Origin of the sequence: Bifidobacterium sp. N4G05, assembly GCF_002742445.1 — a bacterium.
In the GTDB taxonomy this organism is placed as follows: Bacteria; Actinomycetota; Actinomycetes; order Actinomycetales; family Bifidobacteriaceae; genus Bifidobacterium; species Bifidobacterium hominis.
This window is the reverse complement of the sequence record NZ_NJNQ01000001.1, coordinates 115,343-172,143: the sequence shown is the minus strand read 5'-3', so window position 1 is coordinate 172,143 and position 56,801 is coordinate 115,343. Positions and strand designations below refer to the sequence as shown.

Annotated in this window: 60 protein-coding genes and 2 tRNA genes (1 of these 62 cut by a window edge); 49 read left to right on the top strand and 13 right to left on the bottom strand. The window is 57.8% G+C overall.

Going from position 1 to position 56,801, the window contains the following annotated elements; genetic code table 11:
- Positions 1-92 precede the first annotated feature (92 nt).
- The 31 genes from adhE to truA all read left to right on the top strand — a co-directional run bounded on the left by adhE (position 93) and on the right by truA (position 19,313).
- Positions 93-2,822 (top strand): bifunctional acetaldehyde-CoA/alcohol dehydrogenase, encoded by a 2,730-nt coding sequence (adhE, locus tag CE153_RS00830; RefSeq protein WP_099594831.1) that lies wholly within the window; start codon positions 93-95, stop codon positions 2,820-2,822.
- Between the two features lie 463 nt (positions 2,823-3,285).
- Positions 3,286-3,594, top strand: a complete 309-nt coding sequence (rpsJ, locus tag CE153_RS00825; RefSeq protein WP_003808013.1) for a 30S ribosomal protein S10 — start codon at positions 3,286-3,288, stop codon at positions 3,592-3,594.
- Positions 3,595-3,611: 17 nt separating this feature from the next.
- Positions 3,612-4,253 carry a 50S ribosomal protein L3 gene (gene rplC / locus CE153_RS00820; RefSeq protein WP_099594830.1) on the top strand — a complete coding sequence of 214 codons (642 nt, stop codon included), beginning with the start codon at positions 3,612-3,614 and terminating at the stop codon, positions 4,251-4,253.
- A gap of 6 nt (positions 4,254-4,259) precedes the next feature.
- Positions 4,260-4,925, top strand: coding sequence for a 50S ribosomal protein L4 (gene rplD / locus CE153_RS00815; RefSeq protein WP_099594829.1), 666 nt, complete (start codon positions 4,260-4,262; stop codon positions 4,923-4,925).
- Positions 4,926-4,930: 5 nt separating this feature from the next.
- A complete protein-coding gene (gene rplW / locus CE153_RS00810) occupies positions 4,931-5,227 on the top strand; it encodes a 50S ribosomal protein L23 (RefSeq protein WP_003808021.1) in 297 nt (98 codons plus the stop codon).
- A 36-nt stretch (positions 5,228-5,263) separates the two neighbouring features.
- Positions 5,264-6,094 carry a 50S ribosomal protein L2 gene (gene rplB, locus CE153_RS00805; RefSeq protein ID WP_099570962.1) on the top strand — a complete coding sequence of 277 codons (831 nt, stop codon included), beginning with the start codon at positions 5,264-5,266 and terminating at the stop codon, positions 6,092-6,094.
- 15 nt (positions 6,095-6,109) lie between these two features.
- The gene (gene rpsS, locus CE153_RS00800) at positions 6,110-6,388 is read left to right on the top strand and encodes a 30S ribosomal protein S19 (protein ID WP_003808025.1); all 279 of its coding nucleotides are present in this window, start codon (positions 6,110-6,112) and stop codon (positions 6,386-6,388) included.
- 16 nt (positions 6,389-6,404) lie between these two features.
- Positions 6,405-6,764, top strand: coding sequence for a 50S ribosomal protein L22 (gene rplV / locus CE153_RS00795; protein ID WP_003808026.1), 360 nt, complete (start codon positions 6,405-6,407; stop codon positions 6,762-6,764).
- A 2-nt stretch (positions 6,765-6,766) separates the two neighbouring features.
- On the top strand, positions 6,767-7,570 hold the full coding sequence (gene rpsC, locus CE153_RS00790) for a 30S ribosomal protein S3 (protein ID WP_099570961.1): 804 nt from the start codon (positions 6,767-6,769) through the stop codon (positions 7,568-7,570).
- 8 nt (positions 7,571-7,578) lie between these two features.
- On the top strand, positions 7,579-7,998 hold the full coding sequence (gene rplP, locus CE153_RS00785; RefSeq protein ID WP_003835996.1) for a 50S ribosomal protein L16: 420 nt from the start codon (positions 7,579-7,581) through the stop codon (positions 7,996-7,998).
- Positions 7,998-8,255: a 50S ribosomal protein L29 gene (rpmC, locus tag CE153_RS00780; RefSeq protein WP_003835994.1), complete on the top strand. Its 258-nt coding sequence runs from the start codon at positions 7,998-8,000 to the stop codon at positions 8,253-8,255. The genes rplP and rpmC overlap by 1 nt, the downstream gene beginning before the upstream one ends.
- Complete coding sequence (gene rpsQ, locus CE153_RS00775; protein WP_003808036.1) at positions 8,255-8,515, top strand: 30S ribosomal protein S17; 261 nt, start codon at positions 8,255-8,257, stop codon at positions 8,513-8,515. Before rpmC ends, rpsQ begins: the two co-directional genes overlap by 1 nt.
- A 91-nt stretch (positions 8,516-8,606) precedes the next feature.
- A complete protein-coding gene (gene rplN / locus CE153_RS00770; RefSeq protein WP_003808038.1) occupies positions 8,607-8,975 on the top strand; it encodes a 50S ribosomal protein L14 in 369 nt (122 codons plus the stop codon).
- Position 8,976: 1 nt separating this feature from the next.
- Positions 8,977-9,312, top strand: coding sequence for a 50S ribosomal protein L24 (rplX, locus tag CE153_RS00765; RefSeq protein ID WP_003808040.1), 336 nt, complete (start codon positions 8,977-8,979; stop codon positions 9,310-9,312).
- Positions 9,309-9,881, top strand: coding sequence for a 50S ribosomal protein L5 (gene rplE, locus CE153_RS00760; protein ID WP_099594828.1), 573 nt, complete (start codon positions 9,309-9,311; stop codon positions 9,879-9,881). Before rplX ends, rplE begins: the two co-directional genes overlap by 4 nt.
- Position 9,882: 1 nt before the next feature.
- Complete coding sequence (locus tag CE153_RS00755; RefSeq protein ID WP_003808046.1) at positions 9,883-10,068, top strand: type Z 30S ribosomal protein S14; 186 nt, start codon at positions 9,883-9,885, stop codon at positions 10,066-10,068.
- Positions 10,069-10,152: 84 nt separating this feature from the next.
- Complete coding sequence (rpsH, locus tag CE153_RS00750; protein ID WP_003808048.1) at positions 10,153-10,551, top strand: 30S ribosomal protein S8; 399 nt, start codon at positions 10,153-10,155, stop codon at positions 10,549-10,551.
- A gap of 17 nt (positions 10,552-10,568) precedes the next feature.
- The gene (gene rplF / locus CE153_RS00745) at positions 10,569-11,108 is read left to right on the top strand and encodes a 50S ribosomal protein L6 (RefSeq protein ID WP_099570960.1); all 540 of its coding nucleotides are present in this window, start codon (positions 10,569-10,571) and stop codon (positions 11,106-11,108) included.
- Positions 11,108-11,479, top strand: coding sequence for a 50S ribosomal protein L18 (gene rplR, locus CE153_RS00740; RefSeq protein ID WP_003835989.1), 372 nt, complete (start codon positions 11,108-11,110; stop codon positions 11,477-11,479). The genes rplF and rplR overlap by 1 nt, the downstream gene beginning before the upstream one ends.
- Positions 11,476-12,201, top strand: a complete 726-nt coding sequence (gene rpsE, locus CE153_RS00735; RefSeq protein ID WP_099570959.1) for a 30S ribosomal protein S5 — start codon at positions 11,476-11,478, stop codon at positions 12,199-12,201. The genes rplR and rpsE overlap by 4 nt, the downstream gene beginning before the upstream one ends.
- The gene (rpmD, locus tag CE153_RS00730) at positions 12,198-12,383 is read left to right on the top strand and encodes a 50S ribosomal protein L30 (RefSeq protein WP_180753352.1); all 186 of its coding nucleotides are present in this window, start codon (positions 12,198-12,200) and stop codon (positions 12,381-12,383) included. The genes rpsE and rpmD overlap by 4 nt, the downstream gene beginning before the upstream one ends.
- Positions 12,384-12,385: 2 nt before the next feature.
- The gene (rplO, locus tag CE153_RS00725) at positions 12,386-12,832 is read left to right on the top strand and encodes a 50S ribosomal protein L15 (RefSeq protein WP_003835984.1); all 447 of its coding nucleotides are present in this window, start codon (positions 12,386-12,388) and stop codon (positions 12,830-12,832) included.
- Positions 12,833-13,073: 241 nt separating this feature from the next.
- Positions 13,074-14,411 carry a preprotein translocase subunit SecY gene (gene secY / locus CE153_RS00720; protein ID WP_099570957.1) on the top strand — a complete coding sequence of 446 codons (1,338 nt, stop codon included), beginning with the start codon at positions 13,074-13,076 and terminating at the stop codon, positions 14,409-14,411.
- A 109-nt stretch (positions 14,412-14,520) separates the two neighbouring features.
- Complete coding sequence (locus CE153_RS00715; RefSeq protein ID WP_099570956.1) at positions 14,521-15,081, top strand: adenylate kinase; 561 nt, start codon at positions 14,521-14,523, stop codon at positions 15,079-15,081.
- A 196-nt stretch (positions 15,082-15,277) separates the two neighbouring features.
- Positions 15,278-15,496, top strand: a complete 219-nt coding sequence (infA, locus tag CE153_RS00710; RefSeq protein ID WP_003808114.1) for a translation initiation factor IF-1 — start codon at positions 15,278-15,280, stop codon at positions 15,494-15,496.
- A 22-nt stretch (positions 15,497-15,518) separates the two neighbouring features.
- Complete coding sequence (rpmJ, locus tag CE153_RS00705) at positions 15,519-15,632, top strand: 50S ribosomal protein L36 (protein WP_003808136.1); 114 nt, start codon at positions 15,519-15,521, stop codon at positions 15,630-15,632.
- A 136-nt stretch (positions 15,633-15,768) separates the two neighbouring features.
- Positions 15,769-16,146: a 30S ribosomal protein S13 gene (gene rpsM, locus CE153_RS00700; RefSeq protein WP_003808138.1), complete on the top strand. Its 378-nt coding sequence runs from the start codon at positions 15,769-15,771 to the stop codon at positions 16,144-16,146.
- A gap of 84 nt (positions 16,147-16,230) precedes the next feature.
- Positions 16,231-16,629 (top strand): 30S ribosomal protein S11, encoded by a 399-nt coding sequence (gene rpsK, locus CE153_RS00695; RefSeq protein ID WP_003808141.1) that lies wholly within the window; start codon positions 16,231-16,233, stop codon positions 16,627-16,629.
- Between the two features lie 80 nt (positions 16,630-16,709).
- Entirely contained in the window at positions 16,710-17,708 is a 999-nt protein-coding gene (locus CE153_RS00690; RefSeq protein ID WP_003835980.1) for a DNA-directed RNA polymerase subunit alpha, read from the top strand.
- Positions 17,709-17,796: 88 nt separating this feature from the next.
- On the top strand, positions 17,797-18,279 hold the full coding sequence (gene rplQ, locus CE153_RS00685) for a 50S ribosomal protein L17 (RefSeq protein ID WP_099570955.1): 483 nt from the start codon (positions 17,797-17,799) through the stop codon (positions 18,277-18,279).
- Between the two features lie 113 nt (positions 18,280-18,392).
- Positions 18,393-19,313 (top strand): tRNA pseudouridine(38-40) synthase TruA, encoded by a 921-nt coding sequence (truA, locus tag CE153_RS00680; RefSeq protein WP_099594827.1) that lies wholly within the window; start codon positions 18,393-18,395, stop codon positions 19,311-19,313.
- A 425-nt stretch (positions 19,314-19,738) separates the two neighbouring features.
- Here truA and CE153_RS00675 read toward each other — a convergent pair.
- Together CE153_RS00675 and CE153_RS00670 are read right to left on the bottom strand one after the other, a co-directional pair.
- Positions 19,739-19,824: transfer RNA gene (locus CE153_RS00675), tRNA-Ser, on the bottom strand.
- Between the two features lie 209 nt (positions 19,825-20,033).
- The gene (locus CE153_RS00670) at positions 20,034-20,843 is read right to left on the bottom strand and encodes a hypothetical protein (protein WP_180753351.1); all 810 of its coding nucleotides are present in this window, start codon (positions 20,841-20,843) and stop codon (positions 20,034-20,036) included.
- Positions 20,844-20,995: 152 nt separating this feature from the next.
- Here CE153_RS00670 and nusA point away from each other — a divergent pair, with 152 nt between their 5' ends.
- From nusA to ribF, 5 genes are all read left to right on the top strand, one after another.
- Positions 20,996-22,048: a transcription termination factor NusA gene (gene nusA, locus CE153_RS00665; protein WP_099594826.1), complete on the top strand. Its 1,053-nt coding sequence runs from the start codon at positions 20,996-20,998 to the stop codon at positions 22,046-22,048.
- Between the two features lie 213 nt (positions 22,049-22,261).
- Positions 22,262-25,123 carry a translation initiation factor IF-2 gene (gene infB, locus CE153_RS00660; RefSeq protein ID WP_099594825.1) on the top strand — a complete coding sequence of 954 codons (2,862 nt, stop codon included), beginning with the start codon at positions 22,262-22,264 and terminating at the stop codon, positions 25,121-25,123.
- A 135-nt stretch (positions 25,124-25,258) separates the two neighbouring features.
- On the top strand, positions 25,259-25,762 hold the full coding sequence (gene rbfA, locus CE153_RS00655; RefSeq protein WP_039197164.1) for a 30S ribosome-binding factor RbfA: 504 nt from the start codon (positions 25,259-25,261) through the stop codon (positions 25,760-25,762).
- A complete protein-coding gene (gene truB / locus CE153_RS00650; protein ID WP_099594824.1) occupies positions 25,746-26,810 on the top strand; it encodes a tRNA pseudouridine(55) synthase TruB in 1,065 nt (354 codons plus the stop codon). The genes rbfA and truB overlap by 17 nt, the downstream gene beginning before the upstream one ends.
- 48 nt (positions 26,811-26,858) lie before the next feature.
- Positions 26,859-28,085 carry a bifunctional riboflavin kinase/FMN adenylyltransferase gene (gene ribF / locus CE153_RS00645; protein ID WP_099570948.1) on the top strand — a complete coding sequence of 409 codons (1,227 nt, stop codon included), beginning with the start codon at positions 26,859-26,861 and terminating at the stop codon, positions 28,083-28,085.
- 173 nt (positions 28,086-28,258) lie between these two features.
- Here ribF and CE153_RS00640 read toward each other — a convergent pair whose 3' ends face one another.
- From CE153_RS00640 to radA, 7 genes are all read right to left on the bottom strand, one after another.
- Positions 28,259-29,029 (bottom strand): amino acid ABC transporter ATP-binding protein, encoded by a 771-nt coding sequence (locus tag CE153_RS00640; RefSeq protein WP_099594823.1) that lies wholly within the window; start codon positions 29,027-29,029, stop codon positions 28,259-28,261.
- Complete coding sequence (locus tag CE153_RS00635; protein WP_039197173.1) at positions 29,026-29,904, bottom strand: amino acid ABC transporter permease; 879 nt, start codon at positions 29,902-29,904, stop codon at positions 29,026-29,028. Before CE153_RS00635 ends, CE153_RS00640 begins: the two co-directional genes overlap by 4 nt.
- Before the next feature lie 35 nt (positions 29,905-29,939).
- Complete coding sequence (locus CE153_RS00630; RefSeq protein ID WP_039197175.1) at positions 29,940-30,800, bottom strand: ABC transporter substrate-binding protein; 861 nt, start codon at positions 30,798-30,800, stop codon at positions 29,940-29,942.
- Positions 30,801-30,945: 145 nt separating this feature from the next.
- The gene (locus tag CE153_RS00625; protein WP_039197177.1) at positions 30,946-31,410 is read right to left on the bottom strand and encodes a cupin domain-containing protein; all 465 of its coding nucleotides are present in this window, start codon (positions 31,408-31,410) and stop codon (positions 30,946-30,948) included.
- Positions 31,411-31,440: 30 nt separating this feature from the next.
- Complete coding sequence (locus tag CE153_RS00620) at positions 31,441-32,832, bottom strand: amidohydrolase family protein (protein ID WP_099594822.1); 1,392 nt, start codon at positions 32,830-32,832, stop codon at positions 31,441-31,443.
- Entirely contained in the window at positions 32,822-34,300 is a 1,479-nt protein-coding gene (locus CE153_RS00615) for an adenosylhomocysteinase (RefSeq protein ID WP_099594821.1), read from the bottom strand. Before CE153_RS00615 ends, CE153_RS00620 begins: the two co-directional genes overlap by 11 nt.
- A gap of 112 nt (positions 34,301-34,412) precedes the next feature.
- Positions 34,413-35,831, bottom strand: a complete 1,419-nt coding sequence (radA, locus tag CE153_RS00610; RefSeq protein ID WP_099594820.1) for a DNA repair protein RadA — start codon at positions 35,829-35,831, stop codon at positions 34,413-34,415.
- 127 nt (positions 35,832-35,958) lie between these two features.
- On the opposite strand from radA, the gene CE153_RS00605 reads away from it, so the two are divergent.
- Both CE153_RS00605 and CE153_RS00600 read left to right on the top strand, forming a co-directional pair.
- Positions 35,959-36,585, top strand: coding sequence for a hypothetical protein (locus CE153_RS00605; RefSeq protein ID WP_099594819.1), 627 nt, complete (start codon positions 35,959-35,961; stop codon positions 36,583-36,585).
- 202 nt (positions 36,586-36,787) lie between these two features.
- Entirely contained in the window at positions 36,788-36,877 is a 90-nt protein-coding gene (locus CE153_RS00600; RefSeq protein WP_004268639.1) for a 30S ribosomal protein bS22, read from the top strand.
- 219 nt (positions 36,878-37,096) lie between these two features.
- On the opposite strand, the gene rpiA is transcribed toward CE153_RS00600, so the two are convergent.
- From rpiA to pgm, 3 genes are all read right to left on the bottom strand, one after another.
- A complete protein-coding gene (rpiA, locus tag CE153_RS00595; protein WP_099570946.1) occupies positions 37,097-37,795 on the bottom strand; it encodes a ribose-5-phosphate isomerase RpiA in 699 nt (232 codons plus the stop codon).
- Positions 37,796-37,969: 174 nt separating this feature from the next.
- Positions 37,970-39,250 (bottom strand): ribonuclease H family protein, encoded by a 1,281-nt coding sequence (locus tag CE153_RS00590; protein WP_099594818.1) that lies wholly within the window; start codon positions 39,248-39,250, stop codon positions 37,970-37,972.
- 578 nt (positions 39,251-39,828) lie between these two features.
- Positions 39,829-41,505 carry a phosphoglucomutase (alpha-D-glucose-1,6-bisphosphate-dependent) gene (gene pgm, locus CE153_RS00580; protein ID WP_099594817.1) on the bottom strand — a complete coding sequence of 559 codons (1,677 nt, stop codon included), beginning with the start codon at positions 41,503-41,505 and terminating at the stop codon, positions 39,829-39,831.
- Between the two features lie 321 nt (positions 41,506-41,826).
- On the opposite strand from pgm, the gene CE153_RS00575 reads away from it, so the two are divergent.
- A complete protein-coding gene (locus CE153_RS00575) occupies positions 41,827-43,914 on the top strand; it encodes a glucose PTS transporter subunit IIA (RefSeq protein ID WP_099594816.1) in 2,088 nt (695 codons plus the stop codon).
- A 27-nt stretch (positions 43,915-43,941) separates the two neighbouring features.
- Entirely contained in the window at positions 43,942-44,808 is an 867-nt protein-coding gene (locus CE153_RS00570; RefSeq protein ID WP_099594815.1) for a PRD domain-containing protein, read from the top strand.
- A gap of 57 nt (positions 44,809-44,865) precedes the next feature.
- On the opposite strand, the gene CE153_RS00565 is transcribed toward CE153_RS00570, so the two are convergent.
- Positions 44,866-45,978: a diacylglycerol/lipid kinase family protein gene (locus tag CE153_RS00565; RefSeq protein ID WP_180753350.1), complete on the bottom strand. Its 1,113-nt coding sequence runs from the start codon at positions 45,976-45,978 to the stop codon at positions 44,866-44,868.
- 129 nt (positions 45,979-46,107) lie between these two features.
- Here CE153_RS00565 and serS point away from each other — a divergent pair, with 129 nt between their 5' ends.
- The 9 genes from serS to CE153_RS00520 all read left to right on the top strand — a co-directional run.
- The gene (serS, locus tag CE153_RS00560; RefSeq protein WP_033500858.1) at positions 46,108-47,394 is read left to right on the top strand and encodes a serine--tRNA ligase; all 1,287 of its coding nucleotides are present in this window, start codon (positions 46,108-46,110) and stop codon (positions 47,392-47,394) included.
- Positions 47,395-47,717: 323 nt separating this feature from the next.
- Positions 47,718-47,802: transfer RNA gene (locus CE153_RS00555), tRNA-Ser, on the top strand.
- A gap of 698 nt (positions 47,803-48,500) precedes the next feature.
- A complete protein-coding gene (locus tag CE153_RS00550) occupies positions 48,501-49,517 on the top strand; it encodes an ADP-ribosylglycohydrolase family protein (protein WP_099594813.1) in 1,017 nt (338 codons plus the stop codon).
- A 53-nt stretch (positions 49,518-49,570) separates the two neighbouring features.
- On the top strand, positions 49,571-50,572 hold the full coding sequence (locus tag CE153_RS00545) for a PfkB family carbohydrate kinase (RefSeq protein WP_099594812.1): 1,002 nt from the start codon (positions 49,571-49,573) through the stop codon (positions 50,570-50,572).
- A gap of 115 nt (positions 50,573-50,687) precedes the next feature.
- The gene (locus CE153_RS00540; RefSeq protein WP_099594811.1) at positions 50,688-52,139 is read left to right on the top strand and encodes a purine-cytosine permease family protein; all 1,452 of its coding nucleotides are present in this window, start codon (positions 50,688-50,690) and stop codon (positions 52,137-52,139) included.
- 36 nt (positions 52,140-52,175) lie between these two features.
- Positions 52,176-52,736, top strand: a complete 561-nt coding sequence (locus CE153_RS00535; RefSeq protein WP_099594810.1) for a cysteine hydrolase family protein — start codon at positions 52,176-52,178, stop codon at positions 52,734-52,736.
- Positions 52,737-53,016: 280 nt separating this feature from the next.
- Positions 53,017-54,087 carry a phosphotransferase enzyme family protein gene (locus CE153_RS00530; RefSeq protein ID WP_099594809.1) on the top strand — a complete coding sequence of 357 codons (1,071 nt, stop codon included), beginning with the start codon at positions 53,017-53,019 and terminating at the stop codon, positions 54,085-54,087.
- A gap of 187 nt (positions 54,088-54,274) precedes the next feature.
- Positions 54,275-55,768 carry an amino acid permease gene (locus tag CE153_RS00525; RefSeq protein ID WP_099594808.1) on the top strand — a complete coding sequence of 498 codons (1,494 nt, stop codon included), beginning with the start codon at positions 54,275-54,277 and terminating at the stop codon, positions 55,766-55,768.
- Between the two features lie 224 nt (positions 55,769-55,992).
- A protein-coding gene (locus CE153_RS00520) for an aspartate aminotransferase family protein (protein WP_099594807.1) crosses the window boundary here: on the top strand, positions 55,993-56,801 show its 5' portion. 556 nt of this gene lie beyond the right edge of the window; the window shows 809 of its 1,365 coding nt (coding positions 1-809); the start codon lies at positions 55,993-55,995; the stop codon falls past the right edge of the window.

The window sequence follows — 56,801 nt, the reverse complement described above, 5'->3', positions numbered from 1 at the left end:
CAAAAGACCAGCAACGCGTCCATCCGCTTCGAGGTGGGTGGAATAACGGGAAACTACTTTGCAAACCCCCAAAGAATCGAGGAGGACTTCAAGTGGCAGACGCAAAGAAGGAAGAGTCGACCAAGCCGACTCCGGAAGAGAAGCTCGCCGCAGCCGAGGCTGAGGTCGACGCTCTGGTCAAGAAGGGCCTGAAGGCTCTTGACGATTTCGAAAAGCTCGATCAGAAGCAGGTTGACCGTATTGTCGCCAAGGCTTCCGTCGCAGCATTGAACAAGCATCTGGTGCTCGCCAAGATGGCCGTTGAGGAAACCGGCCGTGGTCTGGTGGAAGACAAGGCCACCAAGAACATCTTCGCCTGCGAACACGTCACCAACTATCTGGCCGGCCAGAAGACCGTCGGCATCATCCGCGAAGACGATGTCATGGGCATCGACGAGATCGCAGAACCGGTCGGCGTCGTCGCCGGCGTGACCCCGGTCACCAACCCGACTTCCACCGCCATCTTCAAGTCGCTGATCGCACTGAAGACCCGCTGCCCGATCATCTTCGGCTTTCACCCGGGTGCACAGAAGTGCTCCGTCGAAGCCGCCAAGATCGTGCGTGACGCGGCCATCGAGGCAGGCGCCCCTGAGAACTGTATCCAGTGGATCGAGCACCCGTCCATCGAAGCTACCGGCGCTCTGATGAAGCATGACGGCATCGCCACCATCCTCGCCACCGGTGGTCCGGGCATGGTCAAGGCCGCATACTCCTCCGGCAAGCCGGCCCTCGGCGTCGGCGCTGGCAACGCTCCGGCATATGTCGACAAGAACGTAGACATCGTGCGCGCCGCCAACGATCTGGTGCTCTCCAAGCACTTCGATTACGGCATGATCTGCGCCACCGAGCAGGCCATCATCGCCGACAAGGAAGTCTACGCTCCGCTGATCAAGGAACTCAAGCGCCGCAAGGCTTACTTCGTGAACGACGAAGAGAAGGCCAAGCTCGAGCAGTACATGTTCGGCTGCACCGCATACTCTGGTCAGACCCCGAAGCTCAACTCCGTGGTGCCGGGCAAGTCCCCGCAGTACATCGCCAAGGCCGCAGGCTTTGAGATTCCGGAAGACGCCACCATTCTTGCCGCCGAGTGCAAGGAAGTCGGCGAGAACGAGCCGCTGACCATGGAGAAGCTCGCTCCGGTCCAGGCCGTGTTGAAGTCCGACAACAAGGAACAGGCCTTCGAAATGTGTGAGGCTATGCTCAAGCACGGCGCAGGCCACACCGCAGCCATCCACACCAACGATCAGGCTCTGGTCCGCGAATACGGCCAGCGCATGCACGCATGCCGCATCATCTGGAACTCCCCGAGCTCCCTCGGCGGTGTGGGTGATATCTACAACGCCATCGCACCGTCGCTGACCCTCGGCTGCGGCTCCTACGGTGGCAACTCCGTGTCCGGCAACGTCCAGGCAGTCAACCTTCTCAACATCAAGCGCATCGCTCGGAGGAACAACAACATGCAGTGGTTCAAGATTCCGGCCAAGACCTACTTCGAGCCGAACGCCATCAAGTACCTGCGCGACATGTACGGCATCGAAAAGGCCGTCATCGTGTGCGATAAGGTCATGGAGCAGCTTGGCGTGGTCGACAAGATCATCGACCAGCTGCGTGCACGTTCCAACCGCGTGACCTTCCGTATCATCGACTACGTCGAGCCGGAGCCGAGCGTCGAAACCGTCGAGCGCGGCGCCACCATGATGCGTGAGGAGTTCGAACCGGACACCATCATCGCCGTCGGCGGTGGTTCCCCGATGGACGCCTCCAAGATCATGTGGCTGCTGTATGAGCACCCGGAAATCTCCTTCTCCGATGTGCGTGAGAAGTTCTTCGACATCCGCAAGCGCGCCTTCAAGATCCCGCCGCTGGGCAAGAAGGCCAAGCTCGTGTGCATCCCGACTTCCTCCGGCACCGGTTCCGAAGTCACGCCGTTTGCTGTGATCACCGATCACAAGACCGGCTACAAGTACCCGATCACCGATTACGCGCTGACTCCGTCCGTCGCCATCGTCGATCCGGTGCTGGCACGCACCCAGCCGCGCAAGCTCGCATCCGATGCCGGCTTCGACGCCCTGACCCACTCCTTCGAAGCTTACGTCTCCGTCTATGCCAACGATTTCACCGATGGCATGGCGCTGCACGCAGCCAAGCTGATCTGGGACAACCTCGCCGAGTCCGTCAACGGCGAGCCGGGTGAAGACAAGATCAAGGCCCAGGAGAAGATGCACAACGCCGCCACTATGGCCGGCATGGCATTCGGCTCCGCGTTCCTCGGCATGTGCCACGGCATGGCCCACACCATCGGTGCTCTGTGCCACGTCGCCCACGGTCGTACCAACTCCATCCTGCTGCCGTACGTCATCCGCTACAACGGCTCCATCCCGGAGGAACCGACCAGTTGGCCGAAGTACAATAAGTACATCGCTCCGGAACGCTACCAGGAGATCGCCAAGAACCTTGGTGTGAACCCGGGCAAGACTCCGGAAGAGGGCGTTGAGAACCTGGCCAAGGCCGTCGAAGACTACCGCGACAACAAGCTCGGCATGAACAAGAGCTTCCAGGAGTGCGGTGTGGACGAGGACTACTTCTGGTCCATCCTTGACCAAATTGGCATGCGTGCCTATGAGGATCAGTGCGCTCCGGCAAATCCGCGTATCCCGCAGATCGAGGATATGAAGGATATCGCCATCGCCGCATACTACGGCGTCAGCCAGGCCGAAGGACACAAGCTGCGCGTCCAGCGCCAAGGCGAGGCTGCCACGGAAGAAGCTTCCGAGCGCGCGTGAGTCGTTTCATGTATAGGTCACCAATATTGACCTATACATAAGGTGCTTGCGCTACATCGATAGACACCATTGATAACGAGGAATTTGGTTGGATTCGTTCAACCGGATTCCTCGTTTCTCTATATATGGAAAAGCATTTTCGAATGATGCCGGAATGACGATCAGTTACGTTCGGCACTTCGATTCGGGGTCTGCAACAGGACTTCTGACCGCGACACGCGAGGATTTCTTAAGACTACCCCTGATGCTTAAATAAAGAAGTTGCCTGATTTTAGGGCTCGCAAATTGGAATTAAAAAAGCGAGCGTGGCACAGTGATCACGAGAGTGAAAACTGCATGGCTGCGCACTGATGTGGTATGGCCACGGAACTTCCACGGTTCCGGGAGGTCTTCTGCGCCGGTGCCCTTTGAGAAGCAGGCTGGTAAACAGTAACTAACGAATCGCTAGAAAGGGCGGAAGGCAATGGCGGGACAGAAAATCCGCATCAGGCTTAAGTCCTATGACCATGAGGTCATCGACCAATCGGCGAAGAAGATCGTCGAAACGGTGACGAACGCGGGCGCAACTGTGGTTGGCCCGGTTCCGCTCCCGACCGAGAAGAACGTGTTTGTCGTTATCCGTTCTCCTCACAAGTACAAGGATTCTCGCGAGCATTTCGAGATGCGCACTCATAAGCGTCTCATCGACATTGTGGACCCGACCCCGAAGGCCGTGGATTCCCTTATGCACATTGATCTGCCCGCAGATGTGAACATCGAGATCAAGCTGTAAGGGAGGAGGGAACCATTATGTCTAATCGCACTGCACTGCTGGGCAAGAAGCTCGGCATGTCTCAGGTCTGGGACGAGAACGGTTTCTTCGTTCCTGTGACCCTCGTTGACGTCTCCACCAACGTGGTGACCGCTGTCAAGTCCGATGAGTCCGACGGCTACAAGGCTGTTCAGCTTGGCTACGGCCAGGTTGACCCGACCAAGGTGACTAAGCCGCTCGCCGGCCACTTCGCCAAGGCTGGCGTCACCCCGCGTCGTCACCTCGCTGAGGTCCGCACCGATAACGCCGAAGAGTTCGAGCCGGGTCAGGAGCTGACCGCTGAGCTGTTCCCGGAGGGCACTCTGGTCGACGTGACCGGTACCACCAAGGGCAAGGGCTTCGCAGGCACCATCAAGCGCTGGGGCTTCAAGTCCTATCGTCGTACCCACGGTTCTCACAAGAACGAGCGCCGTCCTGGCTCTGTTGGCGCATGCGCTACCCCGAGCCGTATCCTCAAGGGCAAGCGTATGGCTGGCCGCATGGGTCATGTAACCAACACCACGCTGAACCTCACCATCGTTTCGTCGGATGTTGAGAACGGCGTGCTCGCCATCAAGGGCGCCATCCCGGGCCCGAAGGGCAGCATCGTTCTCGTCCGTTCGGCAGTGAAGGGAGCCTGATAAATCATGGCAAACGTTACTCTGAACGTTACCGATAACCAGGGCAATGCAACCGGAACCGTCGAGGCTCCGGCTGAGATCTTCGGCTTCTCCGCCGAAGAAGTCCAGTCCCGTATCCCGCTGATTCACCAGGTTGTGGTGGCCCAGCGCGCCGCTGCTCGTCAGGGCACCCACGCCACCAAGACCCGTGGCATGGTTTCCGGCGGTGGCCGTAAGCCGTGGAAGCAGAAGGGCACCGGTCGTGCTCGTCAGGGCTCCATCCGTGCACCGCAGTGGTATCACGGCGGCACCGTGTTCGGTCCGCAGCCGCGCGACTACTCCCAGCGCACCCCGAAGAAGATGAAGGCCGCTGCTCTCAAGTACGTGCTTTCCGATCGCGCCAACGCAGGTCGTTTGGCAGTCGTGGACTTCGGTGTTTCCGAAGCCCCGTCCACCAAGGCCGCTGTTGCCGCTCTTACCCCGGTGACCGAGAACAAGTTCACCACCGTGGTGCTCTCTCGCGAGAATGTGAACGAATGGCTTTCCGTTCGTAACATCCCGACCGTTCACCCGATCTTCGCCGATCAGCTCAACACGTACGACGTGGTCACCGCTCAGTACGTGGTCTTCTCCAAGGAAGGCTTCGACGCTTTCCTCGCTGCGAAGGCTGAGCCGGCTGCAAAGGAGGCCTGATTTTCATGGTCGCTATTCACAAGCCCGCACACGACATCATCCTCAAGCCTGTCGTTTCTGAGAAGAGCTATGCTCTGTCCGATCGCGGTCAGTACACCTTCGTGGTGGCTCCGAACGCGAACAAGGTTCAGATCAAGCAGGCAATCGAAGAGATCTTCAATGTCAAGGTGACGAACGTCAACACCCTCAACCGCGCTGGCAAGCGTCAGCGCACCCGCAACGGTTTCGGCCAGCGTGTCAATCAGAAGCGCGCCATCGTGACCGTCGCCGAGGGCCAGACGATCGACATCTTCGGTAACTGAAGGCTAGCCGAGAAAAGTTAAAGGAAGAACTAGATTATGGCTATCCGCGTTTATAAGCCGACGACTGCAGGCCGCCGTAACGCGTCCGTCTCGGACTTCTCCGAGCTTACGCGTTCCACGCCTGAGAAGTCGCTGGTTCGCAAACTCAGCAAGACTGGCGGTCGTAACTCTTACGGCCGTATGACCTCCCGCCATCGTGGCGGCGGTCACAAGCGCCAGTACCGTCTCATCGACTTCAAGCGTTGGGACAAGGACGGCGTGCCGGCAACGGTCGCTCACATCGAGTACGACCCGAACCGTTCCGCTCGCATCGCACTGCTGCACTACGCAGATGGTGAGAAGCGCTACATCATCGCTCCGGAAGGCATCAAGCAGGGTGACGTCATCGAGACCGGCGCCAAGGCTGATATCAAGCCGGGAAACAATCTGCCGCTGCGCAACATCCCGACTGGTACCGTTGTGCACGCGATTGAGCTTCGCCCGCTGGGCGGCGCCAAGATCGCCCGTTCCGCAGGTGCTTCCGTGCAGCTCGTCGCCAAGGATGGCGCTTACGCCCAGCTGCGTATGCCGTCCGGCGAAATCCGCAACGTGGACGCTCGCTGCCGCGCAACCATCGGTGAGGTCGGCAATTCCGATCACGCCAACATCCAGCTCGGTAAGGCAGGTCGTGCACGTTGGATGGGCAAGCGCCCGATCACCCGTGGTGAATCCATGAACCCTGTCGATCACCCGCACGGCGGTCGTACCCGCGGTGGTAAGCCGCCGGTTTCTCCGTGGGGCAAGGGCGAGGTTCGTACCCGCCGTCCGAAGAAGGCTTCGAACAAGATGATTGTTCGTCGTCGCCCGAATGGTAAGAACCGTAAGTAAGGGAGTGTCGAGTAGATGACTCGTAGCATCAAGAAGGGCCCCTTCGTCGACGCCCACCTGCAGAAGAAAGTCGACGAGCAGAACGAGAAGGGTACGCACAACGTCATCAAGACGTGGTCCCGTCGTTCGATGATCACCCCTGATTTCATCGGACACACCTTCGCCGTTCACGATGGCCGCAAGCATGTTCCGGTGTTCGTCACCGAATCCATGGTTGGCCACAAGCTCGGTGAGTTCGCCCCGACCAAGACCTTCAAGGGTCATGTGAAGGACGACAAGAAGGCACGCCGCTAAAGGAGAGTAAGGACACATGGAAGCTAAAGCAATCGCTCGTCACGTCCGCGTGACGCCGCGCAAGGCTCGCCGTATGGTCGACCTCATCCGAGGCAAGAAGGCGACCGAAGCCATCACCATTCTGAAGTTCGCTCCGCAGGACGCATCCCTTCCGGTGCGTAAGGTCCTGGAGAGCGCCATCGCGAACGCTCGCGTGAAGGCCGATAAGGCCGGTGAGCCGTTCCGCGAGAACGACCTGGTCGTGAAGGAGACCTATGTGGACGAAGGCGTGACGCTCAAGCGTTTCCGCGCTCGTGCACAGGGCCGTGCCGCTCGTATCAACAAGCGCACCAGCCACATCACGGTCGTCGTCGCTAACAAGGAAGGAAACCGCTAAAGATGGGTCAGAAGATCAATCCGTTTGGCTACCGCCTGGGAATCACTGAGAACCATCGTTCCAAGTGGTTCTCCGATTCCAACAAGGTCGGCGAACGCTACCGCGACTTCGTTCTCGAAGATGACGTCATCCGCAAGGCCATGAGCAAGGATCTCGAGCGCGCGGGCGTGTCCCGTATCGTCATCGAGCGTACCCGCGACCGCGTGCGTGTGGACATCCACACTGCTCGCCCGGGCATCGTCATCGGCCGCCGTGGTGCTGAAGCTGAGCGCGTTCGCGCCAAGCTTGAGAAGCTCACTGGCAAGCAGGTCCAGCTCAACATCTTCGAAGTGAAGAACGCAGCACTGGACGCCCAGCTCGTCGCACAGGGCATCGCTGAGCAGCTCACCAACCGCGTGACCTTCCGTCGCGCGATGCGTAAGGCCCAGCAGGATGCCATGCGTGCAGGCGCTAAGGGTATTCGTATCAAGCTCTCCGGTCGCCTTGGCGGTGCCGAAATGAGCCGTTCCGAGTTCTATCGCGAGGGTCGCGTTCCGCTGCAGACCCTGCGCGCCCTCATTGATTACGGCTTCTTCGAGGCCAAGACCACTTACGGCCGCATCGGCGTGAAGGTCTGGATCTACAAGGGCGATATGACCGAGCGTGAGTTCGAAGAGCAGCAGGCACAGCAGGGCAACAACCGTCAGGGCCGTCGCGGCGATCGCCGTCCGCGCCGTGGCCAGCGCAACGCTGCCCCGCAGCAGAACGCAGCAGCAGAGGCTCCGGCCGCAGCTGAGGCACCTGCCGCAACGGAAACGAAGGAGTGAGCTGAGAAATGCTTATCCCAAAGAGAACCAAGTATCGTAAGCAGCACCGTCCGGTCCGCCGTGGCATGTCCAAGGGCGGAAACGAAATCGCATTCGGCGATTTCGGTATCCAGGCTCTGGCTCCAGCTTATGTGACCAACCGCCAGATCGAGGCCGCTCGTATCGCCATGACCCGCTACATCAAGCGTGGTGGCCGCGTGTGGATCACGATCTTCCCGGATCGTCCGCTGACCAAGAAGCCGCTCGGCACCCGAATGGGTTCCGGTAAGGGTACTCCGGAATTCTGGATCGCTAACGTCCACCCGGGTCGCGTCATGTTCGAGATCGGTGGCGTGTCCGAGGATGTCGCTCGCGAGGCTCTGCGCCGCGCAATCGACAAGCTCCCTATGAAGTGCCGTGTTATTGCTCGTGAAGGCGGTGACATCTGATGGCAGTCGGAACTGCAGACTACACCATGAAGAATCTGAACGAGAAGACCAACGAGGAGATCGAGGGCTTCCTCAAGAAGTCCAAGGAAGAGCTGTTCAACCTGCGCTTCCAGTCCGCGACCGGTCAGCTCGAAAACACCGCCCGCCTCAAGGCGGTCAAGCACGACATCGCCAGGATGTACACCGTCCTGCGCGAGCGTGAGCTCGGCATCAGCCAGGCCCCCGAGGCGACCGAAACGAAAGCTGAGGAGAAGTAATGGCTGAAGAGCGTAACTTCCGCAAGGTTCGTCGCGGTTACGTCGTGTCCGATAAGATGGACAAGACGATTTCCGTCGAGCTCGAGCAGCGTTCGACCCACCCGCTGTACGGCAAGGTCGTGCGTTCCACTCGTACGGTCAAGGTCCATGATGAACACAACGAGGCTCACATTGGCGACCTCGTGAGTATTATGGAGACTCGGCCCCTGAGCAAGACCAAGCGTTGGCGTCTCGATAGCATCATCGAGCGCGCTAAGTAAATAAGTTCGGCAAGGCTCCGTGAGTCACCCCGCCTGCTTCAAGCAGGCAGGCGGGGTGCTTGGGGAGAACCAGCTCGGCTAAGGAGAATCAATGATTCAGCAGGAAACGCGGCTTCATGTCGCCGACAACACGGGTGCGAAGGAACTCCTCGCCATCCGAGTGCTCGGCGGATCGAAGCGACGCTATGCCGGCATCGGCGACGTGATCGTCGCCTCCGTCAAGGACGCCATCCCTGGCGGGTCGGTCAAGAAGGGCGACGTCGTCAAGGCTGTCGTCGTCCGCACCGTCAAGGAGCACCGTCGTGTGGACGGCTCCTACATTAAGTTCGACGAGAACGCCGCCGTCATTCTCGGCTCTGGCCGTGAACCGAAGGGCACTCGTATCTTCGGACCGGTCGGTCGTGAACTGCGCGACAAGCGCTTCATGAAGATCGTGTCCCTCGCCCCGGAGGTGATCTGACATGGCAGCCAAGATTAAGAGCGGCGACCTGGTCAAGGTCATCCGCGGTAAGGATCGCGGCAAGGAAGGCACCGTCAAGCAGGTGCTCAAGGACGATCGTCTGATCGTTGAAGGCGTGCAGATCGTCAAGAAGCACGTTCGCGCCACGCAGCAGGGCCAGCAGGCCGGCATCGTGGCTGTCGAGGCTCCGATTCATCGCTCCAACGTGATGGTCATCGATCCGGAGACCAAGCAGCCGACCCGCGTGCGCATCGTCGAAAAGGAAGAGGCTCGCGACGGCAAGGTGAAGACCGTGCGTGTGCGTGTTGCCAAGAAGTCCGGAAAGGAGCTGGCATGACCGATACCACTGTCGAAGCGCCGGCAACTCCGCGCTTGAAGCAGAAGTACAACGAGCAGATTGTGCCGGAGCTGGAGAAGGAATTCCACTACTCCAACCCGATGCAGGTCGCTCGCGTTCAGAAGGTCGTCGTCTCCATGGGCGTTGGCGCCGCTGCTCGCGACTCCAAGCTCATCGAAGGCGCCGTCAAGGACCTCACCCTGATCACCGGCCAGAAGCCGAAGATCACCAAGGCTAAGAAGTCCGTCGCACAGTTCCACCTGCGCGAAGGCCAGGCCATCGGCGCTTACGTCACCCTGCGTGGCGAGCGTATGTGGGAGTTCCTGGATCGCCTTCTGACCATGGCTCTGCCGCGTATCCGCGATTTCCGTGGCATCAACGGTGACCAGTTCGACGGCCAGGGCAACTACAACTTTGGTCTCACCGAGCAGTCCATGTTCCACGAGATCGATCCGGATTCGATCGATCACCAGCGCGGTATGGACATCACCGTGGTGACCAGCACCAAGGACGACAAGGAAGCTTGCGTGCTCCTGAAGCACCTCGGCTTCCCCTTCAAGGAGAACTGATATGGCAAAAACCGCTCTTAAGAACAAGGCGGCCGCTAAGCCGAAGTTCAAGGTGCGCGCTTATACGCGTTGCCAGGTCTGCGGTCGTCCTCACTCCGTCTACCGCAAGTTCGGCCTTTGCCGCATCTGCCTTCGTGAGAAGGCCCACCGCGGCGAGCTGCCCGGCGTTACGAAGTCCAGTTGGTAAATAACGACGCTGAAGGTCCGCGGCCCAATCGCTGAAAAGCGTGCGGGCGGCGGAAACCACGGCGAGAAAGGGCAATAAGCCCAAATGACAATGACAGATCCGATCGCAGACATGCTTACGCGTCTGCGTAATGCGAGCGCGGCAAAGCACGAAACCGTGGATATGCCGTACTCCAAGTTCAAGGCGAACATCGCCGAGATTCTGAAGCGCGAAGGCTACATCAAGGACTTCACCGCTAAGGAAGCCAAGGTCGGCCAGACTCTCGAGGTCACCCTCAAGTATGGTCCGAACGGCGAGCGTTCCATCCAGGGCATCAAGCGCATCTCCAAGCCGGGCCTGCGTCGTTACGCAAAGTCCGATGCTCTGCCGATGCCGCTCGGTGGTCTTGGCATCGCAATCATCTCGACTAGCTCGGGACTGCTGACCCAGAAGGAATGCCTCGACCGAGGCATCGGCGGCGAAATCGTCGCTTTCGTTTGGTGAGAAAGGAGAGCTGAAACATGGCATCGCATATTGGTAAGCTCCCCGTCACCATTCCTGCTGGCGTGGAAGTTAAGATCGACGGTCAGTCCTTCACCGCCAAGGGCGTTAAGGGCACTGACTCCTACGAGATTCCGGAAGGCATCACCGCTCAGGTCGAAGGCAACGAGATCATCCTCGTCCCGGCTGACGATCTGCGTCCGACCCGTGCAAAGCACGGCCTGGCTCGTTCCATCGTGGCGAGCATGGTCAAGGGCGTGCACGAAGGCTATGCCAAGACCTTGGATATCGTCGGCACCGGTTACCGTGCTCAGGCGAAGGGTAAGGGTATCGAGTTCTCCCTCGGTTATTCCCACACCATCACCGTTGAGCCGCCGGAAGGCATCGAGTTCGAACTGCCGAACCCGAACCAGGTGATCGTCAAGGGTATCGACAAGCAGGCTGTCGGCCAGTGCGCCGCAAACATCCGCAAGCTTCGCGCTCCGGAACCCTACAAGGGCAAGGGCATCAAGTACTCGGATGAACGCATCCTGCGCAAGGCTGGAAAGGCTGGTAAGTAATGAGCGTCCAGATTTTCGGTAAGGGCAAGAAGGTCGCGCTCCAGCGCCGTCACGCTCGTCTGCGCAAGCGCATCAGCGGTACCCCGGAGCTCCCGCGTCTGGTGGTTACCCGTTCCAACCGTCACATGGTTGCCCAGATCATTGACGACACCAAGGGCATCACCTTGGTGAGCGAATCCACTCTGATGAGCGATTTCGCTGGTTTCGAGGGCACCAAGACCGAAGCCGCCAAGAAGGTCGGCGAACTGATTGCCAAGAAGGCTCAGGACGCAGGCATCACCGCGGTTGTGTTCGATCGTGGCGGCAACAAGTATCATGGCCGCGTCGCAGCTGTCGCTGAAGGCGCCCGCGAGGGAGGTCTGGCACTGTGAGCGACAACGAAAAGGAAACCCAAGTGGCTGAAGAAACTCAGAACACTCAGGCTGCTGCTGAGGCTACCAACGAGGATCGCAAGTCCCGTCGTGGCCAGCGTGGCGAGGGTCGTCGTGGCGAGCGTCGCAATCGTCGTGAGGAATCTCACGAGAACGAGTTGCTCGATCGCGTGGTGACCATCAACCGTGTGTCCAAGACCCACAAGGGTGGTCGTACGTTCAGCTTCGCCGCCCTCGTGGTGGTTGGCGACGGCAACGGCACCGTGGGTGTCGGCTACGGCAAGTCCCGTGAGGTCCCGGCTGCAATCGCCAAGGGCCAGCTGGATGCCAAGAAGCACATGTTCACCGTTCCGCGCATCAAGGGCACCGTCACCCACCCGGTGATCGGTCATGATGCAGCAGGTACCGTGCTCCTGCGCCCGGCTGCTCCGGGTACCGGCGTTATCGCCGGCGGTGCAGTCCGCGCCGTCATGGAATGTGCTGGCATCACCGACGTCCTGACCAAGTCGATGGGCTCCGCCACCGCCGTCAACGTGGTGCGCGCAACTGTCGACGCTCTCAAGAAGCTCGAAGAGCCGGAAGAGATCGCAGCTCGTCGTGGCATGTCCCTCGAAGAGGTGGCTCCTGACTCCCTGCTGCGTGCTCGCGCCGAAGGCATCGCCGAGGCTCGCAAGGCTCGTGAAGAAGCACAGGCCAAGGCCGCTCAGAAGGACGGTGAGTGATGACTAACCTGAACATCAAGCTGCACCACGGTCTGGTGAACTCCACTCCGAAGCAGCGTGCTGCGGCTCAGACTCTGGGCCTGAACAAGATTGGCAAGACCGTGACTCGTGAGGACACCCCGGCCCTTCGTGGCCAGCTGATGGTTCTCCGTCACCTGGTCACCGTTGAGGAGGCTGACTGATTATGGCAGATATTCTGCAGATGCATGACCTGAAGCCGGCTCCGGGCGCCAAGAAGGATCGCATTCGCGTCGGTCGTGGTGAAGGCTCCAAGGGTAAGACCTCGGGCCGTGGCGACAAGGGCACCAAGAAGCGCTACCAGGTTCGCCCGGGCTTCGAAGGTGGCCAGCTGCCGCTGTACATGCGCCTTCCGAAGCTGCGTGGCTTCAAGAGCCCGTTCAAGAAGGAGTATCAGGTCGTCAACGTCGCAGCTCTTGCGGAACTGTTCCCGCAGGGTGGCGAGATTACCGTTGCTGATCTGGTTGCCAAGGGTGCCGTGCGTGACGGCTACCCGGTCAAGGTTCTGGGCGACGGCGAGGTTTCGGCTGCCTACACCATTAAGGGTGTCAAGGCTTCCGCTTCCGCCAAGTCTAAGATTGAGGCTGCCGGCGGCTCCATCTCCGAGGACTGATTTCACGGAATGTAGCTGACTTAAGCTCGTGAGTGAGGCTTCTCCCGCTGGGGCGGGGGAAGCCTCATTTCGTTTTTCGATCCAGTACGGGGAACGAAAAACAATGCCCAGAAATCTAATAAAAAACCAGCAAAGGATGGAACACTCCACGTGTAGGTAGACGCCGTACGCTAGACTCGACCGGTAGAGTCTGTTTTTTGCATGGGTGCGCAGGCGCGCACGTCGATGGAAGGAATCCCAGGTGAGGACGTTAATCCAGGCCTTGAAAACCAAGGAGTTGAGGAACAAGATCCTCTTCACTCTTGGCATCATCATCATTTATCGTATTGGCTCGTTCATTCCGACCCCAGGTGTCGACTACAAGGTGGTCCAGGAGTGCGTCGGCTCGATGAACAGCACCTCCGAGAACTTCATTAGTCTGGTGAACCTCTTCTCCGGCGGCGCAATGCTGCAGCTGTCGATCTTCGCACTGGGTGTCATGCCGTACATCACGGCATCCATCGTCATCCAGCTGCTCCGCGTGGTCATTCCTCGCTTTGAGGCGCTGCATAAGGAAGGCCAGTCTGGCGAAGCCAAACTGACCCAGTACACTCGTTACCTGACCATCGGCCTCGCTGTGCTGCAGTCCACCACCATTCTGGTGACCGCCCGCTCAGGCGCCCTGTTCAACTACCAGTGTTCCCAGGTCGTGCCTGACGGTTCCGTCTGGAATCTCGTGGTCATGGTGCTGATCATGACCGGTGGTACGGGCCTGATCATGTGGATGGCCGAATTGATCACCGATAAGGGTCTTGGCCAGGGTATGTCCATCCTTATCTTCATGTCCATCTGCTCCGGCTTCCTGCCACAGTTGTGGGAGATCGGTTGGGGTACCAAAGGCACCGATGGCAATTGGGGGAAGTTTGCCGCGGTCGTCGGCGTGCTGTTGGTCATCATGATCCTCGTCATCTATGTCGAGCTTTCCCAGCGCCGTATTCCGGTGCAGTACACCCGTCGTATGATTGGCCGCAAGATGTACGGCGGATCCTCCACCTATCTGCCGCTGAAGATCAATATGAGCGGCGTTATCCCGCCGATCTTCGCGTCCTCCATTCTGGCCATCCCGACCCTGATCGCACAGTTCGGCAATTCCAGCCAGTCCTGGGTCAAGTGGATCAACTCCAACCTGGCCAACACCACTTCCGTGTGGTACATCGCACTGTACGCGCTGATGATCGTGTTCTTCTGCTTCTTCTACACGGAAATCACCTTCAACCCGGACGAGACCGCAGACAACATGAAGCAGTATGGCGGCTTCATTCCGGGCATCCGCGCAGGCAGCGCCACCAGCCGTTATCTGAGCTACGTGATGAACAGGCTCAACACCGTCGGCGCCGTGTACCTGCTATTCGTGGCGCTTATTCCGACCGTGCTCATCATGGCGCTTGACCTCAACACCAAGTTGCCGTTCGGCGGCACCACCATCCTGATCATCGCAGGCGTCGGCCTCGACACCCTGCGTCAGGCCAAGGCTCAGACCGAACAGTTCCAGTACGCTGGATTCCTGTTCGAGAGCACTGACCACAAGGAAGGCAAGTAAAGACTTGAAATCGTGATACCGTTTCGGCATGAGGCGGTATCACGATTTTTTATATAAACAATCGAGAATCAGAAAGCCTCGAAAGAGGCCAAATGAAACGGAGAATAATATGCGACTGCTGATCATGGGACCTCAGGGCGTCGGCAAGGGCACTCAGGCTGCTCTGCTGAGCGAACACTACGGTATTCCGGCAATCTCCACCGGCGATATCTTCCGCTACAACATCAAGAACAAGACTGAGCTTGGCGTTGAGGCGCTGAAATACATCGATAAGGGCGAACTGGTTCCTGACGAGCTGACCAACAAGATCGTCAAGGATCGCTTGGCCATGGACGATGCCAAGAACGGCTGGATTCTCGATGGCTACCCGCGCAACGCCTCCCAGGTCGAAGCACTGGACGCCATCCTTGCCGATCTGAACACTCCGCTGGACGCCGTGGTGGCTCTCGACGCCGAGCATGACGTGCTTATGGAGCGCATGAAGAAGCGCGCCGAGATCGAAGGACGCTCCGACGACACTCCGGAAGCAATCGCCAAGCGCCTCGACGTGTATGCCAAGGAAACCGCTCCGCTGCTGGCAACCTACGAAGAGCGTGGCCTGCTGAAGACCTTCAACGGCGTCGGTTCCGTCGAAGAGATCCAGTCCACCATCGTGGCTGAACTCGGCTGAAATAGCTAAAATAGCTGAGGATTGGGCTGATTCGAATCATATGCATAGATAAGAAAGCCCAATAAAATACCATAAGTCGATCAAAAACGGGAATTGCGACACGCCGAACGTGCCGCAATTCCCGTTTTCGTGTATTCTTGCAAGTTGGTGTGTCTTCGGGCACTCATAGTAATCGCCAAAGAACGGAACGAGGCTCATGGCTAAAGACGGTGTGATTGAAGTCGAAGGACAGGTAGTGGAAGCACTGCCGAACGCGATGTTCCGCGTTGAACTCGAGAACAAGCATATCGTGCTCGCAACCATCTCGGGCAAGATGAGGAAGAACTACATCCGCATTCTGCCGCAGGATCGTGTTGTGCTTGAAATGAGCCCCTACGATCTGAACCGCGGCCGTATTACGTACCGTTACAAGTAAGGTACATAAGCAAAGGAAAACCATGAAGGTCAGCCCTAGTGTGAAGAGGATCTGCGAGAATTGCCGCGTGATCCGTCGTCACGGCCGCGTCATGGTGATCTGCGTCAACCCGCGCCACAAGCAGCGTCAGGGCTGAGAGTAGATCCAGCGGCACAATAAGTACAGGCGCTGAGTCACAGATCGCGCAAGCGATATGAACCCCGGGTACGCAGGCCCGGGCCGGGAAACCGGACGACTCGGTGCAAGACCTGCGGAAAACAGAAGGAATCGCAATGGCACGTCTTGCCGGAGTCGACATCCCCAATGAGAAGCGCATCGAGATCGCCCTCACCTACATCTTTGGTGTGGGTCGCACTCGTGCCAAGGAAACGCTTGCCGCGACCGGTATCAACCCGGATATTCGCGTCAAGGATCTGACGGATGAGCAGCTGATCACGCTGCGTGACTACCTCGAGGGTAACTACAAGATCGAGGGTGATCTGCGTCGTGAAATCGATGCGGATATCCGTCGTAAGATTCAGATCAACTGCTACCAAGGCCAGCGTCACCGTAAGGGACTTCCTGTGCGCGGTCAGCGCACCAAGACCAATGCGCGCACCCGCAAGGGACCGAAGCGTACGGTCGCCGGAAAGAAGAAGGCCACCAAGTAATCGGTGGCTGTCAGTTCAGACCACGAGACGTAAGTTTCATCGCCTGAACAAAAAAGCAAATTCGTTATTAGGAAACGAGGGTCAATGGCAGCTCAAAAGCAAGCCGCGCGCAAGCCGCGTCGCCGCGACCGTAAGTCGGTCCCGGTTGGGCAGGCGCACATCAAGTCCACTTTCAACAACACCATCATTTCGATCACCGACCCGTCCGGCGCAGTTGTGTCCTGGGCGTCCGGTGGCGATGTCGGCTTCAAGGGCTCCCGTAAGTCTACGCCGTACGCCGCTGGCATGGCCGCTGAATCCGCAGCCCGCAAGGCTATGGAGCACGGTCTGAAGAAGGTCGACGTGTTCGTGAAGGGTCCGGGTTCCGGTCGTGAAACCGCTATCCGTTCCCTGCAGTCCGCCGGACTCGAAGTCGGTTCCATTACCGACGTCACCCCGCAGGCACACAACGGCGTTCGTCCTCCGAAGCGCCGTCGCGTCTGAGCACTAGAAAAAATCATCAATCCAACGCCGCTTATGGCCGGTGAGTGCACCACCGGCCTGAAGCTGAAAGGATAACCACAGTGCTTATCGCACAGCGTCCGACACTTACCGAGGAATCTCTCAACCCTCAGCGTTCCCGCTTCACCATCGAGCCTCTCGAGCCTGGTTTCGGTTACACGCTTGGCAACTCGCTGCGCCGCACCCTCCTGAGCTCCATCCCTGGAGCGGCTGTGACTTCGGTGCGTATCTCCGGCGTCCCGCACGAGTTCACCACTCTGCCGGGTGTTGAAGAGGACGTTACCGAGATCCTGCTGAACATCAAGGGCATCGTGCTCACCAGCGAATACGATGAGCCGGTTGTCATGTATCTGCGCAAGAGCGGCAAGGGCGAGGCCACCGCGGGTGACATCACCCCTCCGGCCGGCGTCACTATCGCCAACCCGGATATGCATATCGCAACCCTCGCGGAAGATGGGGAACTCGAAATCGAGTTCACCGTCGAGCGTGGTCGTGGTTATGTGCCTGCCCAGATGAACAAGCAGGATAACGCCGAGATCGGTCGTATTCCGGTCGACTCGATTTACTCCCCGGTGCTCAAGGTGAGCTATCGTGTGGAAGCCACCCGCGTTGAACAGCGCACTGACTTCGACAAGCTCATCCTGGACGTGGAGACCAAGCCGGCAATCTCCCCGCGCGATGCAGTCGCATCCGCAGGCTCCACCTTGGTGGAGCTCTTCGGCCTGTGCCGCGAGCTCAATACCCAGGCTGAGGGCGTCGAGGTTGGACCTGCCCCGGTGGCAGAGGAAACCAACCCGGAGATGGCCGTTCCGATTGAGGATCTCAACCTCACCCAGCGCAGCTACAACTGCCTGAAGCGTGAAGGCATCCACACGATCGGCGAGCTGGTCGCCCACACTGAGCAGGATCTGCTCGACATCCGCAATTTCGGTATGAAGTCCATCGACGAAGTCAAGGAAAAGCTCCAGTCCTTGGGTCTGGCTCTCAAGGCTTCCCCGCTGGGCAACTTCGATACCAACAACCTCGAAGGTGGCACTTTCTTCTCGCCGGAAGACGAGTGATTCGCCGCTTTTGACCTAACCGCTTCGTTGGATTCGGATGTTCGGGCGACTGCCCACCTGAATCCGACGGGGCTTTCAAGGAGAAACAATGCCTACACCAAAGAAGGGTCCGCGTCTGGCCTCCAGCCCGGCTCATGAGCGTCTTATGCTCGCGAACATGGCTACCAGCCTGTTCCAGCGCGGCCGCATCACCACCACCCTGCCGAAGGCCAAGCGCCTTCGTCCGCTGGCTGAGCGCCTGATCACGCTCGCCAAGCGTGGTGATCTGCACAGCCGCCGTCGCGTGATGCGTGTCATCCGCAACAAGTCCGTCGTGCACAAGCTGTTCACCGAGATCGCCGAGCAGATGGAGCAGCGTGAGGGTGGCTACACCCGCATCGTCAAGATCGCTCCGCGTCGCGGCGATGCCGCTCCGGCAGCCGTCATCGAGCTCGTCACCGAGCCGGTGAGCCCGAAGCAGGCTGTGGTCAAGGAAGCCGAAGCTGCAACCAAGGTTGCCGCTGAAGAAGCTCCGGTTGTCGAAGAGGCACCGGTTGAGGCTCCGGAAGCCACCGCAGAGAACGCCGAGTGATTGGCATCAGGCAGGCTTGACTAGCTGATACAGAAGGCTGGGAATCGAAAGGTTTCCAGCCTTTTTGTTATGTGTTGTTATGTGTTGCCATGTGTTGTTATGCGCCTTTTGTTATGCTCATTGCCGTGAGATTACGTATCGACTTGGCATATGACGGCACCGATTTTTACGGATGGGCGAAACAGCCTGACATGCGCACCGTGCAAGGTGAGATCGAACGGGTGCTGCATACCATTCTGCGGGTGCCGGAAGGCGACGACAACGAGCCGTTGCGCCTGACCGTCGCAGGTCGTACCGATACCGGCGTGCACGCGTCGCACCAAGTTTGCCATCTCGATATCAATGAAGAGACACTTGCACGTTGCGTCGGGCATATGCAGGTCGAACCGGCGATGGCGTTGACGCGACGACTGCAACGCATGCTGCCGAACGATATTGCCATTCGTTCCATCAAAGAGGCCTCTAAAGGATTCGACGCACGTTTCTCCGCGCTGGAACGCACCTACGTATATCGCATTGCCGACCGATCAAGCGAAATCGATCCACGTACCAGAAATTGCGTGCTTCATATCGACGATGATCTCGACATCGAAGCCATGAACAAGGCTGCTGAAATGACGATCGGTCTGCATGATTTCGGCTCGTTCGCAACTCCCAATCCGGGAGGGACCACCATACGCGAGGTCAAAACCGCGTATTGGAGGCGCATACCGCAGCATCCGCTTATCGACGACGGAGCCACCATGGGGGAGCGGTACCGAACGCCCGCCTTGGAATCGGGACTGCTCTGCTTCACCATCGTCGCCGACGCATTCGCACGCAATATGGTGCGTTCGTTGGTTAACGGTTGCGTACAGGTCGGTATTGGCAAACGTTCCTTGGATTGGTTCGCTGGAAAAATGGTGACGCCGCTGCGTGAAGGCAGCACCGGCCCGATCGCTCCGCAAGGATTGACGCTCGAACATATCGAATATCCGGAAGACGACCAGCTGGCGATTCGTGCCGAAGCGATTCGTGCGAAGCGCACTTTGTAAGAGCACATACTGTATAGCAGCACAGAAGATCGCACTATACGATCGCACCAGATATCGCATCGCAAAACTGCATCAAGCAATCGCAAGAAAAACGGAAAACGAGATATAGTTCGAAAAGAACACGCGAATCATGCGAAATGCCATGACGACGTTACGTCGTTCTCACGAGTCCGTGACCGAGACGCAATCGTAATAATTCGTTGCATTTTAGGGTAATCGAACGCCAGTACGTCTTCTATCGAGGATTGAGCGGCCTTAAGACGGGCATGCATTTTCAGGGGTAGAAGAAGTGTGCGACGATGAATGAAGGCATAAAAGTTGCAGATCGTCTAAAGCAATAACCTTGGCTCCTATGTGCTCCTACGTGCCACAGGGCTGTAAGCAATAAAAAAACCGAAGCGCCATTGCTCCGGTTTTTCTGCTTGCGGATAAGGCGAGATTCGAACTCGCGGAGGGGGTTGCCCTCACACGCTTTCGAGGCGTGCTCCTTAGACCGCTCGGACACTTATCCACTGCGCCGCTTGAAAACAAGCAACTTCATTATTTTGCCACAGCTTTGGCGATTGTCAAATCCGGCTATGAGATTTTTGCGATGTCCGCGATTGTTCGGCGTGTCTTGGCTGCATGGATGATGCGTCACGTTGTCAGGCTCGTGGTTGCGTGGGTATCGCGTGAACTGTTGCGTGGATTGGCGCATGTGTTGATGTGTGTTGATGTGCGCTATTCGAACAGTGCCTCGTCGAATGATGGATAGCCCCATGTGAGAGCCAGATCCACACGGTCGGCGATCATGCTGGTAAGTACGCCCAGAGACTGTTGCCTTGAATCATCCGAAGAGTTTTCTGCGGTCATGCGGGATTGTGCTGAGTCACCCGTCGAATTCGAGCTTGATGCGACGGCCGCGATTTCGCTGCGCGCGCAATTCATTTCAATGACGGCGTCGGTCGGTGCGAACAATCCAGTTGCGGAATCCACCATGGTGTTGGGATTGGCGAGCAGTTGCGTGACATCATATGTTTTCGCACGATCGTCTTTGGCTCCGGAGAAAGAAATCAGTCGCTGCGAAGTTGTTTTATGACGATCGCTGATATCGAGCGTCGCATGTCCGATGGAACGTGCCGCGAAAACTCCCATCGCAAATCCTGCTTGATCTTCCGCAACGGACATGGCGGAAAGCGAATCCGCGTCGATATCAAACGAATCGATGCCGTCGCAACGCGACAGCGTGGGCTGTGCGATGTTGATCGCAAGTCGCGCCGCCATCAAACGGGCAGTGTGACGGGCCTGCGCGCTACGCAACGTGCCGTCAGCGAACCATGCTGGGCAGTAGGCCGCGGTGTTCGCCCAATCTGAAATCGCCTCCTGCGCGGCGAGATAGCGCATAACGATATGGCGTGACTTGTCTGCCATGATATCGGCGTTGGCAGTCGCGTCGGCATACGCCTTCTCGCAAGGACTTGGCTGCTGTTCCGCTTCGGCGCGGCCTGCGATTCGGGGTGCGGAGCAGGCGGTCAGAGACGCTACAAGCAAGCCTATGCATGCCAAGACGCAGACGCGTCTTGAGGTCGACGAGACCGAGGGGAAAAGAGGGGAACGTGTCTGCATGAAATATTAGACTAATAGTCGACTGTGACCATTGGGCCGAGCGCTCGGAATAACTTCATATAGGAGGTCTTGGAAGTATGGAACTGGACCTGGCAGGAATGCACCAGCTCGCAGCTGGGCAGGGAATCGATCCCGAGACGCTGGATGCCGCACTCTCGGAAGCGTTGCGACTGGCATATCTGAAAATGCCGCACGCGGCGAAGCATGCTCGTGTGGAGCTTGATCCGCGTGCCGGAAGCTTTACTGTTTGGGCTCAGGATGAGATTCCGGTCGAACCGACCGAGGATAATCCTTACCCTGCGCCGACTCTGGGCGAGGAATATGATGACACTCCGCGTGACTTTGGCCGCTTGGCCGCAGCCACCGCGCGTCAGGTCATCAGCCAGCTGTTCCGCAAGGCCGAGGACGACAAGGTGTTCGGCGCGTTCTCAGGGCAGAAAGGCAAGCTGATCACCGGTATCGTGCAGCAGGACGTGAAGGATACCTCCAATGTGCACGTGGCCGTTGGCGATGTCGAAGCGTTGCTGCCCCGCCGTGAGCAGGTGCCGGGAGAACGTTACCGCCACGGTGAGCGCATTCGCGTATATGTGGTGAATGTTGCACGTGGTCTCAAGGGACCGGAAATCGTAGTGTCCCGCTCCCATCCGGAGCTGGTTCGCCGCCTGTTCGAGCGTGAGGTTCCGGAACTGGTTTCCGGTGCCGTGTCGATTATGGCCATTGCTCGTGAGGCCGGCGCCCGCACCAAGATCGCGGTACGAGCTAATACCGAAGGCGTCAATCCGAAGGGTGCCCTGATCGGCCCCGGCGGCGCTCGCGTGCGTGCGGTGATGGAGAATCTCGGACCGGAAAAGATTGATATCGTCGACTGGTCTGCCGATCCGGCGAAGTTCGTCGCTGCGGCGCTGTCTCCGGCGGTCGCCACCGGTGTGCAGGTGATCAGCGAGAAGAACCAGACCGCAATCGCCTTCATCCATGATGATCAGCTGTCTCTTGCCATCGGCAAGGAAGGCCAGAACGCACGTTTGGCCGCTAAGCTGACCGGATGGAAGATCGGCATCGAATCTGCCGAGGCACACGCCAAGAAGATGGCCGAAGCGCAGGCTTCGACCAGCGAGGAAACCGCCGAATAACCAACACTTTCAGCAACGGCAAGCCCGTGGGGATTCAATCCACGGGCTTGAGTATGCTGGACTCGATAATCCAAAGCGTGGGGGTTCATGCCGTCATGCCCAGGGAAAAGACGAGGTATCACGAACATGGTTGCACGATGAGAAGGAACAAGCTCGCCGTGAATCAGTAGCGGTCGCGCTCGTATGCGCGCGGCCCAAGATAGGAGAAATTGAGTGCCGAAAGCACGCGTATATGAACTTGCCAAGGAACTTGGCGTTGACAGCAAGACTGTTTTGAACAAACTTGAGGCGATGGGCGAATTTGTGAAGTCTGCATCGTCCACTGTTGAACCTCCGGTTGCCCGTAAGCTGAGGAATGCTTTCGCTTCCAACGCGAAGGGCAACGCATCCGAATCCAAGAAGCCTGCGGCTCCGGCCAAGAAGCCTGCGGCTCCGGCCAAGAAGCCGGCTGCCCCCGCAGCTTCGCCCACTCCTGCGCCTCGCGCCACCCCGGCTGCTCCCGCGGCATCCGCGGCAAAGCCTTCCGCTCCAAAGCCGGCACGTCCTACCGCATCCAAGTCCGAAGCTCCGAAGCCCGGGCAGCGTATGCCTCGTCCGGGTGATTCCCGCCAGCATGGCAATCGCGCCAACGGCAACGCCCCGCGTCCGCAGGGCGAACGCCGTCAGGGCGGCAAGCCAGCTCCGGTTCCGGGACCTCGCGCACAGCGCAACAATACCAATGCTTCGCAGGGCGGCAATGGCAACAATGCCGCCAATGGTGCGAAGCCGCACACTCCGGGTCCGCGTCCGGGCAACAATCCGTTCAGCCGCAAGCAGGGCATGCACACCCCAACACCGGGTGACATTCCGCGTCCGCATCCGATGAACCGTCCGAACGCCAATAACAATGGCGAAGGCCGTCGTGGCGGCCGCCCGGGGCAGGGTGGCGGCCAGCGTGGTGGTTTCCGCGGTCGTCCGGGTCAGGGCGCCGGTGCGAAGCCGGGCCAGTGGGGCCAGCATCGTCCGGGGCAGGGTGGCGGTCAGCGCCCTGCAGGCGGTGGTAACCGTTTCGGTGGCGGTTCCAATGCCAACGGCGGCGGTTTCCAGGGCGGTAATAGCGCTCCGAGCAACGGTCCAGCACGCGGCGGCGGTCGCGGTCGCGGCGGTGCTGCGGGCGCATTCGGACGTCAGGGCGGCAAGTCCTCGAAGGCCCGTAAGAATCGTCTGGCAAAGCGTCAGGAATTCCAGGAGATGAAGGCCCCGGTCATCGGCGGCGTGCGCATTCCTACTGGCAACGGCCAGACCGTTCGTCTGCGTCAGGGCGCATCCCTCGCCGATTTGGCCGAAAAGATCAACGTCAATCCGGCTGCTTTGGTCACCGTGCTCTTCCATCTTGGTGAGATGGCCACGGCAACCCAATCCTTGGACGAGTCCACCTTCCAGATCCTCGGCGAGGAAATCGGCTGGGATATCAAGATCGTGTCTGCCGAAGAGGAAGACAAGGAGCTGCTGCAGCAGTTCGACATCGACTTGGATGAGGAAGAACTGCAGGAGGATGAGGATCTGAAGCCGCGTCCGCCGGTCGTTACCGTGATGGGCCACGTCGATCATGGTAAGACCCGACTGCTCGACACCATCCGCCGTACCAACGTCATCGCACGTGAGGCCGGTGGCATCACCCAGCGTATCGGTGCATACCAGGTGACCGTCGATCTTGAGGGCGAACCGCGTAAGATCACGTTCCTTGATACCCCAGGCCACGAAGCCTTCACCGCCATGCGTGCCCGTGGCGCCGAGCTCACCGACGTCGCGATTCTTGTGGTCGCGGCGGATGACGGCGTGATGCCGCAGACCGTGGAAGCCATCAACCACGCGCAGGCAGCCAACGTGCCGATCGTGGTAGCCGTCAATAAGATCGATAAGCCGGGAGCGAACCCCGACAAGGTCCGCGGCCAGCTCACCGAATACGGTCTCGTGCCGGAAGAATACGGTGGCAACACCATGTTCGTCGACATTTCCGCCAAGCAGGGCACCAATGTCGACAAGCTGCTCGAAGCCGTGCTTCTTACCGCCGATGCTGAGCTTGATCTGCGTGCCAACCCGGATATGGACGCTCGCGGTGCCACCGTGGAAGCTCGACTCGACAAGGGCCGTGGTGCCGTGGCGACCGTGCTTGTTCAGTCCGGTACGCTGCACATCGGCGACTCCATCGTCGCTGGCACCTCCTACGGACGTGTCCGTGCCATGCTTGACGAGAACGGCAACCATATGAAGGAAGCCGCGCCGTCCACTCCGGTGCAGGTGCTTGGCTTGACCTCCGTGCCGACCGCAGGCGACCTGTTCCTGGTGGCCTCCGACGACCGTACCGCACGCCAGATCGCCGAGAAGCGTCAGGCCACCGAACGCGCCGCCCAGCTGGCCAAGCGTCGCAAGGTCGTGTCTCTGGAAAGCCTCAAGGAGCAGTTCGCCAAGTCCGAAGTCGACATGCTCAACATCGTCATCAAGGGCGATTCCTCCGGTTCTGTCGAAGCGCTGGAAGATTCCTTGATGAAGATCGAAGTGTCCGACGAGGTCGGCATCCAGGTGATCCACCGCGGCGTCGGCGCCATCACCCAGAACGACGTCAACCTGGCTACCGTCGACAAGGCCGTCATCATCGGCTTCAACGTTCGCCCGAACCGTCAGGTGGCGGATCTGGCCGAACGTGAAGGCGTGGAAATCAAGTACTACTCGATCATCTACAAGGCCATCGAAGACATCGAGGCATCCCTCAAGGGCATGCTCAAGCCGGAATTCGAAGAGGTTGTCACCTCCCACTCCGAGATCCGCGAAATCTTCCGTTCCTCCAAGTTCGGCAACATCGCGGGTGTCATGGTGCAGGACGGCGAAGTCAAGCGTGGTACGAAGTGCCGTATTCTGCGCAACGGCATCGCAACCGTCAACGATCTCGAGATCTCCTCGCTGCGTCGTTTCAAGGACGACGTTACTTCCGTCAAGGAAGGTTACGAAGCGGGTATCAACCTCGGTTCGTTCAACGACATCGAGCTTGGCGATATTATCGAGACCTTCGAAATGCGGGAAATCGAACGTAAGTAGTCGATTGATTCGAACCAACGATCGATAACAGGAAAGGAACGCCCACAGCTGATATACGGCTGCGGGCGTTCCGCAATACAACAAGAACTTATTTCAAAAACTAAGCTGATACATTTATCTGATTGAAGGACGATAATGGCAGGAACCAATCCTCGCGCCGCACGTATCGCGGCGTTGATTCAACGTGTGATCGCATCCTCCATGGAGGCGCAGCTGCACGACAAGCGTCTCGCAAACGTGACCATTACCGAAGTGCGTGTGACCAATGATCTGCAGATCGCCAAGGTCTACTGGACCCAGCTTGGCCGTGAAGGACACGAGCAGGGTGAACGTCGCCGCGCACAGCAGGCGTTGAACCAGGCCAAAGGCCGTCTGCGTTCCCTCGTGGGTACTAAGGCCGGCCTGCGCCTGACTCCGCAGCTCGAATTCGTGTTTGACGAGGTGCCGGGCGAAGCACATGAGATCGAAGATATTCTCGCCATCGCGCGCAAGCGTGACGAAGAGCTCGCCAAGACCCGCGAAACCGCGCAGTATGCGGGCGAGGCCGATCCGTACAAGCATCCGGAAGAGGACGATGACGATGATTTCGACGATGACGACGTCGAAGTCGAAGATTGGGACGATGACGAAGAAGCCTGAACATTCCGGTCTGCTGGTCATCGACAAGCCGCAGGGCGTCACCAGCCATGACGTGGTCGCGGCCGTACGCGGCGCCCTGCATATGAAGCGAGTCGGGCATGCGGGCACGCTCGATCCGATGGCCACCGGCGTGCTAGTGGTCGGATTCGGCAATGCCACGCGACTGCTCAACTACATTGTCGACCATAACAAAACGTATGAGGCCACCATTCGCCTTGGGCAACGCACCACCACGGACGATGCCGAAGGCGAGCTGCTGCCGGGGGAGCGGACAGCGAGCTTTCCCTCGCGTCAGGCCGTGGAACAGCTGATCGCAGAACGGTTCACAGGGCGTATCGAACAGGTACCGAACGTCTACTCCGCCATTAAGATCAACGGCCATCGCGCCTACGATCTGGCGCGCGAAGGCAAGGACGTGGAGCTTAAGGCACGCCCTGTGACCATCGAAGAGTTCAACGTGCGGCAGGCGCGTTACGGCTACACGCATAGCGATCATGCCGGCGCGGAACTTGCTGGCGCAATCGTGGACGAGACGGCAGGCGATGGATGGATTGCCGACACCGCACTGCATGAAGACATGCATCCCGTTATGGAACTCGACGTGACCGTGACCTGTTCCGCAGGTACCTACATTCGCGCGCTCGCACGCGATTTAGGTGAGGAACTCGGGTTGGGAGGCCATCTGACGATGTTGAGACGCACGCGCGTCGGCAGATTCTCGGTGGATATGCCCAACGTCATGAGCGCCCACGCTGAATCCAAAACATTCACCAATCGTGAAGGCACGGAAGTGACGCGCAATCGTGCGGTACTTGACGATGCCGATCATGCGCTCGATCATGCGCTAGATCCCGTGGCCAGTGCCGCGGCTTCCATGAGTATGCTGGCCGTCAGCGAGCAGGAGGCGGCCGACTTGCGTTTCGGACGCAGAATCGCACATGACATACATACGACCACGGCGGCGTACGTTGAGGAAACCAACGATTTGGTCGCCATCCTTGAACGTGCGAAACGTGGTGAGGCCAAACCGGTCGCGGTATTCAACTGAACCATCCAATCAGACTACAGACACGAATCCATACACAAGAAGGACATGATGAAGACAATCACGCTCACGCCTGATGCCAGTGGCATGGTGGATTGGCCTACACTGAGCAACGATAAGAAATCCGTGGTGACCATCGGTTCGTTCGATGGCATGCATCAGGGCCATCAGGCGGTGATTCGCCGCGTGGTGGAAGTCGCCAAGAAGGAGCAGTCCTTCTCCGTGGTGGTGCTGTTCGATCCACGCCCCGCTTTGGTACACGGTTATGCGGCGAAGAACGGTGGTCAGGAGCCGCCGACCGGTATGGCTGACACGCAAGCGCTCACCAGCATGCAGGAGCGTCTTCGCACCATCAACAAGCTGGGAGTGGATTACACGCTCATCGTGCACTACACACTGGCATTCGCGGCGAAATCATACCGATTCTTCCTCGGTCAGATGGTCGGCAAGCTGGGTATGCGCGCCTTGGTGCTCGGTTCCGACGCGGCCATGGGTGCGAATCGCGCCGGAGACGTGAAAGCCATTGAGGATCTCGCGCTCGCTACTGGTGTGTTCCAGCTTGAAGTGGTTGATGATCGAGGTCCCGGAGAGACCCGCGTGCCAGCCAATGCCCAACCGGTTACGCCGACCGGCCATGGCGAGCCGGCAGACCCGCTGGAAGGCGCTTCCAAGGCGGAACGCCGCGCATGGAGCAAGAAGAACCAAGCCAAGCTCGTGCGTGTGTGGAGTTCCACGAATGTGCGTTACCTGCTTGGCCGGGGACGCATCAAGGACGCCGATGCGATTCTGGGGCATCCGCACGCCGTGGAAGGCATTGTGGTGCACGGCGAGGAGCGTGGACGCACCATTGGATTCCCGACGGCGAATTTGAGTGACAATGTTGCCGGTTATCTGCCGGTTGACGGCGTGTATGCGGGTTGGCTCGTTGATTTGGGAGCGAAGACTACGGAGAGCGACCATGCGGAAGCGGCGTCCGATGGTATTTCGCAACAGTTTGACTCGTCTTCCGTTGACGCCCGCCTTGCCGATCATTCGCCATATCGTTGGCCCGCTGCGATTTCCATTGGCACCAAGCCGACCTTCAACGAGGCGACCGGCATGAATGAGCGTGTGGTCGAGGCCTACGCCATCACCGACGATTGGCTTGATTTGTACGATCATCAGGTGCGTGTGGAATTCGCTGGCTTCCTGCGTCCGCAGATCAAGTTCGATTCTGCGCAGGATCTGGTCGACGAGCTGAAGCGCAATGTCGAGGAGACCAAGCGAATTACTGCCTGATACTAATCGCAGCAATAATCGCAATAATAATCACGATAATGACAGTGATTAGTGAATGCTGGTATTTTCGATAAATTCGTATCAGTATTCAAAAAATAGCGGGGTTCTTACGTGAGAATCTACGTAAGAACCCTACTAATATAGTGTTATATAATTATGGAATTACCATAAGATTAATTGCGGAAATGAGAGAAGAATTCCTTTGTTTCCGGATCTTGCGATTCATCCATGACCTCATGTGGCGTGCCGTTCTCAGCAATGATGCCATGGCGCAGCAGCACAATGCGATCGGCTGCATCATGTGCGAAGCTCATTTCATGGGTCGTCATAAGGATCGTGGTGCCCTGCTCTTTGAGTTCGGCCACCATGTTCAGCACCTCGCCCACCAGCATCGGGTCGAGTGCCGAGGTGATTTCGTCAAGGAGCAGCAGTTCCGGATCGGTCATCAACGCTCGGGCGATGGCCACGCGCTGCTGCTGGCCGCCGGAAAGCTGATCGGGGTAGGCACCGGCCTTGGCTCGCATACCGATGCGGTCAAGCAGCTCCAGCGCGCGGGCTTCGGCACGATCCTTATTCCAATGGTGCACCTTGAGCGCCGCCAAGGTGACGTTCTTAATCACCGACATGTGAGGAAACAGGTTGAACTGCTGGAAGACCACGCCGATGCGCGAACGAATCTTATCCTGGTTGGCGTGAGGATCGGTGATATCCGTGTCTCCCAGCCAAATCTGTCCATCGTCGACACGTTCCAACAGATTCACGCATTTCATCAACGTCGACTTGCCCGAACCGGAAGGGCCGAGCAGCGCCACCACCTCATGCTGGTTGACATCGAAGGAAATGCCGTCAAGCACCGTGGTGGAGCCAAAAGATTTGCGGATGCCGTCCAGATGCAGCACAGGCGTCTGGGATACGTCTACGGACGGGGTCATAGTCTCGCTCATACCGTGCCTCCACTCAACTCGCGCTTACGCAAACGTGCCGAATACCAGTCGTTCAGCAGAATGAACGGCACGCTCATCAGAATGAACAGCAGGCTCGCTACCACATACGGGGTGAAATTGTAGGTGCTCGCCACCTCGATCTGGGCGGCACGCACTGCGTCGACTGCGCCCAGCACGGAAATCAATCCCACATCCTTCTGCATGGAAATGAAGTCGTTCATCAATGCGGGAGCGACCTTGCGCAACGCCTGCGGAATCACGATCATGCGTGTCGTCTGACCTGCGGTAAGTCCGAGGGAGCGCGCCGACGCGCGTTGCGAAGGATGCACATCATTGAAACCGGCGCGTAGCACTTCCGCCACATATGCCGAATAGCCCATGATCACGGCGATGGTGCCTAGGACCGACGGGTCGATACGTCCGAAAATACCCAAGCCGGGAATGCCGAAACCGATAAGATACAGCACGACGATCATTGGAATGCCGCGCATAATCGTGGTATACAACGCGGCAAGAGCGCGCAGCGGGAACAGTACGGGATTATTGCTGGTGCGCACCAACGCAATCAACGTGGCAAAAATGGCCACACCGACCAACGCTATGGCAAGCACCTTGATATTCAGCCACAATCCCTTCAAAATCTCGGGGAATGACGAAACGAAATATTCGGCGGAGAAGAACGTCTCCTTGACACGCGGCCAACCGGGGGACATCTTCAAACCGATGACGATGATCGCCACAAACACAATCGTGCTGATCAGACTGGTCATTACCGATTGCAATTGCTGCTTTTTGCGATACGCGCGCCGGGAAAGCTCGACCTCGCTAACTTGATGTTCAGCGAGGCCGTCCGGACGACTATCCGAAACACTCATGAGAGAAATCCTTATGTAGCGAGCTTGCCATGAGCCTACTTGAGTTCTGCCAGATCGGTGGTGTATTCGGCCAGCCACTTGTCCTGCAGGGCCTTGATAGTACCGTCGGAATCCAACTCCTTCACGGCCTTGGAGGCAGCGGAGGTGAGCTTGGAATCCTTCGGAAGCACAATGCCCATGCCGTTCGGATCGGTGGAGTCGGCAATGCGGCCGACGACCATGGCGTCCTTAACCTGCTCGGACTGCACCATGTACACGCATTCCACGGTGCTGGTCACCAGAGCGTCGATCTGGCCGGCGTCGAGCGCCTGGGCCACGGCGGCGTCATCGTTGAAGGTCTGCACGTCATCCTTGATCTTCTTGGCGTACTTGTAGCCTTCGGTGCCTACCATCGCGCCGATGGTGGCGTCCTTCAAGTCGGTCAGGCTCTTGGCCTTGGCGTACTTGCCGTCCTTCTTGACGATAATGGCCTGAGAATCGTTGTAATAGCTGGCGGAGAAATCTACAGCCTTCTTGCGTTCAGGAGTGATGCCGAACTGCTGGATGTTCATATCCCAATCCTTGGCGCCCGGTGCGATGGCAGAATCGAACGTAGTGCGTGTCCATACCACGTCGGACTTCTTGAAGCCCATCTTCTCGGCGACGGCGTAAGCCACGGCTGCCTCATATCCCTTGCCAGATTCTGGCTTGTCGTTCATGACCCACGGTTCGTAGGCCGGATCGCCGGTGGCGATGGTCAGCTTGCCGGGAGTGACGGTCTGCTGCGTGATGTCGGAGCTGTCGGAGCCGGCCGACTTGGTATCGGAGCCGGATCCGCAGGCGGCGGATAGCGTCAGCGCGGCGATGGATGCCAACGCCGCCGCGGCACGTATAAATTTTCTGCCTGAGAATGCCATTTTTCTTTACCCTTGTCTTCATGCTGCGTGTAAAGCGCGATTCTTCTTGTCCATAATGAACGTACGCCACTATAGACTATTGATGTTTCTGAAACGGCGCACGCGATATCGCATTATGTGATATCGCATTATCGACGGACTCGCGTTATTCGAGCGTGAATCCGTCGAACACAAAACCGGGACTGACCACACAGGAGACAAGCGCGTCGCCCTTTCCTGGAACGGTGCGTTGCCAGACCCCTGCAGGTACCACGGCATGGCCGGTGGGGATTCCCTGCGCGCCGTCCGGAGCGATTCCCGTGCCCAGCACGATGGATTCCACTGTGCCATCGCCGGCGGGCGAATCGCCCGTGCCTCCCAATTGCAACGTGACCGGGGCTGGACCGTGCCATAACCAGATTTCATCGGCGTCCACCTTATGCCAGGCGCTCATGTCTCCCTCCGGCAGGAGGAAGTAGATCAGCGATGACAGGGGACGGTGCGAGGCTTCGTCCGTTTGCGGCGACTGCCAGTCGCGTACATACCATCCGCCTTCCGGATGGGCTTCAAGACCAAGGTCCGCCACCACGCCACGGGCATAATCGCTCATCTGATCAAGTGGGACACTCATGATATTCCTTTCGTTTGTATCGCTGTGCCGTCAGCGAAGGTCGAACGCGCCGTCGTTGTAGACGATATCGCCGGAAATGATGGTCGCCCGGTTGGTGCCGGCCCCATGACGGACGAAATCCTCCAAGGTTCGTTCGATGGCCTGGGGTGAGTCCGTGCCGACGGGAATGTCGAAGAACGCAAGATCGGCTGTGGCACCAGCGTTGATCTGACCGATACGGCCCGCGCCAACATGCAATCCCATTTCCTCGGCGCCGCCGATGGTGATCATGCGAATGATGCGGTGGGTCAGGTCATCGCGGGTGTACCCCTGCTCGCGTGCCAGATCGTAAACCATGGCCGCATCGTCGAGCACGTCCAGGCTGGGCGAGCTCGACAGTGAATCCGTGCCGATGGCAAGCAGATTGCCCTCTTCAAGATATTGGCGGATCGGCGCGTCCTTGCCTGTCACGGTAATGCGGTTGGAACGCGGACACAGTGCCACGCCAACCCCACGCTGGCGTAGGATGCGGCGATCCTCCGCATCGGCCCACACGCCATGCGCGATATGCACGTCCGGGCCGAGCGACCCCAGCTGGTCGACGAACTGGATGGCGGACGCGCCCTTGCCTGCGGCCTTGAGCTGCTTGTAGCTGTCCCACTGGCCATCACGCCAATCGGCTGCGGAATACGTGGTGAGCGTGGACTCATGCTCACCTGCCTCGATCGGCGTTTCCGACAGGTGGATATGCAGTCGCATGTCGAGCTGACGTGCAATGTCGGGAAGATCCACGAACGGTTCCGTCTCCAACGTGTAGGGAGCATGCGGGCTGATGCCGATGCTTGGCAACCCCTCGTGATGCATGTGCCCGAGATTGCTAATCAACTCGGCGATGCCATCGGTTTTCCAATCGTCGTTATGCCAGCCCATGACCTCCCAATAGGCGATGCCATGCATGCCCTGCGAGGCAAGCGCGCCCACGGCTTCCGGGTCGGTGACGATATCGGCTGCCGCGGTCGTGCCGGCTTCTACCATCATGCGCGCGCCCTGATATGAGGATTCCTTCCACGGGCGTGTTTCCTGCAGCTTCTCGTACACTTCGTTGAAGCCGAGTTCCCAGGCGCGGAAGCGGTCGTAGGTTCCACGTCCCACTTCGGCCATATTGGTGTACTGAAGATGCGTGTGCGCGTTGATCAGGCCGGGGGTGATGATGCCGTCCCAATGGTGTTCGACGATGCGCCCATTGGCGGCCATATCGTGCTTCAGCGCATCGAGCACCCACTGTCGGGTGCCCACATGCACCACTCGGCTGCCGGACACCGCGATGGCGCCATTGAGCACCACCGGTCCGGTGACGGGAATGATCAGCGGAGAGCTGTACAGCGTCACCGAGTCGAGCGGCTGCGGATGCGCGGCCAGGTGCAGGGGGTTGTCAAGCTGCATGATGCTGTTCCTTTTCGTTTTCCGCGAAACGGGTGAGGGTCCAATCGTAACCGTTATCGGCTACCGCTTGGCTTGCCTGGTAGCCGCGTACGCGCAATGCGATATCGGCGATATCGCAATCGATATCATGTCCAAGCTTCTGCAGTCCGTTCTGCAGTTTTCCTTGATTTCTCAACAGATGCGTGACCGCTGATATCTGCACGGCGAAGCTTAGATCCATGATTTCGATCGGATTGCCGCCTCCGACGGTGTAGTTGACGCCGTCGCCTTCCGAAATAAGCCGGATTCGCGGTCCGCTTGGAACGTCAAGATTGCGGATTTCACGCTTGTTCTCCGCTTGGAAACCGTCAATTTCGTCCAATGCGATTTCGTTGGCGATGCCTCCGATCACCGAAAGCACGGCATTCGGCTTCATGATCTGCAGATGCTGCATGGCGATGGTGTGACGCACGCCGGTTGCGGAAATCACGATATCGGATTCGGAAATCGCGTGATTGATATCGTCGGCGCCGAATCCGTCGAATACGGCCTGCAATGCGACCACGGGATTGGTGTCGCAAATGGTTACGTTGGCGCCGAGCGCACGTACGCGATGCGCGAAACCGCGTCCGACAGGACCATAGCCAACCACGCATACGTTTTTGCCTGCGAAGCAGTCATGGCCGAGAATGCGCTGCATGGTGGTGACGCAGGTTTCGCCGGTGCCGTGCGCATTGTCGAAACCGGTTTTCAGCATGCTGTCATTGACTGCGATAACGGGGAACGATAGCGCTCCGGCGTCCTGCATGGCTTGGAACGCGCGAATGCCGCTGGTAGTCTCTTCCGCCACGCCTATGATGTGTTTCATCAGCTCGGGGCGTTCCATCGCGGCCAGTCGCGCGAAGCTCGCACCATCGTCGATGATGATGTTCGGCCGGATCTCATCAAGCAGGTCGAGTGCCCCCTGATGCGCCTGCTCCGGCGTCCAATCGGGATTGTATGCGACGGGAATGCCCTCTTCGCGTAGCTGCGCCGCGACGCGCTCGTCATTGGCTTCAGAACCGCAGTATGCGCCGACGATGGCTCCTGCCTGCTTCAATTGGCGGAGCAGCACGGCGGTTTTCGGCTCAAGAATCAGGCAGACCGCAATGCGAATGCCGGTGAAATCAACATCCTGTCGTGCCTCGCGCATAAGTTCCGCCGACACCGGCATATGATCCTGTGCGAAATCAATCGCCTCTGCTCCGGTCAATTCGCGTGCATCGGGTACTTCGTCCACGGGAACCGTTGCGTCAATGGCATGGTATGTCTGCGATTCGGCCTGATTGTAAACGGGAATCATGCCCCAATCCTGCGCTTTGGCGAGATCTGATTGCGTGAAACATGCCTGTGTATCGTCATCGCCGACATGCAAGCGGGTGCCGGCCAGCGAAAGATTGGTTTTCTGGGAATATTCCGCGGCCCATGCACTGAATTGCGATTGTTCCATGAATCACCTTTCCTTAATCCGTCTTCTCTGCCCGCGCATTGCGTTGCAGCTGCATAAGCATAATGTATATGCTTCGCGCGCATACATGCGAAAACGGTATGTAGGGTGTGTACTATCGCAACATGGCGCCAAGCGCATCCTGCAATATGTCGACCTGAACGATCGACAATCCGGGAATCGCGATTTCCCTACGTAATGTCGGCACTACAGCGGTGGTGAAGCCAAGACGGGCGGCTTCGCGCAACCGGTATTCCAGTCGAGGCACCGGACGCACCTGCCCGGTCAACGAAATCTCACCGATCGCACACGTGGTGCGGCCGATCGCCTTCGACTTCGCGGCGCTCGCCAACGCGCCCACAATCGCCAGATCGCAGCCCGGCTCACGTGCCTGACCTCCGGCAATCGTAGAAATATACAGGTCGTTCGCCAGAAGATTGACGTTGCCATGCCGGTATAGCACCGCCACCAGCATGGCGATGCGGTTCGCATCCACGCCGTTTGCCGCACGTCGAGGCGTCGGCAGCACGGATTTGGTAACGAGCGACTGCACTTCGATGGGAAGACTGCGATGCCCATCCAACGTGAATGTCACGCACGTGCCTTCCACCGAAGTGGGATTGGCGGAATTGGAAGACGACAGAAAAAGCCCCGACGGGTCCGTCACCTCTTCGATGCCTTCGCCGCTCATATCGAAACAGCCGACCTCATCGGTGGGGCCGAAACGATTCTTCACCGCGCGCAGCATACGCAACGCGGTTTCAGCGTCCCCTTCGAACTGGCAGACCACATCAACGAGATGCTCCAGCGTGCGCGGGCCGGCAATCGAGCCGTCTTTGGTGACATGACCGACCAATAATACTGGAATATCAAGCGTTTTTGCGGTGTCGATCAGGGCGCTCGCCACTTCGCGCACCTGCGTCGACCCTCCGGAAATTCCGTCGACTTCCTGCGAGACGATGGTCTGCGCGGAATCGACGATGGCCAGCGCAGGCTTGCTTTGCTCGATCAGTCCGAGCACGGTCGACAGGTCGGTGGTGGCGGCCAGTAGCAGATTAGGTTCGACAGCGCCTATGCGTGAGGCCCGCATACGCACCTGCGCTTGCGATTCCTCGCCGGAAATGTACAGTACCGTGTTGCGTTCCGGTTGCGCCGCACAAAGACGGGCCACGTTGCCGGCGGTTTCCAGCAGCAGCGTTGATTTGCCGATGCCCGGCTCGCCTGCGATGAGCGTCACAGAGCCGGGTACGATGCCGCCGCCGAGTATGCGGTTGAATTCTGTGAAACCCGTGCTGATTCTGGAAATGTTTTCCGTACCGATTTCCGTGATGGGCTTTGCGGCGGAAGCGGGCACCGCATGCGATTGCGTGCGCGATGTGCGCCCAGGAGCCGCGGTGCGTTTCGAAGCGGCGGGACGGGCCTCATGAAATTCCTCGATGGTGCCCCACTGGCCGCATTCGGGGCAGCGGCCCAGCCATTTCGGGCCGTTCCAGCCGCATTCGGAACATACAAATTGTGAGGACGTCTTTGCCATACCGCCGACAATACGGATATTTTGAGACAAGCGTTCGCCGCGATGCTAAGGGGGTACTGATGCGGGGGTGCTGCGCGATTGTGTCGTCCGGATTTGAGCGTCTTGCGGATGTGAAAGAATAACAGCCATGTCTAATACGCAAACTTCCTCTTCCCATGGCAAGCTGATTGTGGCTGTCGTTGCCGCCGCTTTGGTGGTTGTACTCGCTTTGGTATCCGCTTTTATTTGGCCCGGCTGGGCGTTGAACAAGGGTGACGGGGCGAGCTCTCAAGGCACCACTTCTCGGGGAGCGTCGCAGGATGCCTCCGAACCGACCACGCCGTCCATCGACGCGGTGGCTTTGCCGGATAATGCCAGCGAACTGCTGAAGGCCATGCCTGATTCCGTACTGAATTTCGCACGTACCAAGGCCGATGCCAGCACTTCCTGGAGCGGCGCGTCTCCGGTTGAGGAGTACACGCTGACGTATTCAACTGGCACGGACGGTCAGGAAGTCACTCTTGAAGTGGCGCAGTGGTCCCAAGACAAGGATGCGCAAAGCCAGTACGACAATCTGACCGGCGCCATGACTGGCAAGGAGCTGGGCAGCGGCAATGTGAAGGTTTCCGGCGAGGCTACCGGCTCCTACAGTGCCAAAACCGATCCGAACGATGAGACCAAGGCCATTGCCGTCTGGCGTAACGATACCGTGGTGTTCCAAGCCACTGGTGCCAAGGATTCGGTGCAGCGCTTCTACCAGCAGTTTCCGCTGTGACATTTGGTGGTCGGATACTAGACTCGCATGATGCACGCATAATTCTGTCGTGTCCTATGAGGATTGTGGTTGATCTGACTTTCCAATAAAGGGGTGCGTGCTTCCACCATGTGAATGCGGTTGTGCGCGTTCGTCCCCGAAGCAGTGTAGTATTGGGCAAGTTGCAAACTTTTACCCTTTGAGTTTAAGAACGGAGGCTGAGATGGGCTCGGTCATCAAGAAGCGCCGCAAGCGCATGAGCAAGAAGAAGCACCGCAAACTGCTTCGTAAGACTCGCCACCAGCGCAAGTAGTCTTCAGGCGCGGTTGAAGCGTCGCTTAAACAAAATCCCGCATATCTTTTCTCTGATATGCGGGATTTTTGCATATCTCAAGGAAATAAACGAAAATCACGAAAACGAAGTCACAGGCAAAATGCAACATCAAAGTCAATAAATGCAAATGAGGCTGTGCGTTCGATGTGAACGCACAGCCTCATAAGGGTTCGCGGAACTTCCTCTACTGCTCTAATCTCATTTGTTGGAGTTGGTGAGCACGCGCGGGCCGTTTGGATCGCCTACGATGACCTGATCCACCATGTGCAGGAACAGGCCGTGCTCCACCACGCCGACGGTGTTGATGAGGTCTTCGGCCAGAGCTTCCGGGTGTTCGATGCACTCGAGGTGCAGGTCGACCACATAGTTGTTTTCGTCGGTACGTACCGGATGACCTTCGGCGTCGAGGCGCAGCACCGGCTTGTAGCCGCGTGCTTCGAACTTCTTGACGACCTGGCCTGCGCCGAACGGAATCACCTCGACCGGCAGCGGGAACTTGCCAATGGTGTCGACGACCTTGGATTCGTCCACGATCCACACGATCTTGTTGGAGTTGGTGGCCACGATCTTCTCCCACAGCAGGGCAGCGCCGCCGCCCTTGATGCCGTTGAAGTTCTTGTCGACCTCGTCGGCGCCGTCAATGGTCACGTCGATGTGATCAACGTCATCGATGTCGACGATCTTGATGCCGTAGCCTTCGGCCTGCTCCTGGGTGCGGCGAGAAGTGGTCACGCCGGTGAACTCCAGGCCTTCCTCCTGCACGCGGCGACCGAGCTCGTCGACCAGGAAACGCACGGTCGAGCCGGTGCCCAGACCTGCGATCATGCCGTTCTGAATCAGCTTGGCAGCTTCGATGCCGGCTGCTTTCTTCAATGCGTCCTGCTGTGCCTTGTCCATGATCCTCCTTCGATATGGGGTTAAGACCGTCTCCATATTATCGGATGTGTTGATTTTTGTACGTTTGTCGACATGTCTTGGCCGATGATGTGCAATCAATTGCTGGCAAATGTTTTCACGAGGTGTTTCACGCGCTTTTTTGGATGGGGATATGGGTTTCGGTGTGCGATTCCGCTAATTGTGTTTGACTGCGAACGGCGCGTCCTCCAATACCAGTGTGCCATCGCCCTGCACATACCCTTCCACCGCGATGTAGCCGCAAATACGGCGGAGTCCGCCGTCGAACGTCGGACTGGAATTTGGCGGGGGAGTGAAACGAATGGTGCCCGACACCGACAGTCCCGAAGGGCTTTTCCGGCGTGGTTGCTGGGATTGTTGCGGTTGCGTCGCCGATTGTGGTGCGCCTGCTTGCGATTCCTGTGTTTCTGGTGATTTCAGGGAGTCGACGATTTCATCAGACTGCGTCGCCGATTGCTCGGATTGCGTTGGCTGCGCCGTTCCGTCGGATGCATTTTCTGCGTCTTCACGCGGGAAATAATCCGTTTTGATCAGCATTTCCGCATATGATTTGTGCGGTGCAGTGGTATCGGATGGCGTGGAGTCGGACGTCGCGGTATCGGATGGCGTGGCGTCGGATGCGGTCGTGGCAAGCACGGTGGTCGGTTCCAGCATTTTGTCGGATTCTGCCGTCATTCCGTTTGGGGGCAACGGCAACGTCGCCTCGTCGGGTGCGGGGTAGCCTTCGGACTCCACCAGCATGTCCGCTATGGAACGCGGCCGCGGTTCCGGATCGGACACATCCATCAGAACGTTGGTCGGAGAACCGTCGGCGGATTCGCCCTGTCCACGTCCGATATGGTATTCGTCCGAAGTGATTTTGCCGTCGAGCAGCATCTGCGCATCGTCGGGAACATCGGTGCCTTGCGAGTATTCGGAAGCCAGCAGCGATTGCCAGCCCTCCAAAGGAAGATATCCTTCGCGAACCTTCGAACGGCAATCGCCGGCATAAGTGCGCGCAAGCTCATCCACCTTCTCGTTGCCCGCATTGCCGGCATGGCCCTTGACCCATACGAATTTCACCGATCCAGGACGTTTGGAAATCTCGGCGTCGATTGCGCGAATCAAATCCGCGTTCTTCACCGGCTTCTTCTGCGAGTTCTTCCAGCCGTTCTTCTTCCAGCCATGTACCCACGTGGTGGAACAGTTGATCGCATACTGCGAATCGGTTTCGATCACCAACGGTTCGGAACCGGGATGCGCGCGCAACGCCTCCAACACCGCGCACAGTTCGCCGATCTGGTTGGTGCCGTTCGTTGCTCCACCGGCGTCGCAATCACCTTCATGGTGGTGTCCCGGCTTGCCGCCCGTCGCGAGTTCGTGATCGGCCCAACCCCAACCCATCGGACCATTCGGATTACCCAAAGCGGAACCGTCTGTAGAAACCGTAATCGTCATGTCTCTACCCTACGAAAGCCGCAAGACGCCTATCATACGGAACGAATCGCGTCTGATGGGCGAACAATCAGTCATCCAAGCACAGCATGACAGAAGTGCGGAACGGTGTGCCATCATAATCGAACGACGTCGTGCCGTGATGCCGTTTGCATGGCTTCGTTTGAAATATTCCGTGCACATGACGGCCATCGGTTGGCGTTCGGCGTCATAGTCTTCGACGATGGCGATGCGCATTGTTCACCTCCCATGCAGATTTCCCATGCAGATTGGCGGGGCCTCTGGGCTGAGCGTTGCGTCGTCATCAGTCAAGCAGAATGCGAAGCGGGGCAGTAGGAAGACGGTCGCGTGCGCTTCATGCCAGAATTTGACGTTTCATGCCAGAATTTGACGTTTCATGCCAGAATTTGACGTTTCATGCCAGAATTTGACGTTTCATGCCATATTGCGATTCGTATTTGGTTGATTTGTATTTGGCTGGATATGCGAGAAGCCCACCTTCTTCTCGAAAAGAAGGCGGGCTTCCCGATGGATTTTACGAATGATTGGCGAACGGCTGGATTATGCCGATTCGCCGATTATCACTCGGCTAGGGCTTTGTCCACGACTTCGGTGGCTTCGGCGAGCACCTTGTCAAGAGCCTCCGGGGATTCGAAGGACTCAGCGTACACCTTGTAGATGTTTTCGGTGCCAGACGGGCGTGCCGCGAACCAGTTGTTCTCGGTGGTGACCTTCAGGCCTCCGATCTTGGCGTTGTTGCCCGGAGCCTCGGTGAGTTTGGCGGTGATGTTTTCGCCGGCCAGCGTGGTGGCAGCAACGTCGTCGCCGGAAAGCTTGGCGAACTTCTGCTTCTGCTCCAGCGTGGTAGGCGTGTCGATACGCTTGTACCAGCTTTCGCCGAAGCGCTCCACCTGCTCCTGATGCAGCTGTGCCGGGTTCTTGCCGGTCTTGGCGGTGATTTCCGCAGCCAGCAGATCAGGGATCAGACCGTCCTTATCGGTGGTCCACACGCGGCCGTCCTTGCGCAGGAAGCTCATGCCGGAGCTCTCTTCGCCGCCGAAGGCGACTTCACCCTTGAACAGCGGATCAACGAACCACTTGAAGCCGACCGGAACCTCAACGAGCTTGGCGTCGATGGAAGCGGCCACGCGGTCGATCAGGGAGGAGGAGACCAGCGTCTTGCCGATGCCGGCGCCTTCCGGCCAGCCCGGGCGATTGCCGCCGAACAGATACTCCACGCACACGGCGATGTAGTGGTTCGGATTCATGACGCCCCAGTTCGGGCATACGATGCCGTGGCGGTCGGCATCCGGATCGGTGCCGCCGACCAGATCGTACTTGTCCCAAGCGCCGTTGTTGAGGGAGTCCACGAGGCCCTTCATTGCGTACGGTGAACTCGGATCCATGCGAATCTTGCCGTCGTGGTCGATGGTCATGAAGCTCCAGGTCGGGTCGACCTGCGGGCGCACCACGTCGATGGTCAGGTTGAACTTCTCGTTCATCAGCGGCCAGTAGTTGACGGAAGCGCCGCCGAGCGGGTCGATGCCCAGGCGCACGCCGGAGGAACGGATTGCGTCGAAGTCGATGACGTTCTCCAGATCGGCGACATAGTGCTCACGGAAGTCGAAACGTTCGACCAGGTCGGACTTGACGGCCTGCTCGAACGGAACACGCTTGATGTTCTTGAAATCGCCGAGCAGTTCGTTGGCGCGGTCGGCGATGGCGTTGGTGACATCCGCCGGAGCCGGGCCGCCGGTGACCGGGTCATACTTGAAGCCGCCATCGGTCGGCGGGTTGTGCGATGGGGTCACGACGATGCCGTCAGCTAGGCCTTCGCCCGTGAAGCGCTGGGTGCCGTCAGCTGCACGGTTGTGGGTCAGGATGGCCTGAGACACAACCGGGGTCGGGGTGAAGTCGTCGCGCGAATCGATGCGAACGGTCACGCCGTTGGCGACGAGCACTTCGATGGCGGTCTTCCAAGCCGGCTCGGACAGGGCGTGGGTGTCGCGGCCGATATACAACGGGCCGGTCACGCCGGCCTTCTTGCGGTATTCGGCGATGGCCTGGGTGATGGCGATGATGTGGGCCTCGTTGAACGAGGTCTTCAGGGACGATCCGCGGTGGCCGGAGGTGCCGAAGGAGACACGCTGTTCGGGAACGTTGGGGTCGGGGACGACGTCATAGTACTTGCCGATGACCTCGTCGACATTGATTAAATCTGCTGGGGTGGCGGGCATTCCCGCATTGTTTGCAACCATAGCCACTATTCTGCCACGCTTTTGCTGCGAATGTGCGTAATTGTCCCATTATGTGCGATGAATACGTTGTCTATTTATTGCATGTTCAGATATAAATATAAGTATTTTCGATAATGATGGATTGTGCTTTCGGTCGATTTGCGCAATGTCAGATGATGGTGTATAGTTCTATGCTATTCGACTGAAGCAGGGTTGCTAGTCAACATAATGACGCAAGACCTGAGATGTGGCTTAACCATAGTCATATCTCAGGTCTTTTTTGTTGCCCGAAGCAGTGTTGCTCGGATCGAATCGGTTGTAAGGGAAAGAAAGGAAAACAGGATGGCTGACTCACTCGCAGCGCAGATCATCGCTGCAATCGGTGGTCATGAAAACGTTCGCAGTCTGACGCATTGTGCCACTCGACTGCGCTTTGAATTGGTTGATGCATCCAAGGTCGATCAGAACAGTCTCGAGCACATGCAAGGCGTGCTCGGTGCGGTACCGCAGAGCGGTGACCGTTTTCAGGTGGTAATCGGCGGTGGCGTTGCCACCGTGTACGAAAACATCATGCATCTGCCCGAAATGGCCGGTGTCGGCGGTACCTCCGCATCCGGCGATGGTCAGAAGAGCAATGCCGACGTTAAGGCCGAAGCCCGTTCCAAGGCCCGCGGCAAGGTGGCCTGGCTGGACTCCTTCTTTGAGTATCTCGCCGATTCTTTCCGCCCGATTCTGGGCGTGCTGCTCGGCGCTTCCATCATCATCGCGCTGGTCAACCTGCTTATTTCGCTGGACGTCATTCCGAATGACGAAGCCTCCGCGGGCTGGGTGTTCGTGAAAGCCATCTGGAAGGGTGTATTCTACTTCCTGCCGATCATGGTCGCCTACAACGCAGCCAAGAAGCTCAAGGTCGACCCATGGCTGGGTGGTGCCATCATGGCCATCCTCATGACCCCGCAGTTCACCGGCTTGATGGACGCCAAGACCACCACGTGCGTGGAGAATGCCGCGCTGGGCACTAAGTCTTGCACGGCCAGCATATTCGGTCTGCCGATGGCATTGAGCGACTATTCCGGCAACGTGTTCGTGCCGCTGCTCATGGCTGCCGTACTTGCTCTCGTCTACCACGGACTGAAGAGGATCATCCCCGAAAGCGTCCAGCTGGTCTTTGTGCCGTTCTTCTGCCTGATCATCGTTGGCGCACTGACCGCCTTCATCATCGGCCCGATTGGCGTGTGGGTCGGCAACGGTCTCGGCGTCGGCTTGGCCTGGATGAACACCCATGCTCCGTTCATCTTCGCCATCATCATTCCGATGCTGTACCCGTTCCTCGTGCCGCTCGGTTTGCACTGGCCGCTCAACGCCCTGATGCTCATGAACATCCAGACTCTCGGTTACGACTTCATCCAAGGCCCGATGGGCGTGTGGAACTTCGCCTGCTTCGGCGCTACGGCTGGTGTGCTCTTCCTTGCTGTGCGTGACAAGGACAAGGACATGCGCCAGACCGCTCTGGGTGCGCTCGCGGCCGGCCTGCTCGGTGGCGTTTCCGAACCGTCCCTGTACGGCATTCACCTGCGTTACAAGCTCATCTACAAGCGCATGCTGGTGGGCTGCGGTCTCGGTGGCGTCGTCATCGCCATCCTTGGTTGGCTCTTCCCGTCCGTCACCGCCGCCGGCCAGACCGTGCATGGCGTGACCACCACTGCCTTCGCATTCACTTCGCTGCTGACCATTCCGGTCTTCAACCAGATGTGGGTGTATGCAGTGTCCATCGCCGTGTCCTTCCTCACCTCCTTCCTGCTGATCATCACCTTCGACTACCGCACTCCGGAGCAGAAGGCTGAAGTGCTGGCCCGCACGTCCGCCAATCAGAAGGGCGCTGTCCCGTCGGTCGAAGCCAAGGGCGCCGCTCCGGCTGCTGCCACTGCGACTGCCACTGCTGCCGCTACCAAGACCGAAGCCCCGGCTGCTGCCACCACCGACGAAGTGAATGCTCCGGTCGCAGGCCATGTGATTTCCCTGGACGAAACCGGCGATCCGGTGTTTGCATCCCGCGCACTAGGCGAAGGCGTCGGCATCCAGCCGGCAGACAGCACCGTCGTCTCACCGGTATCCGGCGTGCTGCAGACCGTCGCCGAAACCGGTCACGCATTCGGCATCAAAACCGATGATGGCGTGGAAGTGCTCGTGCACGTCGGCATCGACACGGTGAAGATGAACGGCGAAGGCTTCGATGTGAAGGTCAAGGCCAACGAACACGTGAACGCGGGGGACACCCTCGTTGTCGTCGACTTTGATAAGGTTAAGGAAGCTGGATACAGCACCACCACATTGATGACGGTGCTGAACACAGTGGCCTTCGCGTCCGTCACGCCAAAGACCGGCGTCGATGTCAAGGCCGGTGAGTCGGTGATCGGCATTCAGCACTGACCAATCGCATAGTCGGAAGGGGCCGACGTGGACGTTCTTCGCGTATTCAACAATAATGTCGTACTGGCAAAAGACGGCAATAGTGAGGTGATTCTCACCGGTCGAGGCATAGGCTTCCAAGCCAAGCCCGGCCAGCATGTTGACGACGCGAAGATCGTCCGTCGGTTCGTTCCCGCAGATGGCAAGGATCCCGACCATATGGCCCAACAGGTGGCCGGGATCCCACCCGAAATCATTCGTCTCGTTACGGACGCCATGAACCGCACAGGTCTGAAGGAACAGGCCGACCGGCAGCCTGCATTGGTTCTGGCATTATCCGACCATATTTGCGGTGCTATTCGCCGATCGCAAAACAAACAGACCATCGAATATCCACTGGAAGCCGAAGTGCGTTCGCTCTACGCGAGCGAATATGCCAAAGGCAAAGCTCTGGTCGATGCGATGAACACGTATCTGGGCGGCGCCCTGCCGGACTGCGAAGCCGTGGCTTTGGCCCTGCACTTGGTCAATGCGGGCTTCTCCACCGGAGATCTTTCCGCCACATACACCATGACCGGCGTCATCCAGCAAATATTGACGGTCATCGAAGGCTATTACGGCATCAACCTTGACCAGAACAGCGTCAATGTGGCGCGTTTCATCACGCATCTGCGCTATCTTTTCGTGCGCATCCACCAACATGAACAGCTTGATGACGAGCCTGAACCAATCGTGGAATCCATCAAAACCTCATATCCAAAAGCATCGGATTGCGCAAACAAACTCGCGATCATCATCAAAATGCGATTGGATGCAAATCTTTCGCAAGCGGAAATCGCCTATCTTACCTTGCATGTCGCACGAGTGACTTCTCATGCGGCGGAATCGCATGAGAATAACAATATCAATGCATAACCTGCATAAAATGCATAATCGTCGTAATGAATAATTATTGATAATTACGATTAATAGTTACTGATTTACATTGGCAGTATTGTTGTCGGGCGCTTCCGGCACACGCACGCACAACGACTTACGCTCCACGCTGAAACGAATATGCTGCGTTTCGGGAAGCATATCACCGTCAACCTGCGCCAAAACAGGCTTCTCCAACTTGATTTCCGCACTGACGCCCTGAATCTGGTCAACCGTGGAATTCGTGGAGAGCGGACTCTGCTGTGCCTTGCCAGTGATGGTCTGATGCAGCACATCGCCAAACAGATTCGCCCAACCGATCAAACCGCCGGACGTGTCAATAATCTCATAATCGAGGATGCCATCATCGTATACGGCGTCGGGCATGAGTGAAAACACCGGAATCTGACCGCAATTGCCAGCCATGAACGTGCGGAACGTCAGTCCGTGCGTGGTGTGCGTGCTGCCATCCGTGCTGGTGATGGTCACGTCGCCCTTGTACTTCGGGGCGAACAGATTCTTCACGCCCGACACGAAATAGGCGAGCCAGCTGATGTTCTTCTTCAACTCAGGATCGGTGTCATCGATCATCACCGCATCGAATCCGATCCCTGCGATAATAAGGAACGCATGGCCATGATCGGCGGTTTCATCATCGAGCAACGTCAAACGGCCGACATCTATCAAACGTGAGCCGTGAGACGTTGCAACGGTCAACGCCGCATCGATATCATCCACGGGAATGCCCATATTGCGGGCAAACAGATTGCCGGTGCCAATAGGGATGATGCCCAGCGCGTGGCCGGTTCCCGAAAGCGCGCTCGCCACCGTGCGCACCGTGCCGTCGCCGCCAACCGCGACCACTACATCGGCGCCATGTTCCAACGCTTCTAACGCGCAGGCGCGACCATCCTTATCAAGCTGTGTTTCGATATATTCGATCTGCGTAAGATGCTTCGCTTCGCAGAACTCCTGAATATGCTGTTTGCGCTGTTCCGCTTGGGGCTTTGACGGATTGATCACGAACGCATAGTGCACCTGATCGTCGTCGCGCTTGTCGAGCTGCTTGGCAAGCCTACGGCGCTTATATTCGCGCACCGCGAAAAAGACGGACGTGCACACCGCTGCGACCGCAAGAACGACAATCACAATGATAACTGGCATAGGCATGTCACCTATTGTTCACGTAAGACGCGAAAAAAACGAATCAAGCACGATTTATTCGACGATTCCTGCACGTTGTATGCAAAAACGAGAGGCTTGCGGCGAGTGTCGGCTTTCGGCACTAGTCTAGGAATCATGCTTGATATCCAATTCATTCGTGAACATGCTGACGTTGTTAAGGAATCCCAGCGCAAGCGTGGCGAATCGGTCGAACTGGTCGACGAGGTGCTGCGCTCTGACGAGGTTCGTCGTTCCTCTCTGAAGGAATTTGAGGCTGCACGTGCGCAGCAGAAAGAAATCGGCAAGAAGGTCGCCGCGGCTCCGGCCGACGAAAAGGCCAAGTTGATTGCCGAAACCAAAGAACTCTCCCAGAAGGTTTCCGAATACAAGGCCGCAGCGGACGCCGCAGCCGAAGAGTACACCACCGCCATGTGGAAGCTCTCCAACGTGGTTGAGCCGGAAGCTCCGGAAGGCGGCGAAGACGATTACGTGGTGGTCAAGAAGGTTGGCCAGATTCGTGATTTCGCAGCTGAAGGCTTCGAACCGAAGGACCACCTGACCCTCGGTCGTGGCGTTGCCGGCATTGATATGGAACGTGGCGTGAAGGTCGGCGGCTCCCGCTTCTACTTCCTGCGCGGCCAGGTGGCCCGCATGCAGATAGCCATGCTTACCATGGCTGTGGACCAGGCTCAGGAGCACGGCTTCACGTTGGCTATCACCCCGACGTTGGTGCGTCCGGAAGTGATGCGCGGCACCGGCTTCCTCAACTCCCACGCCGACGAAATCTACCGTCTGCGCGAACCTGACGAGCAGTACTTGGTCGGTACCTCCGAAGTGGCGCTTGCCGGTATGCACGAGAACGAGATTCTCGACCTGTCCGACGGTCCGCTGCGCTACTGCGGCTGGAGCTCCTGCTACCGCCGCGAAGCAGGTGCTGCTGGCAAGGATACTTCCGGCATCATCCGCGTGCACCAGTTCGACAAGGTGGAGATGTTCGTCTACACCAAGCAGGAGGACTCCTACAAGGAGCATGAGCACCTGCTGGCCATGGAGCAGGAGATGCTCGGCAAGGTTGAGGTGCCGTACCGCATCATCGATACCGCTGCCGGCGATCTGGGCTCTTCTGCAGCACGTAAGTTCGATTGCGAAGCTTGGGTTCCGACCCAGGGTCGCTACCGCGAGCTGACCTCCACCTCCAACTGCACCGAATACCAGGCTCGTCGCCTGAACATTCGCGAACGTATGGAAGATGGCGGAACCCGCGCCGTTTCCACGCTGAACGGTACGCTGGCCACCACTCGTTGGCTGGTCGCCATTCTCGAGAACCACCAGCAGAAGGACGGCTCCATCGTCATTCCGCAGGCCATGCGTGCCTACATGGGTGGCAAGGAGGTCATTGAGCCGACCAAGTGGGAAGCCTGATAGAGTTTGGGTTTGCTTGGCAGAGTCTGATAGCTTGGATTGCTCGGTTGAGTTTGGCGACTCGGGTTTGTTTATCGGTTCCACTGAGTTGCTCAGCTGCTGAACTGCCGAAGCGGACTTCTGAAATGCGAAATACGGAAGTCTGAGGATGTCTGGCATTTGGCACTTGCCGATTTCTGGCTTTTCTGGCTTATGGGAAGGGACTCGCGGTTGAGCGGGTCCCTTCTTTTTTGTTTTTACCGCATTCTTCCTTTATTCTTGCTCGCTTTCTTCCCCTCGTTCTTTGGGTTGTGCTATATTAGCGTTTCGTGCGTGATGCACATGGGTAGGTGTCTGAGCGGTCTAAAGAGACGGTCTTGAAAACCGTTGAGGTGCAAGCCTCCGCGAGTTCGAATCTCGCCTTACCCGCCTACAAGGCTTACTGAGAGCGCCCTTAGCGCCCGGTAGGCCTTTTTTGTTGCTGCAATTCGGATAAACTCCGCCCAAGTTCGGCTCAGCACCGTCCAAGTCTTAATTCTTCCATCCACTGGAACAATCTTCCCGCTAGGGAGCGCGTGAAAGTCCGTATTCTTCCATCCACTGGAACAATCTCCCCGCTGACGGTCCTGTGAGCGTACCGATTCTTCCAGTGGGTGGAGGATTTGGGTCGCTGGGATGGTCTGTGGCGTACTGATTCTTCCAGTGTCTGGAGGATTTTTCCCGCTGGGGGAGCCGATATGAGTCCATTTTCTTCCAGTGGGTGGAGGATTTTTCCCGCTGAGGGATTCGTGAGCGTCTATTTTTCTCCAGTGTCTGGAGGATTTGGGACGCTGGGGTGGTCTGTGGCGTACCGATTCTTCCAGTGGGTGGAGGATTTGGGACGCTGGGGTGGTCTGTGGCGTACCGATTCTTCCAGTGGGTGGAGGATTTGGGACGCTGGAAGAAAACGCGTCGATACTGGAGAAAACCGCGGATTCGGTCTTTCTTTTGTCCGAAAGACACAGCTTTGATGCGGATGGGGAGCTTGTGGAATATGTTCGATCATTTCTTGATCCGAGCCATTTCACCATGCATGTCACTGTTGGAGAAAGGAGTTTGCGTTGAGTTTGCAGGTGAGAGAACGGGCTATGGGGGCCATGGCTGGGCTTGCGTTGGGCGATGCGTTGGGAATGCCTACGCAAAGCATGTCGGCCGAGCAGATTCGCCGGTATTACGGTGGTCCGATCACGAAGCTTATGAATGCCGTGCCGCAGCAGCCGATCGCGCCGAATATGAAAGCCGGTGCTGTCACCGATGACACGGAACAGGCTTTTGTGCTCGCACAGCGACTTATCGCCGATAACGGCTGCATTGATAACGGCCGATATGCCCACGATTTGCTGCAATGGGAAGCCGCGATGAAGGCCAAGGGATCGCTTGACCTGCTGGGACCTTCCACCAAAGCCGCGCTGCAAAAACTCACCGAAGGCGTAAGTCCGGAAGAGACCGGCCGGTTCGGCACCACCAACGGCGGTGCAATGCGCGCCACTCCCGTGGGTGTCGCATTCCGCCCGGGCCAAGCGCTCGCCGACGCCGCCTGGCAATCCTGTGTGGTGACGCATAACACGGTGCAGGGCATTGAGGCAACCACTTTGGTGGCTGCGGCGGTGAGCTTTGCCGTTGAAGGAGAACGTGACTTTTTGCACCTCGCGGTGGAATTCGTGCAGAAGCTTCCGCAGCGTGGCAATTGGTCGGCAAAGGCCTCGGTGCTTGCGCGTGTGCAGTATTTCATGAATTGGGCCGAAACTGATGGATGCAGGCTTAATGATGACGAATTCGCTGCTGTGCTGCAGCGGGATTGCGGTACCAGCGTGGAGTCGAACGAGTCCGTGGCCGCCGCTTTCGCCATTGCGACGCGTTTTTTTGACGATCCCACGCATGCTTTGTGTTTCGCGGCTTCTGTTGGTGGCGACACTGACACCATTGCGGCTATTGTGGGTGCGATGCTGGGTGCGTGGCATGGTGTGCAAGGTTTCGACGAAACCATGCTTGATCGGGTGCTTTCGCAACTTGATGAAGATAATCACCTTGATTTGGTCGGCACTGTCACGTCGCTAAGCGCGTTACGTGATGATAGTGCGCTTAATGATGCAAATATTGTTTGATCTGCAGGAGCCATGGTTGGCGAAACTATGACGAAAGTGCGAAAGGCATTGCAATGACTGGAAAAGTTATTTCTCTTGGGCAGGTTATTGTCGATCTGACCATGAATGTGGACGCGGTGCCGCGTGCAGGTGAGGATGTGTTCGCCGGCAATGTGCAAACGCAGGTTGGTGCCAGCTTCAACACGCTGTATGCCGTTCGCCGCATGGGCGTTAACGCGTCTCATGCTGGTGTGATTGGTACGGGGCCGTGGGCTTCGCAGATTCTACAAACGTTGGAAAATCAGGGAATTCAGCATATCGGCAAGCGGGATGCCGTTCGCGATTCGGGATTTTGCGTGGCGTTGACCGATGCGAATGCTGAACGGACGTTCATTTCGACGAGAGGTGCGGAAGCGTATGGCAGTGCCGATGCGTTTGATTCCGTGAATCCAGAAAAGCAGGATGTCGTGCATGTGAGTGGATATACGTTGGTGCATCGCACGGCGGACGCACTGCTTGCCTTTGTGAAAAGAACGACTGAACATCGTGAGTTCACTGCTGTATTCGATCCTTCTCCGATGATCGCGACAGTTGATGATGACGTTTTTCGCGCGATGCTCGCATATCGTCCGATATGGTCGTGCAATGAACGTGAGGCAATGTTGATTGTGCAACGTTTGGCGGCGCTCGATAATGGTAATTCTTGCGATTGCAAGGTTTCGCAAGATATTTTGCAAGAGATTGAGAACGCGAATGTCAATGAAGAGACGGTTGCGTGGCTGTGCGATCGATTGCGATCTTCTGTAATCGTTCGCGTGGGTGCGGATGGTGCGTGGTTGGCAATTCCCGGTGGCGAAGTGCTGCGAATTCCAGGTTTTCCAATGAAGGCGGTGGATACCAATGGCGCCGGTGATTGTCACACAGGTGTGCTGTGCGCCCTGCTGTGCGAAGGCGTGCCGTTGAAGGATGCTGTACGTTGCGCCAATGCCGCTTCGGCGTTGGCTGTAACGCGGCGAGGGCCAGCTACCTGCCCTGGTCGAAAGGAGGTTGAGCGGCTTCTGGTAGGATCGTTCTAAGACTTATAGTACAAATGACTATAAGTGGTTATATCATGTGCACAATTGCGCTGATGTGGCGTGCATATAGCCTGCCCGCAGTGTCGCACGGCAGATTCAAGGAGATTAGTTTCACATGAGCAATGAGAAAGGAACCCTCTCCATCGAGGAGCAGGGCATCGACACCATATCCGAAGAGGAGCGTAAGGGTACGCCGGCCAGCCTGTTCTGGCCTTGGTTCGCCGCCAACATCTCCATGTTCGCCATGTCGTACGGTGCGTGGGCGCTTGGCTTCGGCATTTCATTCTGGCAGGCCACCGCCATGACCATCATCGGTGTGGTCGTCTCGTTCCTGCTGGTCGGCATCATTTCCATCGCAGGCAAACGCGGCAACGCGCCCACCATGGTGCTCACCCGCGCCACGTTCGGCGTGGAAGGTGCCAAAGTGCCGGCGGCGTTGAGCTGGATCGCAACATTGGGCTGGGAGATTTCACTGACCACCACCGCTGTGCTGGCGCTATCAAGCACCATCGAAAAACTCGGTTGGGGCTCTGGCGCCGCGCCCAAGATCATCTCCACCATTGTGGTGGTAGGCCTTGTGGTGGTCGCAGGTATTTTCGGATACGACCTGATTATGCGCTGCCAGCAGGTCATCACCATCGTGACCGGTGTGATCACCGTCGGCTTCTTCATTCTCGGCTGGGGACATATCGACTTTTCCGCCATTAACTCGGTTCCTGCGGGATCATTGCCGGCCATGCTCGGCTGCTGCTTCTTCGTGATGACCGGCTTTGGCTTGGGCTGGGTAAACATCGCTGCCGATTACTCGCGCTATCTGCCACGCAAGTCCTCTAATGGCGGCATTGTGTTCTGGACCACGTTCGGTGCGTCCATCGCCAATGTGTTCCTGATTTTCTACGGTCTGCTGCTGGCTGTTTCCAATGCCGATATGGCTGAAAACGTTGGAAATGATCCGATTGGTGCCATTGCTTCCATTCTGCCGACCTGGTACTTGATTCCGTACACCATTGTGGCCGTGCTCGGTTTGATGTCCGGCTCCATTATGGACAATTATTCCAACGGGCTTGCGCTGCTGTCGTTCGGTGTGAAGTTGACGCGTACTGTGGCTGCCGCGCTCACCGCCGCTTTGACTGTGCTTGGCGTGGTCTACGTGACTTTCTTCTCTGACACGTTCATTGGCCCGTTCCAAGGCTTTCTGACCACGCTCGGTGTGCCGATGGCCGTATGGGCTGGCATGTTCGTGGCCGATGTGATCATTCGCAAGAAGGATTACAGCACTGCTGATTTGTATGATCCGAAGGGTCGTTACGGTGCGTGGAACGGTAAGTCTTTCGCCATTCTCGTCGTCGGTACCGTGCTTGGTTGGGGATTGGTGGTCAACACTGCCGCCAGCTGGCTGAACTGGCAGGGTTATCTGCTGTTCCTTATCGGTGGCAAAGAAGGTAGTTGGGCTGCCGCCAATCTTGGTGTGATTGTTGCGCTGATTATTGGTCTTGCGGGATCGTTGATGTTCCAGCGCGGCGATATTGCCAAGCAGGAAGCTGATCTGCCGGTTTCGGAAGCATGAGTTGATTGTTGCGATAATACAAGGAAAGGAAAAGTCATGATTGCGGAAGATGAATGGCTGGTAGTTATCGACAGGCAGCGTGTTTTTGCGGAAAGTGAATGGTCCGCATGGGCTTGCCCGGACGGCTCCTATCACACTACTGATGAAGCGTTCGCACGATTGGCTAGGGCGTTCGGCGATCGTGTGGTCTACACGCGATATGTTGCGCCTGAGCCGCCGCAAAACGCTTGGGTTGATTATTTCAAGAATTGGCCGCAGTTTTTGGTTGCTCCCGACGATCCGATGTACGATTTCACTGCAGACACCGCGGAATTGGCAAAGGGCCATGCAGTGGTCAGCCGCGACACTTTCGGCAAGTGGGGAAGCGTGCTGAGCGAAGCCATTAAAGGCGCTAAAAAGATCACGGTATGTGGTGTTGCCACTGATTGCTGCGTTCTGACCACCGTGCTCGCTGCTGCCGACAGCGGTGTGGCAGTGCGCGTTGCCGCCGACGCCTGCGCCGGTAGCTCTCCGGAAAATCATCAGATGGCATTGAATACCATGGCGTTGTTCACGCCACTGGTTACCGTCACTGATACTGATTCCATCGTAGGATAGGTAAGGACTTGGATTCTGCGGGGGTTTGTTGAGTTCTGCTCAGCAAACCCCGCTTTTTTGTATGTCGTGCATATTGCGCCAAAACTTGGATGATGCTCGGCTGGCATCGGTAATGAGCCATTAATCTTGCGGTGCGCTTTTGTAACTGCGGCGTAACAGTGCGGTGGTGATTGTAACGGACGATTCCGGCACAATCGTGGGTATCGACAGTTTCGTGAAGAGGTTTTACTGACGGACATGTCTCTCACAGGAAAAATCCCATGTATGAATCGAGGCCACCATGGCACAGCAGATCACTAGCTTGCTTGACGATCCTACGCAAGCGGTCAGTCTAGACACTTTCAGTGGGCTCACCAAAGGATGCCCCGCACCATTCTGGCTTTTCCAAGGCGTTTGCGCGGCTTGGGGCATCGACCACCAGCGGGCGCAACTCAACCTCATCACCGTATCCGAGAACGCGACGTTCCTGCTGTTGCTGGACGGCGAGCCCCAAGGCGTGGTACGTGTCTCGCAGCCGGGCTACGTGGGAGGTCCCGAGGCGGTGGCGTCGGAAATCAGCTGGTTGAATGCGTTGCATGATATCGAAGGTATCAGCCTGATCAATCCGGTTCCCACCATCCGTGGCACGTTCGTAACGAAAATCACCGATCTGAACGGTGTCGGTTGGACGGTGATCTCCACGAAATATGTGGAAGGAACCGTGCTGGAAGATCTTGAGAATCCTGCACCGTATTACGAGACGATCGGTGAATGGGCTGCGAAATTCCATGAGCAGTCGCGCACGTGGAGCAAACCGTACGGTTTCACCCGCTTCAATTGGGATCTTTCGAACATGGTCGGTCCGGCACCGCGTTGGGGACGTTGGGAAAACGCCAATCTCACCGACGAAGAGAAGCAGCTGTGCGACACCGCGCTGTGGAAGGCCATGGACGTGGTGATGAAAGTGCCGAGAACCAACGAAACTTGGGGGCTTATCCATGCCGACCTGCGCCCGTCGAACGTGATTCGCGGCAATGACGGGAGACTGACCGTCATCGATTTCGACGATGCCGGATACAGCTGGTATCTCTACGATTACGCTTCATCACTGAGTTTCATCGAGCATGAACCGTATGCCCCCGATCTTGCCAAGGCGTGGGTCAGGGGATACCAGCGCGTCGCAGGTTCGTTCACGGATGGGGAACTGCATATCATGTCCGCGCTTTCCATGATCCGACGCATGCAGATGCTTGGCTGGACCACCAGCCACCGTGAGGATGCCCTGCCCGACGGTCTCGCTGCACAGCAGGCTCCCGGCAGCGTGATGTGCGCGAAAAACTATCTTGAGGATCCGCTCTGGCTGCTGCATTAGGCAAGTTGCATGAAACAAGCGTGATTACGCAGAAACCAGAAAATCCAAGAAATCCAATCGTAAGCACGTAAAAATGCGCAATTACGAAAATCTTAATTTTCATAACTTAACAACATCTGACCGCAACCAACCAAACGAGGAATCAATGGCATAACTCGCCGAACAATAAGAGAGGAAGGCGATTACAATGACTGCGTCAACTGTTTCGGGACGATCGATAGGCGGCGTGACCTACGTTGAAACCGACAAGGACTATTTCGCAAAACGACAGCTTAAGCGAACCGCGGGAGCGTTCGGTCTATGGGCCATCGGCATTTCCGCGGTGATCTCCGGCGACTTCTCCGGCTGGAACGGAGGCATCGCCCAAGCCGGATGGGCTGGCATGCTGGTGGCCGCCATCGTGGTGTACCTCATGTACGTGCTTATGCTCAACTCCATCAGCGAGATGGCGTCGGCCATGCCGCACACGGGTGGCGCGTATTCCTTCGCGCGTGCCGCCATGGGTCCGTGGGGCGGCTTCTTCACCGGCCTTGCGGAAACCATCGAGTATGTGATGACCGCAGCCACCATCGTCTACTTCTCGTCGGCATACGCTGATGCGATCCTGTCGAACCTGACCGGATATTCGCTTGACGATCATGGCTTGGCTTGGGTTTGGTGGCTTGCCTTGTATGCGATTTTCGTAGTGGTCAATTGGCTGGGCGCCGAAACGTCGTTCCGTTTCGCCGAAGTCGTGTCGATCGCCGCGCTCGCCATCGTCGCACTGTTCGGTATCGGCGCTTTCGCCACTGGTAAGGCCGATTTCTCCACGCTGCTCAATATCACGCCTGCCGAAGGCAACTCCGCGTTCCTGCCGTTCGGCCCAGGTGCCATCTTCTACGCCATGCCGTTCGCCATGTGGTTGTTCCTTGGTATTGAGCAGCTGCCTCTGGCTGCAGAGGAAGTGCGTGAGCCGGAAAAGAACATTCCGAAGTCGTCCCGCCTGTGCATTTTCACGCTGGGATTGTCCGCGCTGATCATCGTGTTCCTGAACCCGGCTGTGGTCGGTTCCGAAGCGCTCGCTGGTTCCGATGAGCCGTTGCTGGATGGCTATCGTGCGATTCTGCCGGGCAATCTCGCCGCGGTGCTGTCCGCATTCGCGTTGATCGGTCTGCTCGCTTCCATCCAAGGCATTATGTTCGCGTATGGCCGCAACCTGTATTCACTGTCCCGTGCGGGCTATTATCCGGCGTTCCTGTCGCTGACCGGTAAGAAGAAGACGCCGTACTGGGGTCTGGTCGTCGGCGCGATCATCGGTTTCGCAGCCCTGTTCATCATCGCGTACGGCGGTGATGGCGCCGGTTCGGTGGTGTTGAACATCGCCGTGTGGGGTGCGGTGCTGGCATATCTGCTGCAGATGGTTTCCTATGTGATCCTCAGGAAGAAGATGCCTGATATCAAGCGTCCGTTCACCAGTCCGTTCGGCGTGCCGGGCGCGGTAATCGCAGGTTTGCTTGCATTCTGCATTTTCGTTGCCGTGCTGCTGAACCCGGATTATCGACTGGCCGTCTACGCCATGGTGGTCATCTACGTTCTCGCGACCATCTTCTTCGCGGTTTACGGACGTAAGCACCTGGTGCTTTCTCCGGAAGAAGAGTTCGCCGCTTCCGGCGGAAAGGTCGCATATAAGACTGAAGACTGACTGATTTTCTGCGATTATCGTTTCGTTTTCTTGAAATAAAACGATATTGCCAAGGCCGTGTTCATCTGGGATGCGGCCTTTTTCAATCATCGGAAATATGTAAAAAGGTCAACCAAATAGGTGGAAAACAGCGGAAATGGTTTGTTTCTGCGCTGTATCAGCCACTCAACATTACTGCGTTACCGTGTGGGTAACGCCACAGGAAGCCAACGAAAGAAGGAATCATGGCAACTCGATCAACCATCATGGACACCAATAGCTTCCGTCCGGAAATGGCGGCCGCGCTTGACCCAGAAACACGCAAACTAACCGAAGAGCGTGACGTGCTTGGTCCGGCCTACCGTTTGTTCTACCGCAATCCAGTGCATCTGGTGAAGGGCCGTGGCTCGCATCTTTGGGATGCCGACGGCGAGGAATACTTGGACGTGTACAACAATGTCGCATCCGTCGGCCACTGTCACCCGCGCGTGGTGGATGCACTTACCCAGCAGGCTTCGATGCTCAACACCCACACGCGCTACCTGCATGAGAACATCCTGCATTATGCGGAAGATATCCTCTCCACCATGCCTGACGAACTTGACCGCATCATGTTCCAGTGCACTGGTTCCGAAGCCAACGATCTGGCCATTCGCGTAGCGCAGACCTACACTGGCGGCGAAGGCGTGATCGTGACCAGCGAGGCCTACCATGGCAATTCGGCACTCACCTCCAAGCTTTCCCCAGCGCTCGGCACCGCGCAAACGCTTGGCTTGACCATGCGCATGATTCCCACGCCGGACACTTACCGCTTGGTCATTGACGGCAAGCCTGCCGCGGAATGCGCCGCCGAGGAATTCGGCAACTGGATGGCTGGCGAAGTGCGCAAGGCCGTTGCCGATATGGAACGTCATGGCATCAAGTTTGCGGCATTGCTTGCCGACTCCATCTTCTCCTCCGACGGCGTGTACCCCGATCCGGTCGGCTATCTGAAGCCGGTGATCGACACCGTTCATGAACTGGGTGGCGTATGGATCGCCGACGAAGTGCAGCC

Bases quoted from the DNA above. Each gene is read 5' to 3' on its own strand.
- rpsJ (WP_003808013.1), top strand. From the start codon at position 3,286: ATGGCGGGACAGAAAATCCGCATCAGGCTTAAGTCCTATGACCATGAG.
- rplC (WP_099594830.1), top strand. From the start codon at position 3,612: ATGTCTAATCGCACTGCACTGCTGGGCAAGAAGCTCGGCATGTCTCAG.
- rplD (WP_099594829.1), top strand. From the start codon at position 4,260: ATGGCAAACGTTACTCTGAACGTTACCGATAACCAGGGCAATGCAACC.
- rplW (WP_003808021.1), top strand. From the start codon at position 4,931: ATGGTCGCTATTCACAAGCCCGCACACGACATCATCCTCAAGCCTGTC.
- rplB (WP_099570962.1), top strand. From the start codon at position 5,264: ATGGCTATCCGCGTTTATAAGCCGACGACTGCAGGCCGCCGTAACGCG.
- rpsS (WP_003808025.1), top strand. From the start codon at position 6,110: ATGACTCGTAGCATCAAGAAGGGCCCCTTCGTCGACGCCCACCTGCAG.
- rplV (WP_003808026.1), top strand. From the start codon at position 6,405: ATGGAAGCTAAAGCAATCGCTCGTCACGTCCGCGTGACGCCGCGCAAG.
- rpsC (WP_099570961.1), top strand. From the start codon at position 6,767: ATGGGTCAGAAGATCAATCCGTTTGGCTACCGCCTGGGAATCACTGAG.
- rplP (WP_003835996.1), top strand. From the start codon at position 7,579: ATGCTTATCCCAAAGAGAACCAAGTATCGTAAGCAGCACCGTCCGGTC.
- rpmC (WP_003835994.1), top strand. From the start codon at position 7,998: ATGGCAGTCGGAACTGCAGACTACACCATGAAGAATCTGAACGAGAAG.
- rpsQ (WP_003808036.1), top strand. From the start codon at position 8,255: ATGGCTGAAGAGCGTAACTTCCGCAAGGTTCGTCGCGGTTACGTCGTG.
- rplN (WP_003808038.1), top strand. From the start codon at position 8,607: ATGATTCAGCAGGAAACGCGGCTTCATGTCGCCGACAACACGGGTGCG.
- rplX (WP_003808040.1), top strand. From the start codon at position 8,977: ATGGCAGCCAAGATTAAGAGCGGCGACCTGGTCAAGGTCATCCGCGGT.
- rplE (WP_099594828.1), top strand. From the start codon at position 9,309: ATGACCGATACCACTGTCGAAGCGCCGGCAACTCCGCGCTTGAAGCAG.
- CE153_RS00755 (WP_003808046.1), top strand. From the start codon at position 9,883: ATGGCAAAAACCGCTCTTAAGAACAAGGCGGCCGCTAAGCCGAAGTTC.
- rpsH (WP_003808048.1), top strand. From the start codon at position 10,153: ATGACAATGACAGATCCGATCGCAGACATGCTTACGCGTCTGCGTAAT.
- rplF (WP_099570960.1), top strand. From the start codon at position 10,569: ATGGCATCGCATATTGGTAAGCTCCCCGTCACCATTCCTGCTGGCGTG.
- rplR (WP_003835989.1), top strand. From the start codon at position 11,108: ATGAGCGTCCAGATTTTCGGTAAGGGCAAGAAGGTCGCGCTCCAGCGC.
- rplO (WP_003835984.1), top strand. From the start codon at position 12,386: ATGGCAGATATTCTGCAGATGCATGACCTGAAGCCGGCTCCGGGCGCC.
- CE153_RS00715 (WP_099570956.1), top strand. From the start codon at position 14,521: ATGCGACTGCTGATCATGGGACCTCAGGGCGTCGGCAAGGGCACTCAG.
- infA (WP_003808114.1), top strand. From the start codon at position 15,278: ATGGCTAAAGACGGTGTGATTGAAGTCGAAGGACAGGTAGTGGAAGCA.
- rpmJ (WP_003808136.1), top strand. From the start codon at position 15,519: ATGAAGGTCAGCCCTAGTGTGAAGAGGATCTGCGAGAATTGCCGCGTG.
- rpsM (WP_003808138.1), top strand. From the start codon at position 15,769: ATGGCACGTCTTGCCGGAGTCGACATCCCCAATGAGAAGCGCATCGAG.
- rpsK (WP_003808141.1), top strand. From the start codon at position 16,231: ATGGCAGCTCAAAAGCAAGCCGCGCGCAAGCCGCGTCGCCGCGACCGT.
- rplQ (WP_099570955.1), top strand. From the start codon at position 17,797: ATGCCTACACCAAAGAAGGGTCCGCGTCTGGCCTCCAGCCCGGCTCAT.
- truA (WP_099594827.1), top strand. From the start codon at position 18,393: ATGCTCATTGCCGTGAGATTACGTATCGACTTGGCATATGACGGCACC.
- nusA (WP_099594826.1), top strand. From the start codon at position 20,996: ATGGAACTGGACCTGGCAGGAATGCACCAGCTCGCAGCTGGGCAGGGA.
- rbfA (WP_039197164.1), top strand. From the start codon at position 25,259: ATGGCAGGAACCAATCCTCGCGCCGCACGTATCGCGGCGTTGATTCAA.
- truB (WP_099594824.1), top strand. From the start codon at position 25,746: ATGACGAAGAAGCCTGAACATTCCGGTCTGCTGGTCATCGACAAGCCG.
- ribF (WP_099570948.1), top strand. From the start codon at position 26,859: ATGAAGACAATCACGCTCACGCCTGATGCCAGTGGCATGGTGGATTGG.
- CE153_RS00640 (WP_099594823.1), bottom strand. From the start codon at position 29,029: ATGAGCGAGACTATGACCCCGTCCGTAGACGTATCCCAGACGCCTGTG.
- CE153_RS00635 (WP_039197173.1), bottom strand. From the start codon at position 29,904: ATGAGTGTTTCGGATAGTCGTCCGGACGGCCTCGCTGAACATCAAGTT.
- CE153_RS00630 (WP_039197175.1), bottom strand. From the start codon at position 30,800: ATGGCATTCTCAGGCAGAAAATTTATACGTGCCGCGGCGGCGTTGGCA.
- CE153_RS00625 (WP_039197177.1), bottom strand. From the start codon at position 31,410: ATGAGTGTCCCACTTGATCAGATGAGCGATTATGCCCGTGGCGTGGTG.
- CE153_RS00620 (WP_099594822.1), bottom strand. From the start codon at position 32,832: ATGCAGCTTGACAACCCCCTGCACCTGGCCGCGCATCCGCAGCCGCTC.
- CE153_RS00615 (WP_099594821.1), bottom strand. From the start codon at position 34,300: ATGGAACAATCGCAATTCAGTGCATGGGCCGCGGAATATTCCCAGAAA.
- radA (WP_099594820.1), bottom strand. From the start codon at position 35,831: ATGGCAAAGACGTCCTCACAATTTGTATGTTCCGAATGCGGCTGGAAC.
- CE153_RS00605 (WP_099594819.1), top strand. From the start codon at position 35,959: ATGTCTAATACGCAAACTTCCTCTTCCCATGGCAAGCTGATTGTGGCT.
- CE153_RS00600 (WP_004268639.1), top strand. From the start codon at position 36,788: ATGGGCTCGGTCATCAAGAAGCGCCGCAAGCGCATGAGCAAGAAGAAG.
- rpiA (WP_099570946.1), bottom strand. From the start codon at position 37,795: ATGGACAAGGCACAGCAGGACGCATTGAAGAAAGCAGCCGGCATCGAA.
- CE153_RS00590 (WP_099594818.1), bottom strand. From the start codon at position 39,250: ATGACGATTACGGTTTCTACAGACGGTTCCGCTTTGGGTAATCCGAAT.
- pgm (WP_099594817.1), bottom strand. From the start codon at position 41,505: ATGGTTGCAAACAATGCGGGAATGCCCGCCACCCCAGCAGATTTAATC.
- CE153_RS00575 (WP_099594816.1), top strand. From the start codon at position 41,827: ATGGCTGACTCACTCGCAGCGCAGATCATCGCTGCAATCGGTGGTCAT.
- CE153_RS00565 (WP_180753350.1), bottom strand. From the start codon at position 45,978: ATGCCTATGCCAGTTATCATTGTGATTGTCGTTCTTGCGGTCGCAGCG.
- serS (WP_033500858.1), top strand. From the start codon at position 46,108: ATGCTTGATATCCAATTCATTCGTGAACATGCTGACGTTGTTAAGGAA.
- CE153_RS00550 (WP_099594813.1), top strand. From the start codon at position 48,501: ATGGGGGCCATGGCTGGGCTTGCGTTGGGCGATGCGTTGGGAATGCCT.
- CE153_RS00545 (WP_099594812.1), top strand. From the start codon at position 49,571: ATGACTGGAAAAGTTATTTCTCTTGGGCAGGTTATTGTCGATCTGACC.
- CE153_RS00540 (WP_099594811.1), top strand. From the start codon at position 50,688: ATGAGCAATGAGAAAGGAACCCTCTCCATCGAGGAGCAGGGCATCGAC.
- CE153_RS00535 (WP_099594810.1), top strand. From the start codon at position 52,176: ATGATTGCGGAAGATGAATGGCTGGTAGTTATCGACAGGCAGCGTGTT.
- CE153_RS00530 (WP_099594809.1), top strand. From the start codon at position 53,017: ATGGCACAGCAGATCACTAGCTTGCTTGACGATCCTACGCAAGCGGTC.
- CE153_RS00525 (WP_099594808.1), top strand. From the start codon at position 54,275: ATGACTGCGTCAACTGTTTCGGGACGATCGATAGGCGGCGTGACCTAC.